Annotated in this window: 48 protein-coding genes and 2 pseudogenes; 37 read left to right on the top strand and 13 right to left on the bottom strand. The window is 69.0% G+C overall.

Features of this window, described 5'->3' with window-relative positions:
• A partial coding sequence (locus N0A24_08345) for an ABC transporter substrate-binding protein (protein MCS7173382.1) occupies positions 1-564 on the bottom strand: 564 nt, incomplete at its 3' end.
• A gap of 127 nt (positions 565-691) precedes the next feature.
• Between N0A24_08345 and argC the strand changes: the two genes are divergently transcribed.
• The 16 genes from argC (at position 692) to N0A24_08265 (ending at position 21528) form a co-directional block, all read left to right on the top strand.
• On the top strand, positions 692-1723 hold the full coding sequence (gene argC, locus N0A24_08340) for an N-acetyl-gamma-glutamyl-phosphate reductase (GenBank protein MCS7173381.1): 1032 nt from the start codon (positions 692-694) through the stop codon (positions 1721-1723).
• A 5-nt stretch (positions 1724-1728) separates the two neighbouring features.
• The gene (gene argJ, locus N0A24_08335; protein ID MCS7173380.1) at positions 1729-2937 is read left to right on the top strand and encodes a bifunctional glutamate N-acetyltransferase/amino-acid acetyltransferase ArgJ; all 1209 of its coding nucleotides are present in this window, start codon (positions 1729-1731) and stop codon (positions 2935-2937) included.
• 10 nt (positions 2938-2947) lie between these two features.
• A complete protein-coding gene (gene argB / locus N0A24_08330; GenBank protein ID MCS7173379.1) occupies positions 2948-3823 on the top strand; it encodes an acetylglutamate kinase in 876 nt (291 codons plus the stop codon).
• Complete coding sequence (locus N0A24_08325; GenBank protein MCS7173378.1) at positions 3824-5023, top strand: acetylornithine transaminase; 1200 nt, start codon at positions 3824-3826, stop codon at positions 5021-5023.
• Between the two features lie 4 nt (positions 5024-5027).
• Positions 5028-6272 carry an argininosuccinate synthase gene (locus N0A24_08320; protein ID MCS7173377.1) on the top strand — a complete coding sequence of 415 codons (1245 nt, stop codon included), beginning with the start codon at positions 5028-5030 and terminating at the stop codon, positions 6270-6272.
• 20 nt (positions 6273-6292) lie between these two features.
• Positions 6293-7741 (top strand): argininosuccinate lyase, encoded by a 1449-nt coding sequence (gene argH, locus N0A24_08315; GenBank protein MCS7173376.1) that lies wholly within the window; start codon positions 6293-6295, stop codon positions 7739-7741.
• Positions 7738-8208 (top strand): arginine repressor, encoded by a 471-nt coding sequence (argR, locus tag N0A24_08310; GenBank protein ID MCS7173375.1) that lies wholly within the window; start codon positions 7738-7740, stop codon positions 8206-8208. Before argH ends, argR begins: the two co-directional genes overlap by 4 nt.
• Before the next feature lie 36 nt (positions 8209-8244).
• Positions 8245-10344, top strand: coding sequence for an HDIG domain-containing protein (locus N0A24_08305; protein MCS7173374.1), 2100 nt, complete (start codon positions 8245-8247; stop codon positions 10342-10344).
• Positions 10283-10759, top strand: coding sequence for an rRNA maturation RNase YbeY (gene ybeY, locus N0A24_08300; GenBank protein ID MCS7173373.1), 477 nt, complete (start codon positions 10283-10285; stop codon positions 10757-10759). The genes N0A24_08305 and ybeY overlap by 62 nt, the downstream gene beginning before the upstream one ends.
• Positions 10740-11270 carry a diacylglycerol kinase gene (locus N0A24_08295; GenBank protein MCS7173372.1) on the top strand — a complete coding sequence of 177 codons (531 nt, stop codon included), beginning with the start codon at positions 10740-10742 and terminating at the stop codon, positions 11268-11270. Before ybeY ends, N0A24_08295 begins: the two co-directional genes overlap by 20 nt.
• Position 11271: 1 nt before the next feature.
• Positions 11272-12525, top strand: a complete 1254-nt coding sequence (locus N0A24_08290; GenBank protein ID MCS7173371.1) for a hemolysin family protein — start codon at positions 11272-11274, stop codon at positions 12523-12525.
• A 10-nt stretch (positions 12526-12535) separates the two neighbouring features.
• Complete coding sequence (locus tag N0A24_08285) at positions 12536-12937, top strand: cytidine deaminase (protein ID MCS7173370.1); 402 nt, start codon at positions 12536-12538, stop codon at positions 12935-12937.
• A complete protein-coding gene (era, locus tag N0A24_08280) occupies positions 12934-13824 on the top strand; it encodes a GTPase Era (GenBank protein ID MCS7173369.1) in 891 nt (296 codons plus the stop codon). Before N0A24_08285 ends, era begins: the two co-directional genes overlap by 4 nt.
• A gap of 109 nt (positions 13825-13933) precedes the next feature.
• Complete coding sequence (gene uvrB, locus N0A24_08275; GenBank protein MCS7173368.1) at positions 13934-16045, top strand: excinuclease ABC subunit UvrB; 2112 nt, start codon at positions 13934-13936, stop codon at positions 16043-16045.
• 42 nt (positions 16046-16087) lie between these two features.
• Positions 16088-18997, top strand: coding sequence for an excinuclease ABC subunit UvrA (gene uvrA / locus N0A24_08270; GenBank protein MCS7173367.1), 2910 nt, complete (start codon positions 16088-16090; stop codon positions 18995-18997).
• 23 nt (positions 18998-19020) lie between these two features.
• On the top strand, positions 19021-21528 hold the full coding sequence (locus tag N0A24_08265; protein ID MCS7173366.1) for an AAA family ATPase: 2508 nt from the start codon (positions 19021-19023) through the stop codon (positions 21526-21528).
• Here the strand turns inward: N0A24_08265 and N0A24_08260 are convergent.
• Positions 21494-22666, bottom strand: a complete 1173-nt coding sequence (locus tag N0A24_08260; GenBank protein MCS7173365.1) for an aminotransferase class I/II-fold pyridoxal phosphate-dependent enzyme — start codon at positions 22664-22666, stop codon at positions 21494-21496. The two genes, N0A24_08265 and N0A24_08260, sit on opposite strands and share 35 nt — an antisense overlap.
• A gap of 76 nt (positions 22667-22742) precedes the next feature.
• Between N0A24_08260 and N0A24_08255 the strand changes: the two genes are divergently transcribed.
• From N0A24_08255 to N0A24_08230, 6 genes and pseudogenes are all read left to right on the top strand, one after another.
• On the top strand, positions 22743-23093 hold the full coding sequence (locus tag N0A24_08255) for a cation-transporting P-type ATPase (protein ID MCS7173364.1): 351 nt from the start codon (positions 22743-22745) through the stop codon (positions 23091-23093).
• A 3-nt stretch (positions 23094-23096) separates the two neighbouring features.
• Positions 23097-23801, top strand: a pseudogene (locus tag N0A24_08250) (HAD-IC family P-type ATPase).
• Positions 23787-24188, top strand: coding sequence for a hypothetical protein (locus N0A24_08245; protein ID MCS7173363.1), 402 nt, complete (start codon positions 23787-23789; stop codon positions 24186-24188). The pseudogene N0A24_08250 and the gene N0A24_08245 overlap by 15 nt, the downstream one beginning before the upstream one ends.
• 96 nt (positions 24189-24284) lie before the next feature.
• Entirely contained in the window at positions 24285-24620 is a 336-nt protein-coding gene (locus N0A24_08240) for an HAD family hydrolase (GenBank protein ID MCS7173362.1), read from the top strand.
• A pseudogene (locus N0A24_08235) lies at positions 24608-24712 on the top strand (HAD hydrolase family protein). Before N0A24_08240 ends, N0A24_08235 begins: the two are co-directional and overlap by 13 nt.
• Positions 24713-24791: 79 nt before the next feature.
• Positions 24792-25223 carry a cation-translocating P-type ATPase C-terminal domain-containing protein gene (locus tag N0A24_08230; GenBank protein MCS7173361.1) on the top strand — a complete coding sequence of 144 codons (432 nt, stop codon included), beginning with the start codon at positions 24792-24794 and terminating at the stop codon, positions 25221-25223.
• On the opposite strand, the gene N0A24_08225 is transcribed toward N0A24_08230, so the two are convergent.
• The 4 genes from N0A24_08225 to N0A24_08210 are packed head-to-tail and all read right to left on the bottom strand — an operon-like array spanning position 25210 to position 29265.
• Positions 25210-26592 (bottom strand): hypothetical protein, encoded by a 1383-nt coding sequence (locus tag N0A24_08225; protein MCS7173360.1) that lies wholly within the window; start codon positions 26590-26592, stop codon positions 25210-25212. The genes N0A24_08230 and N0A24_08225 overlap by 14 nt on opposite strands.
• Positions 26589-27203 carry an ABC transporter ATP-binding protein gene (locus N0A24_08220; GenBank protein MCS7173359.1) on the bottom strand — a complete coding sequence of 205 codons (615 nt, stop codon included), beginning with the start codon at positions 27201-27203 and terminating at the stop codon, positions 26589-26591. Before N0A24_08220 ends, N0A24_08225 begins: the two co-directional genes overlap by 4 nt.
• 47 nt (positions 27204-27250) lie before the next feature.
• Positions 27251-28420 carry an ABC transporter permease gene (locus N0A24_08215; protein MCS7173358.1) on the bottom strand — a complete coding sequence of 390 codons (1170 nt, stop codon included), beginning with the start codon at positions 28418-28420 and terminating at the stop codon, positions 27251-27253.
• On the bottom strand, positions 28420-29265 hold the full coding sequence (locus tag N0A24_08210) for an ABC transporter permease (GenBank protein ID MCS7173357.1): 846 nt from the start codon (positions 29263-29265) through the stop codon (positions 28420-28422). The genes N0A24_08215 and N0A24_08210 overlap by 1 nt, the downstream gene beginning before the upstream one ends.
• A 27-nt stretch (positions 29266-29292) precedes the next feature.
• Between N0A24_08210 and N0A24_08205 the strand changes: the two genes are divergently transcribed.
• Together N0A24_08205 and uvrC are read left to right on the top strand one after the other, a co-directional pair.
• Complete coding sequence (locus tag N0A24_08205; GenBank protein ID MCS7173356.1) at positions 29293-33531, top strand: DEAD/DEAH box helicase; 4239 nt, start codon at positions 29293-29295, stop codon at positions 33529-33531.
• 21 nt (positions 33532-33552) lie between these two features.
• Positions 33553-35436 carry an excinuclease ABC subunit UvrC gene (uvrC, locus tag N0A24_08200; protein MCS7173355.1) on the top strand — a complete coding sequence of 628 codons (1884 nt, stop codon included), beginning with the start codon at positions 33553-33555 and terminating at the stop codon, positions 35434-35436.
• Here uvrC and N0A24_08195 read toward each other — a convergent pair.
• From N0A24_08195 to N0A24_08165, 7 genes are read right to left on the bottom strand one after another with little or no spacing between them, the layout of a single operon-like run.
• Entirely contained in the window at positions 35412-36539 is a 1128-nt protein-coding gene (locus N0A24_08195) for a 5-(carboxyamino)imidazole ribonucleotide synthase (GenBank protein MCS7173354.1), read from the bottom strand. The two genes, uvrC and N0A24_08195, sit on opposite strands and share 25 nt — an antisense overlap.
• The gene (gene purE, locus N0A24_08190) at positions 36536-37051 is read right to left on the bottom strand and encodes a 5-(carboxyamino)imidazole ribonucleotide mutase (protein ID MCS7173353.1); all 516 of its coding nucleotides are present in this window, start codon (positions 37049-37051) and stop codon (positions 36536-36538) included. The genes N0A24_08195 and purE overlap by 4 nt, the downstream gene beginning before the upstream one ends.
• The gene (locus N0A24_08185; GenBank protein ID MCS7173352.1) at positions 37048-37362 is read right to left on the bottom strand and encodes a peroxiredoxin family protein; all 315 of its coding nucleotides are present in this window, start codon (positions 37360-37362) and stop codon (positions 37048-37050) included. The genes purE and N0A24_08185 overlap by 4 nt, the downstream gene beginning before the upstream one ends.
• A gap of 18 nt (positions 37363-37380) precedes the next feature.
• Positions 37381-37509 carry a hypothetical protein gene (locus N0A24_08180; GenBank protein MCS7173351.1) on the bottom strand — a complete coding sequence of 43 codons (129 nt, stop codon included), beginning with the start codon at positions 37507-37509 and terminating at the stop codon, positions 37381-37383.
• 13 nt (positions 37510-37522) lie between these two features.
• Entirely contained in the window at positions 37523-38776 is a 1254-nt protein-coding gene (locus N0A24_08175; GenBank protein ID MCS7173350.1) for a glutamate-5-semialdehyde dehydrogenase, read from the bottom strand.
• Complete coding sequence (gene proB, locus N0A24_08170; GenBank protein MCS7173349.1) at positions 38773-39936, bottom strand: glutamate 5-kinase; 1164 nt, start codon at positions 39934-39936, stop codon at positions 38773-38775. Before proB ends, N0A24_08175 begins: the two co-directional genes overlap by 4 nt.
• 8 nt (positions 39937-39944) lie before the next feature.
• Positions 39945-41150 (bottom strand): multidrug effflux MFS transporter, encoded by a 1206-nt coding sequence (locus N0A24_08165; GenBank protein ID MCS7173348.1) that lies wholly within the window; start codon positions 41148-41150, stop codon positions 39945-39947.
• A gap of 170 nt (positions 41151-41320) precedes the next feature.
• Between N0A24_08165 and N0A24_08160 the strand changes: the two genes are divergently transcribed.
• The 13 genes from N0A24_08160 (at position 41321) to N0A24_08100 (ending at position 56536) form a co-directional block, all read left to right on the top strand.
• On the top strand, positions 41321-42496 hold the full coding sequence (locus tag N0A24_08160) for an ABC transporter substrate-binding protein (protein ID MCS7173347.1): 1176 nt from the start codon (positions 41321-41323) through the stop codon (positions 42494-42496).
• Positions 42497-42499: 3 nt separating this feature from the next.
• On the top strand, positions 42500-43432 hold the full coding sequence (locus N0A24_08155; GenBank protein MCS7173346.1) for a branched-chain amino acid ABC transporter permease: 933 nt from the start codon (positions 42500-42502) through the stop codon (positions 43430-43432).
• A gap of 1 nt (position 43433) precedes the next feature.
• The gene (locus N0A24_08150; GenBank protein MCS7173345.1) at positions 43434-44414 is read left to right on the top strand and encodes a branched-chain amino acid ABC transporter permease; all 981 of its coding nucleotides are present in this window, start codon (positions 43434-43436) and stop codon (positions 44412-44414) included.
• Entirely contained in the window at positions 44411-45913 is a 1503-nt protein-coding gene (locus N0A24_08145; protein ID MCS7173344.1) for an ATP-binding cassette domain-containing protein, read from the top strand. The genes N0A24_08150 and N0A24_08145 overlap by 4 nt, the downstream gene beginning before the upstream one ends.
• A 46-nt stretch (positions 45914-45959) precedes the next feature.
• Positions 45960-46736 (top strand): SDR family oxidoreductase, encoded by a 777-nt coding sequence (locus tag N0A24_08140; GenBank protein ID MCS7173343.1) that lies wholly within the window; start codon positions 45960-45962, stop codon positions 46734-46736.
• An 11-nt stretch (positions 46737-46747) separates the two neighbouring features.
• On the top strand, positions 46748-48304 hold the full coding sequence (locus tag N0A24_08135) for a benzoate-CoA ligase family protein (protein ID MCS7173342.1): 1557 nt from the start codon (positions 46748-46750) through the stop codon (positions 48302-48304).
• Positions 48304-49155, top strand: a complete 852-nt coding sequence (locus N0A24_08130; protein ID MCS7173341.1) for an LLM class flavin-dependent oxidoreductase — start codon at positions 48304-48306, stop codon at positions 49153-49155. Before N0A24_08135 ends, N0A24_08130 begins: the two co-directional genes overlap by 1 nt.
• Positions 49143-51290 carry an FAD-dependent monooxygenase gene (locus N0A24_08125; protein MCS7173340.1) on the top strand — a complete coding sequence of 716 codons (2148 nt, stop codon included), beginning with the start codon at positions 49143-49145 and terminating at the stop codon, positions 51288-51290. The genes N0A24_08130 and N0A24_08125 overlap by 13 nt, the downstream gene beginning before the upstream one ends.
• Positions 51291-51399: 109 nt before the next feature.
• Positions 51400-52026 (top strand): Crp/Fnr family transcriptional regulator, encoded by a 627-nt coding sequence (locus tag N0A24_08120; GenBank protein ID MCS7173339.1) that lies wholly within the window; start codon positions 51400-51402, stop codon positions 52024-52026.
• 173 nt (positions 52027-52199) lie between these two features.
• Positions 52200-53681 carry a carotenoid oxygenase family protein gene (locus N0A24_08115; protein ID MCS7173338.1) on the top strand — a complete coding sequence of 494 codons (1482 nt, stop codon included), beginning with the start codon at positions 52200-52202 and terminating at the stop codon, positions 53679-53681.
• Between the two features lie 44 nt (positions 53682-53725).
• The gene (locus N0A24_08110; protein ID MCS7173337.1) at positions 53726-54766 is read left to right on the top strand and encodes an ABC transporter substrate-binding protein; all 1041 of its coding nucleotides are present in this window, start codon (positions 53726-53728) and stop codon (positions 54764-54766) included.
• Positions 54767-54804: 38 nt separating this feature from the next.
• The gene (locus N0A24_08105; protein MCS7173336.1) at positions 54805-55470 is read left to right on the top strand and encodes a nuclear transport factor 2 family protein; all 666 of its coding nucleotides are present in this window, start codon (positions 54805-54807) and stop codon (positions 55468-55470) included.
• Between the two features lie 40 nt (positions 55471-55510).
• Positions 55511-56536: a substrate-binding domain-containing protein gene (locus N0A24_08100; protein MCS7173335.1), complete on the top strand. Its 1026-nt coding sequence runs from the start codon at positions 55511-55513 to the stop codon at positions 56534-56536.
• Positions 56537-56546: the final 10 nt, after the last annotated feature.

Genomic DNA, 56546 nt, shown 5'->3' with positions numbered 1-56546 from the left:
GGTTCCGGAGGGTTCCCACTGGGCCCGTTCCTCTCCCAGCCGGCGGATGTGGGTGGGGGAGGCGATGAGGGAGGCGGAGCCTGCGAGGGAGAGGTAGATGCCGTTGTTCCACTGGGAGAAGTTGACCCGGACCGTATGTCGGTTGAGGACGTCCACGGACTGGATGGTGGGGGGGAGGCGACGGGCTTTGAGGTTTTCCTCGAGGCTGAACTTTACGGCGTCGGCGTCGAGTTCGGAGCCGTCGTGGAAGCGCACGCCTTGGCGGAGCCGCAGCACGAGTCCCTTGCGGTCCGGGGTGACCTCCCAGTGGGTAGCGAGTTTGGGGCTGATGCGGCCGCGGGCGTCCACCCAGAGGAGGGTTTCGTAGACGGGGACCGCGGGGATGATGCCGAAGACGGGCATTTTCCAGGGGACGCCGAAGGGGCCTCCGGGGGCCTCATCTGCCACCCGGAGGATTCCGCCCCGGCGGGGCTGCTCTGCCGGCGCACCGAATCCCCCGGCAACCGATCCCAGGGCCACGGCCACCGCGGCCAACACCGCCAGCACGCCCTTTTGTCTCCGCATGGTTCCCCCCTTACCGAACGATTGCGCCCACACTCACCATTCTATAGATGGAACCCGGAGAGCACGTCAACCGTCCCGCCCCCTGGGTCGGATTGCAACATCATGCAATTTCCTGTATGGTTATGCCATGATCCGGGCGAGCGTGGTGGGCGCGAGCGGGTATACGGGGGGGGAGCTGGTGCGGTGGCTGGTGCGCCACCCCCGGGTGGAGCTGATGCATCTCGCCGCGGGACAGCACCAGGGCAAGTCCCTCCCGGAGGTCTTCCCCCATCTGGAAGGGCTCGTGCGTAGGCCCCTGGGGGAACCGAACTGGCGGAAGCTGGGGCAGGAGAGCGATGTGGTATTCCTGGCGCTTCCCCACGGACTCGCCCTGGAGGCCGCTCCTGAGATCCTGGCCGCGGGCGCCCGAGTGGTGGATCTGGGGCCGGACTTCCGCTTGCGGGATCCCGCTCAGTACGCCCGGTGGTACGGGCGGGAGCACACGGCTGTGCACCTGTTGAAGGAGGCGGTCTACGGGCTTCCGGAGCTCCACCGTAGCCGCATCCGGGAGGCAAACCTCGTGGCGGTTCCGGGCTGTTACCCCACGGCTGCGCTGCTCGGTCTGCTGCCCCTCCTGCGGGCAGGATACGGGAGCGGACCCGTGGTGGTGGACGCGAAGTCCGGGGTATCTGGGGCTGGCCGGAGCGTGTCCCTGGGCACCCACTTCAGCGAGATCAACGAGAACGTACGGCCCTACAACGCGGCCCACCACCGCCATATCCCCGAGATGGAACAGACCCTGGCGGAGGCAGGATGTCCCGCTGCCGTGTGCTTCGTCCCACACCTGGTTCCCATGACCCGAGGGATCCTCGCTACCTGCTACGTACGGCTCGGCCGTCCCCTGGCAGGCCAGGCTGCCCTGGACCTGTACCGGGAGGCGTACGCGGGAGAGCCCTTCATGCGGGTGCTCACGGGGGACCTCCCGCAGACGAAGGCCACGTATGGCTCCAACTTCTGCGATCTGACGGTTCGGGTGGATACGGAGCGGGAGGTGGCCATTGCCATCGCGGCCCTGGACAACCTGGGGAAGGGGGCTGCGGGGCAGGCCATCCAGTGCATGAACCTCATGTTCGGGCTTCCGGAGACGGAAGGGCTCCTCACCCCTCCCCTCTACCCCTAGGTGCCATGGAGCTCTCGGAGCACGTGGTCCGCATTCCAGGAGACGTCACGAGCCCGCAGGGCTTCCTGGCGGCGGGAGTACATTGCGGGATCAAGCCCCAGCGGCTGGACCTGGCCCTCCTCTACTCGGAAGTCCCTGCCTCCGCGGCGGGGCTCTTCACCGCCAACCGAGTGAAGGCGGCACCCGTGCGGTACTGCCAGGAGGCCCTGTCCGGGGGAGTCGCGCAGGCCATCGTGGCCAACAGCGGCAACGCCAACGCCTGCACGGGGCCGCGGGGGCTTCGGGACGCCTACGAGATGGCGGAACTCGCCGCACGGGAGCTCGGGATCCCGCGTTCCCGCGTGCTGGTGTGCAGCACGGGGGTGATCGGCGTTCCCCTCCCCATGGAGGCCATCCGTCGGGGGATCCCGCAGGCGGTACGAGCCCTGGAACGTCGGGGCGAGGCCGCGGCGGAGGCCATCCTCACCACGGATGCCTTCCCCAAACGGGCCGCGGCGCAGGTGCGCTTGCCGGAGGGCGTGGTGACGGTGGGCGGGATGGCGAAGGGTGCCGGGATGATCCATCCCCAGCTCGCCACTACCCTGGGCTTTCTCACCACGGATGCCCGCATCTCCCCCGGACGGCTCCGGGAGGCGCTCCGAATTGCCGCGGATGCTTCCTTCAACCGCATCACCGTGGACGGAGACACCAGCACCAACGACAGCCTCATCGTTCTGGCGAACGGCCGAGCAGGGATCTCCGCGGAAGAGGGGGAGGCCTACCGACGGTTCTGCGCGGCCCTCACCGCGGTGGCGGAGGACTTGGCGAAGATGGTGGTGCGGGATGGGGAGGGTGCCACGCGGCTCGTGCGGGTGGAGGTCACAGGCGCCCTGGACGAGGCAGAGGCCCGGAAGGCTGCCTATACCGTGGCCACCTCGCTCCTGGTGAAGACCATGCTGCACGGCGGGGAGCCAAACTGGGGCAGAATCCTCGCGGCGGTGGGAAGAGCCGGGGTGGCTCTGGAGGAGTCCAGGACACGCATCTGGTTCGGGCCGGTCCTGGTGGTCCAAGGCGGCGTGGGGATTCCCGAGGCCCTTCCCGATGGCGCGCAGGCCCTGCGGGCCCCGGAGGTGACCCTGCGGGTGGACCTGGGGGTGGGGAGCGGGCGGTGGTGGGTGTGGACGTGCGACCTCAGCGAGGAATACGTGTGCCTGAACGGCGCCTACATCACGTAGGAGGAAGGCGGTGAACGTCCTGCCGCTAGAGAGCCCGGGCATCGGTACCTCCCTGGCCCACGCCCTGCGCTACGTGGCGGCGTGGAAGGACCGCACGGTGGTCGTGAAGTTCGGAGGGAGCGTCCTGGACGCTCAGGAGCTGGGCACCCTCCCGGAGGATCTCGTGCTCCTGCAGCGGGCAGGGGTGCGGCCCGTGCTGGTGCACGGCGGTGGCCCGGAGATCACCCGCACCCTGGAGCGTCTGGGTAAGACCACGCGGTTCATCAACGGTCTGCGGGTCACGGACGCGGAGACCATAGAAGTGGTGGAGATGGTGCTCGCGGGTCGTGTGAACAAGCACCTGGTGACCCTCATCCACCGGGCGGGCGGCCGGGCCGTGGGACTTTCGGGAAAGGACGCACGGCTTTTGCAGGTCCGCAAGCACGGTGGAGAGGTGGATCTGGGGTACGTGGGTGAGGTGGAGCGGGTAGATCCGGAGATCGTACAGGTTCTGCTGGACGCGGGATTTCTCCCCGTCATCGCCTCTCTGGGATTTGGCCCGGACGGCCAGAGCTACAACCTCAACGCGGATACCGCGGCCGCGGCCCTGGCGGTGGGCCTGCGGGCCCAGAAGCTCATCCTCCTCACGGACGTGCCGGGGGTGTACCGGGAAGCGGATGGCCGTCGGGAGCTCCTGAGCGAGCTCAGCCCGGAGGAGGCGAGGCAGCTCATCGCCTCCGGTGTGATCTCCAGGGGAATGATCCCCAAAGTGGAGGCCTGCCTGCAGGCTCTTGCGGGCGGCGTGCGGAGTGCCCACATCATCGGCACAGATCTACCTCACGGCCTGCTGATTGAACTCTTCACGGAGACCGGAGTCGGCACCATGATCCGCCCTGCGGAGGGCTAGATGGACCTGGAAACGGTGCTGGAGTGGTCGGACCGGTACCTCTTCCGCACGTACCGGCGGTCGCCCGTGGCCTTCGTACGCGGGGAGGGCGTGCGGCTGTGGGATCTCGGGGGTCGGGAGTACCTGGACTTCGTGGCGGGGATTGCCGCCACCAGCCTCGGGCATGCGCACCCGGATCTGGTGCGGGCCCTGTGTGACCAAGTTTCCCGCTACCTGCACGTCTCGAACCTCTACCACATCCCCGAGCAGGCCCGGGCCGCCAAGCGGCTGGCGGAGCTGAGTGGGCTCCCTCGGGTCTTCTTCTGCAACAGCGGGGCGGAGGCCGTGGAGGCCGCCATCAAACTGGCCCGGCGGTGGGGCCGGGGGGTGCGGGGTCCGGACGCCTACGAGATCGTGACCATGGAGGGCAGCTTCCACGGCCGCACCCTGGGGGCTTTGGCGGCCACGGGAAACCCCCGGTACTGGCAGGGCTTTGAGCCTCTCCCCCCGGGATTCCGGTTCGTGCCCTACGACAGCCTCGGGGCCGTGGCGGACGCCATCACGGATCGCACCTGTGCGGTGCTGGTGGAGCCCGTGCAGGGAGAGGGCGGCGTGGTGGTCCCTTCTCCGGGGTACCTGCGGGACCTGGAGGCCCTCTGCCGGGAGAAGGGGGTGCTGCTGGTGCTGGACGAGGTGCAGACGGGGATCGGCCGCACGGGTGCGCTCTTTGCCTTCCAGCGGGAGGGGGTTCAGCCGGACGTGGTGACCTTGGGCAAGGGACTCGGGGGCGGGGTTCCCGTGGGCGCGGTGCTGGCCCGGGAGGAGGTGGCCCAGCACCTGGGCCCGGGGGATCACGGGAGCACCTTCGGCGGCAACCCCCTGGCCTGTGCCGCGGTCCATGTGGTGCTAGAGGTGGTGGAGCGGGACGGACTTGTGGAGAACGCCCGGCGGGCGGGAGATCGGCTCCTGCGGGGACTCCGGGGGCTGGCGGAGCGGAACGCCCTCATCGAGTCCGTACGGGGGGTGGGGCTCCTGGTGGCCGCCGACCTGCGGGTGGAGGCGGCCTCCGTGGTGGAGGCGGCGCTCGGGGAGGGCTTGCTCGTGAACGCGGTGCGGCCCACCACCCTGCGACTCTGTCCACCCCTCGTGGTCTCCGAGGCGGAGGTGGACGAGGCGGTGGTGCGGCTGGGGCGGGCGATGGAGAAGATCTCCGCGAGGTGAGCGGGTGGAGAGGGTTCGGAAGGTGGCGCTGGCGTACTCCGGAGGACTTGATACCTCCGTGGCCATTCCCTGGCTGCGGGAGCGGTACGGGTGTGAGGTCGTCGCGGTGGTAGCGGACGTGGGACAGCTCGACGACTTCGATGTCCTCCGCCGGAAGGCGTTGCAGAGCGGCGCCGCCAGTTGCCACGTGGTGGATGTGCAGGAGGAGTTCGTCCGGGACTACTGCTTCCGGGCCCTGCGGGCGGGCGCGGTGTACGAGGGACGGTACCTGCTGGGCACTGCCCTGGCCCGCCCCCTCATCGCGAAGGTGCAGGTGGCGGTGGCCCGGGCCACGGGATGCGACGCCCTCGCCCACGGCTGTACGGGCAAGGGCAACGACCAGGTGCGGTTCGAGTTGAGCTACCGGGCTCTGGCACCGGACCTCCGGGTCATCGCACCGTGGCGGGAGTGGGAGCTGCGGAGCCGGGAGGACGAGCTCCGCTACGCGGAGGAGCACGGGATCCCCGTCCCCGTGACCGCGGAGAAGCCCTACAGCATCGACCAGAACCTCTGGCACACCTCGTACGAAGGGGGAATCCTGGAGGATCCCGCCGTCCCGCCTCCCGAGGACATGTTCCAGCTCACCGTGGATCCCCGGAGGGCCCCGGACAACCCGCGGCGCCTGGAGATCGCCTTTGAGCGCGGGATCCCCGTGGCTGTGGATGGAGTTCGCATGAGCCCTGCCCAGCTCGTGCGCCGCCTGAACCAGGTGGCAGGCGCGCACGGGGTGGGGCGGGTGGACATGGTGGAGAACCGGCTGGTGGGCATGAAGAGCCGGGGGGTCTACGAGGCGCCTGCAGGGACCGTGCTCACCGCGGCCCTGCGGGACCTGGAGGCCATCACCCTGGATCGGGACACGGTCCGGTTCAAGGAACTGGTGGCGGCCCGCTATGCGGATCTGGTGTACACCGGGCTGTGGTATTCGCCGCTGCGGGAAGCCCTGGACGCCTTCCTAGAAAGCACACACCGGTATGTGACGGGGACCGTGACCGTGGAGCTGTACAAGGGTCATTGCTGGGCCGTCTCCCGATCCTCCCCGTACTCCCTATACCGCCAGGACCTCGCCACCTTCGGGGAGGGGGCTGCCTACGACCACCGGGACGCCACGGGGTTCATCCGGCTCTGGGGGCTTCCGACTCAGGTGTACGCAGCGGTGCATCCGGAGGCCCAGGGGGCCGCGGAGGAGGTCCCCCACGGGCCGAAACCCTGAACGGAGCGGGGAGAGCAGGGATGTGGGGTGGACGGTTCGGGGCTCCTTCGGATCCCCGCATCCGTGTCTTTACCCGATCCTTTCCCTTTGACCGGCGGCTGGTGCGTTGGGACCTCGTGGGAAGTCTTGCACACGCCCGCATGCTGCTGGAGGTAGGCGTTCTCGATCGGGAAAGCGGGGAAGTGATCCTTCAGGGATTGGCGGGGATGCTGCGGGACGTGGAGGCCGGCGCCCTCCGGGTAGAGGGGGAGGACGAGGATGTGCACACGTGGATCGAGCGGGTGCTCACGGAGCGGATCGGGGAGCCCGCCCGCCGGCTCCACACGGCCCGCAGCCGTAACGACCAGGTGGCCACCGCCCTCCGCCTGTACGTACGGGAGGCCGCGGAGCAGGTGGTGGAGGCCCTGCTGGAGCTGGTAGCGGTCTGGCTGGAGCAGGCCCGGGAGCATCGGGAGACGGTTCTGCCCGGCTACACGCACCTGCAGCGGGCCCAGCCCACCTCCCTCGCCCATCACCTCCTGGCCCACGTGTGGCCGCTGCTCCAGGATGCGGACCGGTTCCGTCGGGTGCACCGGGTGAGCGGGATCTGTCCCCTCGGGGCCGGGGCCCTCGCCACGTCTCCCTATCCGATTCGCCCGGAGCGCACCGCGGAGCTGTTGGGGTTCGAGGAGATCTACCTCAACAGCATGCATGCGGTGGGGGATCGGGACTACGTGCTGGAGACCCTGTTCGCGTGCGCGGTGCTGCAGAGTCACCTCTCCCGGTGGGCGGAGGAGGTGGTGCTGTGGACCACTCAGGAGTTCGGGTTTGCTTCCCTGGACGATTCCGTAGCGGGGGGCAGCAGTCTCATGCCCCAGAAGAAGAACCCGGAGGCCGCGGAGCTCATCCGGGGTAAGGCCGGGCGGACCATCGGGGCTCTCACCACGGTGCTGGCCGCCCTCAAGGGGCTTCCCCTCACCTACAACAGCGACCTCCAGGAGGACAAGGAGCCCCTCTTCGACGCCCTGGATACCGTCCGTGGTTCCCTGCAGGCCGCCACGGCCCTCGCCCGTGGGCTGCGCTACCGCCCGGACCGTATGCGAAGCGCCCTCCGGAGGGGATTCCTGACCGCCACGGACCTGGCGGATTACCTGGTCCGCCGAGGTGTCCCCTTCCGGACGGCCCACGAGCAGGCGGGCCGCGCGGTGCGGGAAGCGGAGGCGAGAGGATGTGAGCTCTGGGAGCTGCCCCTGGAGGTGCTGCAGGCGTGCTGCCCGGAGGTGGAGGAGGACGTGTACGGGATCCTCTCTCCGGAAGGATCGGTGCACGCCCGGGCGGTGGCCGGTGGCCCTGCGCCCCCGCGGGTGGCGGAGCAGCTGGAGCGGGCTCAGGAGGCGGTGGAAGAAGTGCGACGGTGGCGGCGGGCGTGCAAGCCTCCGCCCATCTACACGGCATACCGGGAAGGGAGGTTGCTCGGGGAGCGGCTTTGACCCGGCATCAGCGGGAACAGGCCATTCTGGAGATCGTGCGGTCGCGCCCTGTGACGACCCAGAGGGAGCTGGTGCGGGCGCTGCGTCAGCGGGGTCTCCGGGTCACGCAGGCCACGGTGTCCCGGGACATCAAACGGCTGGGTCTGGTGAAGGTGGCGGGTCCGGGTGGGACGTATCACTACGCGCCTCCGGACGTCCTGCACGCTCTCCCGCCTCCCGCGGCCCAGGAGAACCTGCGCAGCGCCTTCCGGGCCTTCGTCACGGAGGTAGACCAGGGGGATGCCATCGTGCTCGTGAAGACCCTGAGCGGCCGGGCGAATGCGGTGGCCATCGCCCTGGACGAGGCCCGCATCCCGGAGATCTCGGGAACCGTGGCTGGGGACGACACCATCCTGGTGGTGGTGCGGCGGGCCTCGGATCGACCCAGGGTCATCCAGATGCTGCGGGACCTGCTCGGCCGGACGTGATCCGCAGGGGAGCCGGTCTGGTACAATCCACAGGGCATGGAGCGGATTCGGACGAACCTCCCCCGCCCCGTGCGGGTCTCCTGGCGGCGGGTCCTGCTTTTCGGAGGATTCCTGCTGGTCCTCTGCGCGGTGGGGTCCGTTCCGTACTTGCCCCCGCGCGTCACCCTCCGGGAGGGCATGGTGAGCCCCTACGAGGTGGCGGCTCCCCGCAGCGTGGAGTACGTGGATTGGGAGCGGACGGAGCGGCTGCGGGAGGAGGCCGCGGGGGCCGTGCGCCCCGTCTACCGCCTGGATCCCACGCTCAGCCGGGAAGCGGAGCGGTCCGTCCATACGGCCTTTGAGGCCATCTGGGGCATCCGGTCCCGCCGGCCGCGAACGGACCTGGAGCACCGGGAACAGCTGGTACGCCTGGGGCTCCGGGATCAGGCGCTGCTGGCCGCGGAGACCCTCCGCCGCGGGGACCTGGAACGGGTGCGTGACAGTACCCTCGTGCTCCTGAGACGTCTCATGCGGGAAGGAGTACGGCCGGAGGACCTCCCCACCGTCCGGACCCGCGGGCGGGCCCTGGTGGAGGCCCTGCCCTTTTCCGCGCCGTCCAGGGCCCTGGTGGCTTGGGCCCTGGAGCGGGCGCTGCGTCCCAACCTCCTCGTGGATCACCTCCAGACCCGCCGGCAGCAGGAGGCGGCCCGGGCCAGCGTGGATCCCGTGCGGGAGCGGATCCTCCGGGGCGAGGTGATCGTGCGGCGGGGAGACGTGGTGACCGCGGAGCAGATGCGGAAGCTGGCGGCGCTGGGACTGGTTCCCCCACCCATCCGGTGGGAAGGGGTCGTGGGAACCTTGCTCGTTCTGATCCTGCTCTCTGTACTCGGGGCCGCCTACCTCCGGCGCTTCCAGCCGGAGATCTGGGCCGACGAGGGACGACTCCTGCTGCTCTGCCTGCTGGGCCTAGTGGCCGCGGTGGGCAGCCGGGTCATCGCCACCCGCCTGAGCAGCTTCCTCGTCCCCGTGGCCTCCGTGACCATGCTGCTCGCCATCCTCCTGAACCCCCGGGTGGCTTCCTTCGCGGGAGGGGCCCTCGCGCTCCTGGTGGGGGTGATGAGCGGGAACGACCTCCGCACGAGCGTGGTGGCCTATGTGGGCGGTCTCACGGGCGTGTACGTGATCCGGAGGGTCCAGCGGCGGGCGGACCTGGCATACGCGGGGCTCGCGGTGGCGGGTGCCAATGTGCTCGCGGTGATCGCGGTGGACCTGCTGGCGGCCACGCCTCCCGTGGAGCTCTTGGGCGATGTCGGCTGGGGGGCCCTCAACGGGCTGCTTTCCGGCATCCTCGCGGTAGGTGCCCTGCCGTACCTGGAGGAGCTGTTCGGGCTTGTGACCCCCATCAAGCTCCTGGAGCTCAGCGATCCCAGCCACCCTCTGCTGCGCCGCCTGCAGCTAGAAGCGCCCGGCACTTATCATCACACGGTGCTGGTGGCCAACCTGGCGGAGGCGGCGGCGGAGGCGGTGGGCGCGGATGCCCTGCTGGTACGGGTGGGCACCTATTACCATGACATCGGAAAGCTGCGCCGGCCGGCCTTCTTCGCGGAGAACCAGCTGGGTCGCACCAATCCACACGACCGCCTCTCCCCGAGTCTCAGCGCCCTCGCCGTCGCAGCCCACGTGCGGGACGGGTTGGAGCTGGCCCGGCAGTACCGACTTCCCAAGCCCGTGGTAGCCTTCATCCCGGAGCACCACGGCACCAGCCTCATCCGCTACTTCTACCACCGGGCGGTGGAGCGCGGGGAAAGTTCCGTGGACGAGCAGACCTATCGCTACGATGGGCCCAAACCCCAGTCCCGGGAGACCGCCATCGTCATGCTGGCGGATGCGGTGGAAGCCGCGGTCCGCACCCTCCCGAATCCCACCCCGGAGCGGATCGGAAGCCTCGTGCACCAGCTGATCCGGGAGCGACTGGAAGATGGTCAGCTGGACGAGTGCGACCTCACCCTCCGTGACCTGGAACGGATCGCGCAGACCTTCACGCGCCTGCTGGTGGGTATGTTTCACCCCCGCATAGAGTACCCGGAGGTGAGCCTTGAGGCGCGCCGGGCGCAACGTCGTAGCGGTGCGCAACGCGCAGAGCACGCATCCCGTTGATGTGCGTTCGCTCCGCGAGGCCGTACGGGCCACCCTGCGCAAGGAAGGGGTGAAGGAGCCCGTGGAGGTGAGCGTCCTCCTGGTGGACGACCCGGCCATCCGTGCCCTGAACCGTACCTATCTCAGCCGGGACGAACCCACGGACGTGTTGGCCTTCCCGCAGCCTGGGCCACACGGGAGCCGCAGGGTGCTGGGAGACGTGGTGATCTCCGTGGACCGGGCGGCCGCGCAGGCCCGGGAAGCGGGCTGGTCCCTCGAGGAGGAGCTCGTGTTGCTCACCGTGCATGGAACCCTGCACCTCCTGGGCTACGAGGACCAGACCCCATCGGCCCGTGCCCGGATGTGGGAACGGCAGGAGGCCATCCTCCGGGCGCTACGGGTCCGGGAGCAGCCCCGTGCCTCGCCCCTTCCGTGAAGCGGTGGCCGCGGCGCTTTGCGGCGTCCGATACGCTGTTCGGACCCAGCGCAACCTCCGCATCCAGCTGGCCGTAGCCGTGGGGGTGTGCTTGGTGAGCCTGTGGCTGGGCGTCCGTCCCCTGGAGGCGGCCCTGCTGGTGGTGCTCATGGGGCTGGTGGTAACCGCGGAGCTCTTCAACACCAGCCTCGAGGCCTTGGTGGACGCCCTGATCCCGGAGCGGAGGGCAGCGGCACGGGTGGTGAAGGACGTGGCGGCGGCTGCCGTCCTGGTGACCGCCCTCACCGCGGTGGCCGCCGGCGGCTTGGTCCTGGGACCCGTGCTGCTCGCTCGGGTGAAGCTGAGCAGCGGGTGGGTGGCTCCCGCGGTGCTCGGGGCTCTAGCCCTCGGTGCGGGGTGGGCTCTCCTCCGGTTGAGCCGGACCGGTTCCCCATGGTATGATGCGGACGGCTCGCTCCCACGGGGTAGAAAACGGGAGCGGGTGGGTTTAAGGAGGGAGGAACGGTTCTGAATTGGACGACTCAGGCAGTTGGGTTCTGTACGTCCTGCTGGGCGTCCTGATCCTCCTTTCCGCTTTCTTCTCCCTCGCTGAGGTCGCCCTTCTGAGTGTCAGCTCCAGGCGGCTGCGGGAGCTGGCGGAGGGAAAGGGCTCTCTACGTGCCTCCATCGCCCTCCGCCTGCTGGAGCATCCCCCCCGGCTGGCGGGCTCCCTGGTGGTGGGGGGCACCATGGCGAGGTTGGCCGCCGCGGTGGTGACTGCCCGCATGGCCATCGAGGGGCTCGGTTTCGGACGAGGGGAAGTGGTGGCTTTCCTGGCCATCACCGCAGGGGTCCTGCTCGCGGGGGAGGTCCTCCCAAAGGTCATCGGTGCGCGGCACCGGGAAGCCTGCGCCCTCTGGTGCGCGGTCCCGGCCTACCTGTGGACGGTGCTCTTGACGCCGATGGGCTCACTCCTCGCCCGGCTTCCCCTGGATCGTACGGGGATCACCCAGGAGGAGCTGCGCATGTTGGTGGAGGCGGGAGAGGCGAACGGGGCCCTGGAGGCGGGGGAGCGGGAGATGATCTCCTCCATCTTCGAGTTCCGGGAGACCATCGTGCGGGAGATCATGGTGCCCCGGGTGGACATCCGGGCGGTTCCCGCGCGCGCCAAGCTGATGGAAATCGTAGACCTGCTCCTCCGGGAGGGGCATTCCCGCTACCCGGTGTACCGGGAGACCATCGATCAGGTGGTGGGCGTGGTGTACGTGAAGGACCTCTTCCGGTACATCCGGGAGGGGAGGACGGAGATTACCGCGGAGGAGATCATGCGCCCCGCGTACTTCGTGCCGGAGACCAAGAAGGTGGATGCGCTCTTCCGGGAGATGCGGCAGAACCACATCCACCTGGCCATCGTGGTGGACGAGTACGGGGGTACGGCGGGTTTGGTCACCATCGAGGACGTCCTGGAGGAGATCGTGGGCGAGATCCGGGACGAGTACGACGTGGAGGAACTCCCGCCCCTGGTGCAGGTGGATGAATCCACTGTGCTGGTGGACGCCCGCATGCTCCTGGAGGATGTGAACGAAGCCCTGGGGCTGACGCTCCCTACGGACGAGGTGGACACGGTGGGCGGACTGGTCTACAGCCGACTGGGCCACGTGCCCGCCCAGGGCGAGGAGATCACGGTGAATGGGGTCGTGATCCGGGTGGAGGAGCTGGCGGGGCACCGCATCGCCCGGGTCCGGATTCAGAAGATCACGCCCCAGGCGGCGCCAAGCCGCACCTGAGAGCCCCTTCATGCGCAGGCAGCTTCAGGAGCACACCGCCCGGCAGCTCCTCCACGCGGCCCAGACGGCCCGGCGGCGGGCGTATGCACCCTACTCCCGCTTCCGGGTGGGGGCCGCGGTTCTTGCGGTGGACGGCTCCGTGTACACGGGGTGCAACGTGGAGAACGGATCCTACGGACTCTCGGTGTGCGCGGAGCGCGTGGCGGTGCAGAAGGCGGTGAGCGAAGGGCGACGGCGCGTGCTGGCGGTAGCGGTGGCAGGACCGGGAGCGATGGAGCTCCTGCCGTGCGGTGCGTGTCGCCAGGTACTTCTGGAGTTCCGCACGCGGTTCGTGGTGACCGTGGGGCGGGGACGTCTCCGCATCTACCGCCTGGAGGAGCTCCTGCCACAGGCCTTCCTGCGGCCCAGATGAACCCCTTCCGGAGCGGGTTCGTGGCCCTCCTCGGCCCGCCCAATGCGGGGAAGTCCACCCTCACCAACGCCCTGGTGGGTGCCAAGGTGGCCATCGTCACCCCGGTTCCCCAGACCACCCGGATCGCCATCCGGGGGGTGGTTAACCGTCCGGACGCCCAGGTGGTGCTGGTGGACACCCCGGGCGTGCACACCCCTCGGCACCGCCTGGGCGAGCACATGATGCGCACCGCCCGTGCTGCCCTGCAGGAGGCGGACGCGGTCCTCCTCGTCCTGGATGCGGCCCGGCCGGTGGGGCCGGAGGCGGAGCTGGCACTGGCCTTGGCCCTGCAGAGCCAGCGGCCGGTGGTGGTGGCGCTCAACAAGTGCGACCTGGCCTCCCCTAGACAGATCGCGGCCCGGGAGGCCTGGGTACGGGCGGAGCTCCCCGGAGCGAAGGTGGTGCGCACCAGTGCCCTCCTAGGCCAGGGTCTAGAGGAGCTGGTGGAGACCCTCGTCGCCCTTCTCCCTCCCGGTCCCCGGTACTTTGAGGAGGACGATCTCACGGATCAGCCCCTCCAGAGGCTGGTGGCGGAGCTGATCCGGGAGAAGGCCATGGAGCGGGTGCGGGAGGAGGTACCGCACGCCATCGGGGTAGAGATCGAGGAATTCCGGGAAAAGCCCACAGAGCACCTCACATACATCCGGGCCACCCTGCATGTGGAGAAGCCCTCGCACAAGCCCATCCTGATCGGGAAGGGCGGCCGCACCATCCGGGAGATCGGGACCGCGGCCCGAAAGGAGATCGAGGCCCTCCTGGGCACCCGGGTGTACCTGGACCTGTGGGTGAAGGTGAGCGAGGATTGGCGGGACAATGAACGCATGATCCGGACCCTCTACCCCTCCTGACCTCCCGGCTGCCGGAGGCATCGCGGAGGCGGATGGCATCCGGCCTCCCCATGGAGCAGGCAGAGGGGCCGGCCGTATAATAATGAAGTGCTGCGTGAGGAGCGAACCCATGCCCGAGTTCCGCATGGTCACGGACCTGCCGCCAAGAGGGGACCAGCCCAAGGCCATCGAGGAGCTGGTCCGGAGCCTCCAGGAGGGGCACAAATACACCACCTTGCTCGGCGTGACGGGTAGCGGAAAGACGTACACCATGGCCCGGGTCATCGAGCGGATGCAGCGACCCACCCTGGTGATCGCCCACAACAAGACCCTGGCCGCACAGCTCTACAGCGAGTTCCGGGAGTTCTTCCCGCACAACGCGGTGCGCTACTTCGTGAGCTACTACGACTACTACCAGCCTGAGGCATATGTACCGCAGCTGGACCTGTACATCGCGAAGGACGCCAGCATCAACGAGGAGATCGACCGCCTGCGGCACGCTACCACCAAGGCCCTCATGGAGCGTGGGGATGTCATCGTGGTGGCCTCTGTCTCGTGCATCTATGGTCTGGGCCGGCCCGAGGACTACCGGGAAGTGGTGCTAGTGGTGCGCCGCGGGGAGCGCCGCGCCCGAGAGGAGATCCTCCGGCGGCTGGTGGACATCCAGTACGAGCGCAACGACGTGGACTTTTCCCGGGGGCGGTTCCGGGTGCGGGGGGACGTGGTCGAGGTGTTCCCCAGTTATGAGGATCGCGCGGTGCGCATCGAGCTCTTCGGAGATGAGGTGGACCGCCTCCTGGAGGTGGATCCCCTCACGGGAGAGGTGCTGGAGGAAAAGGAGACGGTGGCCATCTGGCCCGCCAAGCACTGGGTCACCACGGAGGATCGCCTCGCCCAGGCCCTGCGCAGCATCGAGGAGGAATTGGGAGAGCGCGTGGCCTGGTTCCGTTCGCAGGGTAGGCTCTTGGAGGCCCAGCGCCTGGAGTTCCGCACCCGGTACGATATGGAACTGCTGCGGGAGACGGGGTACTGTCCCGGGATCGAGAACTACTCCCGTCACCTGGACGGCCGGGCTCCGGGCGAGCGACCCGGGTGTCTATTGGACTACTTCCCCCGCGACTACCTGATGTTCATCGACGAATCCCACGTGACCGTTCCTCAGATCAAGGGGATGCACGAGGGCGATCGGGCCCGCAAGAAGAACCTGGTGGACTTTGGGTGGCGGCTTCCCTCCGCCTACGACAACCGACCTCTCCGATGGGAGGAGTTCGAGCAGCTGATCCACCAGTGCGTGTTCGTCTCCGCCACGCCGGGCCCGTTCGAGCTGGAGGTGAGCGGCCGCGTGGTGGAGCAAATCGTGCGGCCCACCGGACTCGTGGATCCCTACGTGGAGGTGCGACCCGCCCGGGGGCAGGTGGATGATCTCCTTGCGGAGATCCGGACCCAGGTGGCGCGGGGCGAGCGCACCCTGGTGACCACCCTGACCAAGCGCATGGCGGAGGACCTCACCGGCTACCTCCAGGAGATGGGGGTCAAGGTGCACTACCTGCACGCGGAGATCGACACCCTGGAGCGGGCCCGCATCCTGAAGGACCTGCGCCTGGGCACCTACGACGTGCTGGTGGGCATTAACCTCCTGCGGGAGGGCTTAGATCTGCCGGAGGTGTCGCTCGTGGCCATTCTGGATGCGGACCGGGAGGGGTACCTGCGCAGCGAGACCGCCCTCATCCAGACCATGGGACGGGCGGCCCGGCACGTCTCGGGCCGGGTGATCCTCTACGCGGACGAGGTCACGGAGGCCATGCGTCGGGCCATCGAGGAGACCAACCGTCGCCGCCAGATCCAGCTCCGGTACAACGAGGAGCACGGGATCACCCCGCAGTCGGTGCACAAGCCCATCCGGGACCTCATCGACCTGCCCGAGGTCGCCGAGGCGCCGGAGACGTACGCGCCGTCGGGGGGAGGGCCTGCCACCGCGGAGGAGCTGGTGGCGTTGGTCCGGGAGCAGGGTCGGGTGCTGCCGTGGGAGGTGGCTCGAATGCTGCTGTTGGGCCCGGAGGAGGTGGAAGCGACCCTCCGGCGGCTGGAGGCGGAGATGCGGCGGGCCGCGGCGAACCTGGAGTTCGAGCGGGCCGCCAGGCTCCGGGACCAGATCCGGGAGCTGCAGCGGGGGCTGGGAGAACCTGCCGCCCCAGGCCCGCGGAAGGGCAACCGACGCGGGCGGAGCTCCAGGCGGCGGTGATCGTGTGCATCGAACGGAAGCACGGAATCCGCAGGGGTCGTCATGCCGCTGGACCGGATCATCGTACGGGGCGCGCGGGAGCACAATCTGAAGAACCTCACCGTGGAGATCCCCCGGGAGAGGCTGGTGGTGTTCACGGGGATCTCGGGCTCCGGGAAGTCCACCCTGGCCTTCGACACCATCTATGCGGAGGGGCAGCGTCGGTACGTGGAGTCCCTATCCGCCTATGCCCGGCAGTTCCTGGGCCTCATGGAGAAGCCAGATGTGGATGCCATCGAGGGATTGTCCCCCGCGGTCTCCATCGATCAGAAGGGTGCCCCCCGCAATCCTCGGTCCACCATGGGGACGGTCACGGAGATCTACGATTACCTGCGGTTGCTGTTCGCCCGCATCGGGCAGCCCCACTGTCCGGCGTGCGACCGTCCCATCGCCCGCCAGACCCCGGAGCAGATCGCGGACCGCATCCTCGCCCTCCCGGAGGGCACCCGGATCTACGTGATGGGCCCCGTCGTGCGGGGCCGCAAGGGTGAGTACCGGCAGCTGTTTGAGGACCTGCGGCGGCAGGGATTCGTGCGGGTGCGGGTGGACGGGGTGCTGTACGAACTGGGGGAGGAGATCTCCCTGGACCGGAACCGCAAGCACGACATCGAGGTGGTGGTGGACCGACTGGTGGTCCGTCCAGACATCCGCTCCCGCCTGCACGACTCCCTGGAGACGGCGCTCAAACTCGGCCAGGGGCTCGTGCACGTGTGGCGGGAGCACCCGGACGGATCCGAGGAAGTCCAGGTGTTCTCCACCGCGTTTGCCTGCCCGGAGCACGGCACCACCCTCCCGGAGGTTGAACCCCGGATCTTCTCCTTCAACAGCCCCTATGGAGCCTGTCCCGCCTGCTCGGGGCTCGGGTTCCGGCAGGAGATCGACCCGGACCTCGTGCTGGACCCAGACAAACCCCTGCTGGAGGGTGCGGTGGTGCCCTGGGCAGACTCCGCGACCGAGTACTACACGGAGCTGCTGCGGGCCCTGGCCCAGGCCCACGGGGTGGACCCGAAAACCCCCCTCCGCAAGCTCCCCAAACCCTTCCTGCGGGCCCTGCTCTATGGGTGGGACGAGCCCCTCCGCGTACGCTACCGCAACCGATACGGCATCCTGCGGGTGTATGAGACCACCTTCGAGGGCGTGGTGCACCACCTGGAGCGTCGTTACCGGGAGACGGACTCCGAGTACGTGAAGGAGGAGATCGAACGGTACATGAGCACCACGCCCTGCCCGGAGTGCAAGGGCACCCGCCTGCGGCGGGAGAGCCTTGCGGTGCGGGTGGGCGGTAAGAACATCGCGGAAGTCACCGCCATGACCGTACGGCAGTGCCTGGAGTTCTTCGACCACCTTGCTCTGACCGATCGGGAGGCCCTCATCGCGGCCCAGGTCCTCAAGGAGGTGCGGGCCCGGTTGGGGTTCCTGGTGAACGTAGGGCTGGACTACCTTACCCTGGATCGACCCGCCAACACCCTCTCGGGTGGGGAGGCCCAGCGGATCCGGCTCGCCACCCAGATCGGCTCGGGGCTGATGGGGGTTCTGTATGTGCTGGACGAGCCCAGCGTGGGGCTGCACCAGCGGGACAACCACCGACTCATCGAGACCCTCAAGCGGCTGCGAGATCTGGGCAATACCGTGATCGTGGTGGAGCACGACGAGGACACCATCCGGGCCGCAGACTGGATCGTGGATATCGGCCCTGGCGCGGGGGCCCAGGGCGGGAAGATCGTGGTGAGTGGAACCCTGGAGGACGTGATCCGGGAACCCCGTTCCCTCACGGGACAATACCTCTCCGGAAGGCGCCGCATCCCCGTGCCGGAGCGCCGCCGCACGCCTAAAGGAGGGCGCATCGTGGTGCGGGGAGCCCGGGAGCACAACCTGAAGAACATCGACGTGGCGTTCCCCCTGGGGGTGTTCCTCTGCGTCACCGGGGTCTCCGGGAGCGGGAAATCCACCCTGGTGGATGAGATCCTGTACCGGGCCCTGGCCCAGCGGGTCATGGGGGCCCGGGTTCGGCCGGGCGACCACGATGCCATCGAGGGAGCGCACCTCGTGGACAAAGTGATCAACATCGACCAGTCGCCCATCGGCCGGACCCCCCGCAGCAACCCCGCCACCTACACCAAGACCTTCGACCTCATCCGGGAGCTTTTTGCGCAGCTGCCGGAGGCCCGGATGCGGGGCTATAAGCCAGGCCGATTCTCCTTCAACGTACGGGGTGGTCGGTGCGAGGCCTGTGAGGGGGATGGGATCGTGCGCATCGAGATGCACTTCCTCCCGGACGTGTACGTGCCGTGCGAGGTGTGCAAGGGCAAGCGATACAATCGGGAGACCCTGCAGGTCCTGTACAAGGGGAAGTCCATCGCGGACGTGCTGGAGATGACCGTGGACGAGGCCCTGGAGTTCTTTGGCTCCATTCCCCGACTCCGGCACAAGCTGCAGACCCTGCATGACGTGGGACTGGGATACATCAAACTCGGACAGCCTGCCACCACCCTCTCGGGCGGGGAGGCCCAGCGGGTGAAGCTGGCGGCGGAGCTGTCGCGCCGGGACACGGGCCGTACCCTGTACGTCCTGGACGAACCCACGGTGGGGTTGCACTTCGCGGACGTAGAGCGGCTGCTGCAGGTGCTGCACCGGCTGGTGGACGCGGGCAACACCGTGATCGTCATCGAGCACAACCTGGACGTGATCAAGACCGCGGACTGGATCATCGATCTGGGGCCGGAGGGGGGGGACCAGGGGGGATGGGTGATCGCGGAGGGGACACCGGAGGAGGTGGCGGCCCAGGACCACTCCTACACGGGTCAGTTCCTCCGGAAGGTGCTGGACCCGGAGAAGGTTGAAGCAGCCCGGCGGAGCCTCCAGGCCCGGGGGGCGATGCCGGAGGCGATGGCGGGGGCCCGCTGGAGACCGTAACATCGTAACAACGGGAGGGGACTATGCAGCGGCTGGAGCCCGCGCACCTACGTCGCACCATCGATCCCACCACCCTGGGAATCACGGGCACGGACCAGGTCCCGCCCCTGGAGGGCATCGTGGGGCAGCCCCGGGCCGTGGAGTCCCTGCGGTTCGGCCTCCAGATCCGAGACCGGGGATTCAACATCTACGTGGCGGGGCTGCCGGGACTGGGGAAGATGACCGCGGTCCGGGCCTTTCTGGAGGAGACGGCCCGGCAGCAGCCCACTCCGCCGGACTGGTGCTACGTGAACAACTTCGCGGACCCCTACCAGCCCAAGGTGGTCCAGCTGCCCCCGGGCCGGGGGCGGGAGTTCCAGCAGGACATGCGGGCCTTCATCGCCCGGGTGCGCCGGGAGATCCCCAAGGCCTTCGAGAGCGAGGAGTATGGCGCCCGCCGGGACGAAATCCTGAAGGGGCTGGAGCGGCAGCGCTCCGAGATCTTCGAACAGCTCCAGCAGCGGGCCGCCCAGGTGGGATTCGCCCTCCAGCCCACGCCCATCGGCATCATGGTGATCCCCGTGCTGGGGGGACGGCCCATCTCGGATGCGGAGCTGCAGGCCCTGCCCGCCCCCGCGCGGGAGGAGTTGCAGCGGCGCCGGGAGGCCCTGCAGGAGGAGCTGAAGACGGCCCTCAAGCAGGTGCGGGCCCTTGAGCGGGCGACGGAGGAGCGGCTGCGGGCCCTGGACCGGCAGATAGCCCTCCACGTGGTGGGGGGGCTCATCGAGGACCTCATGGAGAAGTACGCCAGCTGTCCTGAGATCACGGTCCACCTGCAGGCGGTACAGCAGGATATCGTGGAGAACCTGGAATTCTTCAAGGGGGCGCCGGAGACCCCTACTCCTACGGCTGGGGGCATGCTCCCTCCCATTCCGCTTCCCGTGCCCTGGAGCCGGGAGCTGTTCCTGCGACGGTACGAGGTGAACCTCCTGGTGGACAACGGCCATCAACAGGGCGCTCCCGTGGTGGTGGAGCTCAACCCCAGCTACACCAACCTCTTCGGGAAGGTGGAGAAGGAAACCCAGTTCGGAGCCCTCTACACGGACTTCACCATGATCAAGCCGGGTGCCCTCCATCGGGCCAACGGAGGGTATCTCGTGATCCCTGTGGAGGATCTCCTCCGGAACGCGGCCAGCTGGGATGGCCTCAAACGGGCGTTGCGCAGCGAGCAGGTGGAGATCGAGGATCTGGTGGAGCGGCTGGGGCTGGTGACCACCAAGACCCTGCGGCCTCAGCCCGTGCCCCTCCGGGTGAAGGTGGTCCTGGTAGGCCATCCCCTCTGGTACTACCTCCTGTACGCCCTGGACGAGGAGTTCTCGGAGCTCTTCAAGATCCGAGCGGACTTCGACACCCAGATGCCCTACGATGAGGAGCACGTCCGCAGCGTGCTCTCTTTCATCTGCAAGCTGTGCCAGGAGGAGAAGCTGCGTCCCCTGGACGCAGAAGCCGCGGCGAAGCTGTTGGAGTACAGTCTCCGGCTTGCGGACGATCAGGAGAAGCTGTCGGCCCGGTTCGGCGCCCTCAGCGACGTCATCTGGGAGGCGAACTTCTGGGCGGAGCGGGACGGTACGGAGCACGTTACCGCGGAGCATATCCGTAGGGCCCTCGATAGCCGGGTCTACCGATCCAACCTCATCGAGGAGCGGATCCGGGAGCTCATCGTCCGGGGCATCCTCCTTGTGGATACGGACGGAGAGGCCGTGGGCCAGGTGAACGGGCTATCGGTGATCCAGCTGGGGGACTACGCCTTCGGGCGACCTAGCCGGATCACTGCCAGCGTGGCGCCGGGTCGGGAGGGCATCATCGACATCGAGCGGCAGGTGCGGTTGGGCGGGCCCATCCACAGCAAGGGGGTCCTCATCCTCAGCGGGTACGTCTCCCAGCGATACGCGCAGGACACCCCCCTCACCCTGAGCGCGCGCCTGGTCTTCGAGCAGAGCTACGAGATGGTGGAGGGCGACAGCGCCTCCGCCGCGGAGCTGTTCGCGCTCCTGTCCGCGCTCAGCGGAATCCCCATCCGTCAGGGGATCGCGGTAACGGGGTCCGTGAACCAGCATGGCCAGATCCAGGCGGTAGGTGGGGTAAACCAGAAGATCGAGGGGTTCTTCGACGTCTGCAGGGTGAAGGGGCTCACGGGGCAGCAGGGAGTCATCATCCCCGCGAGCAACGTGAAGAACCTCATGCTGCGGGAGGACGTGGTGGAGGCGGTGCGGGAGGGGAAGTTCCACATCTGGGCCATTGAGACCGTGGACGAAGGGATCGAGATCCTCACGGGTGTCCCCGCGGGCGAGCGGGGTCCGGATGGCCGGTTCCCTGAGGGAACGGTGAACGCGCGGGTGTACGGGCGACTGCGGGAGTTCGCGGAGCGGGTGCGGGAGGCGCCCTCTCCACCTCCGTCCAGGGCGGAGGAGCGGGCTCCTGCCGAGCCCCCGCGGAACGAGGAAGGGGAGGGATCCTCTACACCGCGGCGCGGGCGAAGGCGAAGGCGCTGAGCTGACGGGCAGCCTCTGCCAGCACCTCCGGCGGCTGCACCAGGGCTACCCGGACGTAGCCCCTTCCGCCCGGCCCGAAGCCCTGACCGGGGGAGACCGCGATCCCGGTCTCCCGCAGCAGCTCCACGGAGAAGGCCACGTCATCGATCCCCTCCGGGAGGCGGAGCCACAGGTAGAGGGTAGCCTTCGGAGGGGAGATGGACCATCCCGCATCCCGGAGGGCGGCTACGAGGGCGTCCCTGCGGACCCGGAAGATCTCCACGTCCCGGCGCACCCGCTTCTCCGAGAGGGAGAGGGCCGCGATCCCCATGCGCAGGATTCCGAGGTACTGGTTGAAGTCCACGGGGGCTTTGGCGGCCTCCAGGGCCGCGATGGCCTCCGCGTTGCCCAGGGCGAACCCCAGCCGGAATCCGCCCATGTGGTAGGACTTCGATAGGCTAAAGAGCTCCACCACCCGCTCCCGGGCCCCAGGAAGCGCGAGCGGGGACGGTGCTCGACCTTCGAACACGATGTCCACGTACGGGTTGTCGTGCACCAGCAGCAGATCCCACCGCCGCGCGAAGCGTAGAGCTTCCTCGAAGAAGGCTTCCGGCGCCATCGCGGCCGTGGGATTGTTGGGATAGTTGAGGATCATCAGGCGTGCCCGCCGGGCCACCTCCTCCGGCACCGACGCGAGATCCGGTAGGAAGTCGGGTCGGAGCGGGATGGGCCAGGCCTCAAGCCCCGCGATGGCCACGGCCCCCCAGTACGAGGGGTATCCCACCGCGGGCAGCAGCACCAGGTCTCCGGGGTCCGCCACCGCCCAGAGGAGATGCGCCAACCCCTCCTGAGACCCTACCAGGGCCAGGGCCTCCCGGGTCGGATCCAGCTCCACTCCCCACCGCCCCGCGTACCACCGGGTGGCGGCTTCCAGAAACGGCCGGGTGTCAGAGCGAAGGCAGTACCGGTGGGTGGTGCGGTCTTTGACCGCCTCCTGGAGGACCTGGAGTACCTCCTCGGGGGGGGAGAGGTCACTGCTGCCGAGCGAGAGATCTACCACCTTCCGCCCCTCCTCCCGGACCCGGTGCTTCTCCCGGTCCATAGAGAGGAAGACGCTCTCGGGCATGCTCCGTACCCGTGCGGAAGTCCAGCTTCCCATCGTACCCTGCCCCGTGGGGTTTTTTACCAGTCTAGGGATTTCCGTACCGGCCTGCCTAGGGGCTGCGCGTTGTACCATGGGGCTGGGAATAGCTACAGACGCTTTGGAACCCCACTGGCACAGCCTCCCTCCGGAGGAAGTGATCCACCGGCTCGGGACGGATCTGCGTACAGGCCTCCTGGAGCAGGATGCACAGGGGCGCCTGCGGGCGTGGGGTCCCAACGTCCTACCGGAACCCACGACGCGTAGCCCTCTCCGGATCTTCCTGGAGCAGTTCCGAAGCGCCCTCGTGCTCGTGCTGGCCGTGGCCGTGGTTCTCTCCACGCTGCTGGGAGAGCTCCTGGAGGCCGCGGCGGTGGCCACGATCCTGGTGCTGAACGCCCTGCTGGGAGCGAGCCAGGAGATCCGTGCGGAGCAGGCCATGTAGGCCTTGCGTCGGCTTCTGGTCCCTCACGCCCGGGTCCGTCGGGAGGGCCAGGTCCGAGAGGTCCCCAGCACCCAGCTGGTTCCCGGGGACGTGGTGATCCTGGAAGCAGGGGACCGGGTCCCCGCGGACGTCCGGCTGGTGGAGACCGCAGGCCTGCGCACGGACGAATCCCCCCTCACGGGGGAGTCCCTGCCCGTGGATAAGGATGCCTCGGCCCACGTGGATCCCCGGGCGCCGCTCGCGGAGCGGCGCACCATGGTCTATGCGGGGACCACGGTGACCGCGGGCCGTGGCGTGGGGGTTGTGGTGGCCACAGGGCTGCGGACGGAGTTGGGCCGGGTGGCATCCCTGGTGGCCGCGGTGCGGTCCGAGCCCACGCCCCTGTAACACCGGCTGGAGCGGCTCGCCCGGCAGCTGGGATGGGCTGCCCTGGGCATCGTGGTGGTGGTCACGGCCCTGGGCCTCCTCCGAGGCGAGAGGTGGGATCGGGTGCTCCTCGTAGGGGTGAGCCTGGCGGTGGCCGCGGTTCCGGAGGGGCTGCCCGCGGTGCTCACCATCGCCCTGAGCCTGGGAGCCCAGCGGATGCTGCGCCGCCGCGCCCTCATCCGGAAGCTCGCCGCGGTGGAGACCCTCGGGAGCGTCACCGTGGTGTGCACGGACAAGACCGGAACCCTTACCCGAAACCGGCTTTCCGTGGCCCGGTGGTGGACCCCGGGGGACGCCGCCGGCATCCCTCCCGCCTTTCTCGTAGCGGCGCTGTGCAACGACGCGCAGCAGGACGCGGACCACCGAACGGTAGGAGACCCGGTAGACGTGGCCCTTCTGGAGGCCGTCCAGGCAGGGGGCGGGGATGCCTCGGGCTGGCGAAAGGGGCTTCCTCGGGTGGGGGAGTGGCCTTTTGGCGCCCGTCGGAAGCGCTATGGTCACCATGCATGGGTGGGGGATCCGCCGTTGGTTCCGGAGCTGGGGAACGCGCCGTACGTGGTGTTCGTGAAGGGAGCACCCGAGGCGGTGGTTCCCACGTATACCCGATGGTGGACGCCCGGTGGTCCGGAGGGACTGGGGGAAGGGGAGCGGGCGGCGGTGAACGCCTAGCTGGAGGCCATGGCCCGGGAAGGGATGCGGGTGCTGGCCCTGGCCTTCCGCCCCACAATCGCTTGCCCGGACGGCGAGGGGGCGGCCGTGGAAGAAATGATCCTCACGGGGCTGGTGGGGCTTCTGGATCCCCTCCGTCCCGAAGTCCCGCAGGCCGTCGCCACCTGTCGCCGGGCTGGGATCCGGGTGGTCATGGTGACCGGCGACCATCCCACCACTGCCCGGGCCATCGCCCGTGCCGCGGGCATCGTACAAGACCCCCACGCTCCCGTGGTCACCGGGCCCGAGCTGGAGGGGGCGCCGCGGGAGGCCCTCATGCGGCGGGTCAAGGAGGTCTCCGTGTACGCCCGGGTGGTGCCGGAACAGAAGCTGTGCCTGGTGGAGGCCCTGCAGGCGCAGGGGGAGGTGGTAGCGGTCACGGGGATGGAGTGAACGATGGACCCGCCCTGCGCCGCGCGGACGTGGGCGTAGCCATGGGGAGCGGAACGGAGGTGGCGAAGGAGGCTTCAGAAGTGGTGCTGCTCGATGACCACTTCGCTACCTTCGTGGCCGCGGTGGAGGAGGGCAGGGTGGTCTTCGACAACGTCGCGGAAGGCGGGTGTGATGGATCGTCCACCGCGCCGTCGGGATGAACCGATCCTCGATCGGGCTTCGGGGTGGGCCGTGGTCTGGGGAGGGATCCTCATGGGGGTAGTGACCCTGGGGATCGGTGCGGGGTACCTCACGGCCGGGGATCCTCGATGGCAGACGATGGTGTTCACCGGGCTCGCCTTTGCCCAGTTCGGGAGCGTCTACGCCCTGCGTACCCAGGGGCCCGCGTGGCGCACCGCCCTGCGGAACCGGTCCCTCGCGGGTGCGGTGGCCCTGGGGATTGTGCTGCAACTGGGGGTGGTGTACCTGCCGCCCCTCCAGGGGATCTTCCGGACTCTTCCGCTGGACCCCTACGCCCTCGCCCTTACGCTTCTGCCCGGAATCCTGGTGTTTACCGCCTCAGAGGTGGAGAAGGCGGTGCGGCGGGGCATCATCGCTCCGTGAAGGTCTCCGCAAACCCCAGGGTGTCCAGGCCCACCCATCGGCCCGCCACCATCCCCCGAACCCGGTACCGGACACGGAGCTGCCAGAAGGTGGTGCGGCCCGCGCGGCTGGGGAGGGCGTCCAGCACCACGAGGTCTGCCGCAAGCGTGTCCCCGGCGTCGTTGACGGCCCGGAGGCGTAACCGCGTGGGGGCCGATTGCCCTCCCTCCCGGGCCGGAAGGGTTCCCCGCAGGACGCTCAACAGACCTGGACGCGGCTTGGTGGCGTACAGGGCCACGAAGGTCTCCCCGTATTGCAGGGAGGGATGCCGCACGAGCCCGTACAGCAGCGCGTAGTCCGGGGTGCTCGCACTCCCCCACTCCCACGTCACGCCCGCCCAGTTTCCCCAGTTGTGGTCGTGGTAGGCGGTCCCCCGCAGGGGGAGGACCTGAGAGCCCAGGCGCATCCGCCCCCGGAGTTCCGCCCGCAGGGCTGGAACCACATATCCGGACCGGAACTTCCCGGACCGCCACTCCACGGGCGGGAAGTACAAGCCCGGCTGTGGCGTGATCTCCAATTCCGCGGTGAACCCGGGACGGCGCAGCCGGATGCGGTACCTGCCGTCACGCAGCTCCGCGCGGTGTGGCCCGGCCTCAAACCGCAGGGTGGGCGTGTTGCCGCCGAAGGGGAGCACTGTCGCCCGGTGCCGCTCCGTCCATCGCACGAACGCCCCATCCGCCCGCCGCACCGTGGCGCCCACCATGGCCCTGCCCTCCGCGTCCGCGATGAAGGAGAGGTACCCGTAGGTGCCGTCCTGCGTTGCGAAGTTGAAGTACCACCACTCCGCCCACGCGGGGCCGCTGGGAGCGTGGAACCGATCCAGCGTGTGCAGCAGACGGGCGGGATCCGGGTTCAGCCACGCCCGATCTGCCGGTGCATCCTCCCACCCGGGAGGCCGGAGGGCACTGCGGGCTCGGTGCGCCGCGGAGGGAAGGATCCCGCTCGCCCGTACCGCGTGTACCCCTCCCCGAACCCGCACATACACCACCCGGTCCGTGATCTCCGGGGAGACGGCGGCGATGGCGGAGGCGTAGCGGGGACCCAGCAGGATCTGCCGCACCAGATGCCGGGCGTTGGGGATCTCCAGGTACATCCCTGTGACCCCGCCCATCTTCAGGACCTCGGGATCCACGCCCTCCGGAAGCAAGACCAAATCCCCACCCGCCACCACCTCCTCGTCCCGAGCCTGCAGCAGGAGGGCATCTCCCACCGCGAGGAGGGCCACCATGACGCCTACGCCGAGCCCGTAGCCCAACAGCAGCGCCGTGGTGCGCCGGGGCCGCGCCATCAAGGCCCGGGAGGCGATGAGGAAGGCGGTGGCGGGGTTCACGCGAGCCTCCCGTCCCGGAGGGTGAGCACCCGGTCCGCGAGGGAAGCGAGCTCGGGGTTGTGGGTGACCACCACCACCGCCACCCCGTCGCGGTGGATGCGCCGGAAGAGTTCCCCGATCTCCCGCCCCGTCCGCTGGTCCAGCTCTCCGGTGGGCTCGTCTGCGAGCAGCAGGGCGGGACGGTTGGCCAGAGCTCGGGCGATGGCTCCCCGCTGCATCTCTCCGCCCGAGAGCTGGCCTGGCCGGTGGTGCCGTCGGTGCAAAAGCCCCACGTATCCCAGAAGCTCCTCCACCCGCCGGCGTCGCTCCCGTACAGGGAGGCGGGCCTCCAGCATGGGCAGCAGGACGTTTTCCTCCAGGGTGAGATGCGGGAGCAGGAAGAACCGCTGGAAGACAAACCCGATGCGGTGCAGCCGCAGCCGAGCCAGTTCCGCCTCCGTCATCCGGTGGGTGGGCCGCCCGAAGAGCCTGACCTCCCCCGCGGTGGGGAGGTCTACCCCGCCCATGAGGTGCAGGAGCGTGGACTTCCCGCTGCCCGAAGGCCCCACGATGGCCAGGAACTCCCCCGGATGCACCTCCAGGGAGACCCCGCGCAGGGCCGGAACCTCCACCCCGTCCAGCCGGTACACCCGCCAGGCCTCCCGGACCTCCACCGCGCTCACCCCTGCACCTCCCGGTGGAGGGTGGTGGCGAGCTGTAGGCTTCCCGCCACCCAGGCGGGATAGGCGGCACCGAGGGTCCCCGCGGCCAGCAGAAGCGCCGCGGTGCGCAGGGCCGCGGCGCTCGAGGGTACGAAGAACCGCAGATCCTGCGGCACCCCTGGCATGGCCCGCAGGATGGCATCGAGGGGCTCGCTCAGCCCGAGCCCGATGCCCAATGCCAGGGGACAGCTCGCCGCGGCCAGCACGAACCCTTCCAGCAGCACCAGCAGCACGAGCCGCACCCTCCGCACTCCCAGGGTTCGCAGCACCGCCAGTTCCCCCAGGCGTTCCCCTATCTGGAGGGTGAGCACGGTGCCTACGAGCAGCGTGGCCACCACCAGGCTCACCCCGCTCAGGATGACGGAGAAGTGATCGAAGTACCGCAGTTGCCCCCGCACCGCCCGCAGCAGGGCCGGGATGGAAAGGGCCTCCAGCTCCGGAAAGCTCCGGTTCACCCATGCCCGCACCATCTCGGGATCCGCTCCCTCCCGCACCTTCACCGCCAGGAAGGAGGCGCTGTCCCGGGTCTCCAGCAGCTCCTCCAGAGTCCGGAGGGAGATGGCGAGGGTACGCTGCCCCCGCAGGTCGAACGGGAATTCCCCGAGCCCAGCCACGCGGACCATCGCCGAGGCCTGCGGCAGGAGGGTTTGCGGGCTCAGGCGGGTGCTGAGCCGCACGCGGCTCCCCGGCCGGATCCGCAGCTCCCGGGCGAGGGCGGCGTTGACCACGATGCCCTCCTGGACATCCGCCTCCGTGCGCACAAGGCCTGGAAGGCGGCCTGGGATGCCGTAGGCCACCGCGCTGAGGCGCTTCCCCCCGGCTTCCACGTACAGCTGGGTGGCGATCATGGGGACTACCCACGCCACGTCGCGATGGGCCTCGAGGGCCGCGGCGATCCGGGAGGCATGGGGGACGAGGAGGGTGGAGGAGAGGGGGAGGGTGCCCCGGGGGACAACCCGGATCTCGTAACCGAGGCGTCCCAGGACCCCGCTGAAGCTTTCCACCAGCCCGGAGCCCAGCATGGTCATGTCGAACAGGAGGCTTCCGGAGAGGGTGATGCCCGCCAGCAAAAGCAGGGTGCGGGCGGGGGAGCGACGCAACGAACGGAAGGCCAGAAACGCTACCACTAGCGCCCCACCTGTTGAAGCGGCGGCTCCCGCAGCAGCCGCACGGCCACCGCGATGCCCGAGAGGATCCCCAACAGCACCGAGAACACCGCCGCCCCCAGCATCGTCCGATGCTCCAGCACCGCGAACTGGAGGGAGGTCTCGAAGAGGGGTTGGTAGTACGCGTTGATGGCGGCCACGAGGACCGCCCCGATACCCAGTCCCAGCAGGGTGCCGAGAAGCGCCACACCGGTGGCGATGCCCACCACCGCGAGGGCGATGGTCCCCCGGCCGATCCCCACAAGGCGCAGGGCTCCGATCTCCCGCCGCATCTCGCTGGTACGCAGGCCCGTGACCGCCACGAGGAAGATACCGCCTGCCAGCAACGTCACCAGCGCAATGGCCTTGTGGAACCGGGAGACCACCACGAAGGCTCGGGAGGTGTGGCCCGCGAGTTCCTCCGCGGTGTACGCGTCGAAGCCCACGCCCCAAGCCTCCAGGTCGTCCCGGATCCGCGGGGCCTCCACATTCGGCCGCAGCCGCACCACCACCCGGTCCACGGCGTCCGTCCGACCCGTGAGGGTCTCCAGGAACGGCAGCCGGAACACCATCCGCAGCTCCTCTCGGGCCACCTCCGCGGGGTGCTCCTTGGAGCTCCACACCACCGCCACCCGCACCTGGCGGGGATTCCGCATCCCAGGGTCCGCGGCCACCTCCACCGTGTCCCCCTCCCGGATCCCCAGGCGCTTGGCCGTCCGCTCCGGGACCGCAACCTCCTCGCGCTCGTCCGCGATCCCGGGAAGGGCCAGGAGGAGCAGGAGCGCCACCAGCAGGCTAGAGCGTGCCACGTCCCTATGATGCCGCATCCGGCCGGCTCCGTCTAAAATGGTCCCATGGACCTGTCCTTCCACCCCCTCGTGACGCGCTGGTTCCGGGAACGGTTCCCCGAGCCCACCCCGGCCCAACGGCTGGGCTGGCCTGCCATCGCCGCAGGCGAGGACACCCTCATCGCGGCACCCACGGGCTCGGGCAAGACCCTCGCGGCCTTTCTGTGGTCCCTGAGCGGGCTCCTCTCCTCGCGGTTGCTTCCGGATCAGATCCAGGTGGTGTACGTCTCGCCCCTGCGGGCCCTGAGCAACGACGTCCACCGCAACCTGCACGAACCCCTTCAGCAGATCCGGGAGCTGGCGGGACGTCTAGGGGTGTGGGTGCCGGAGGTCCGGGTGGCGGTGCGCACGGGGGATACGCTTCCCCGCGAGCGGGACCGGATGATCCGCCGTCCTCCACACATCCTCGTGACGACCCCCGAATCCCTCTACCTCCTGCTCACCGCGCCCCGCAGCCGGGAGGTCCTGCGCGGTACGCGCACGGTGATCGTGGATGAGCTCCACGCCATAGCCCAGGACAAGCGGGGGGCACACCTCGCCCTCAGCCTGGAGCGGCTGGATGCCCTCACGGGACGACCCTGTCAGCGCATCGGGCTCAGCGCCACTGCCCATCCCTTGGAGACGCTGGCCCGGCTGCTGGTCGGCGGGGCCCGGTGCGGGCCGGACGGCTCCCCACGTTGCGCCATCGTGGACGCGGGATGGCAGCGGAGCTGGGACCTTTCCATCTGGCTCCCCGGGCAGGTCCTGGGACCTGTCGCCACCCATGAACTCTGGACGGAGGTGTACGACCGGATCGCGGAGCTCGCAGGGCAGCACCGCACCACCCTGGTGTTCGTGAGCACGCGCCGGCTCGCAGAGCGGGTGGCCCATCGGCTCACGGAGCGGCTGGGCGAGGGCCGGGTGGCCTCCCACCACGGGAGCCTCGCCCGCACCCTGCGGCTGGAGACGGAGCGCCGGCTCAAGCAGGGGGAGCTGTCGGTGGTGGTGGCCACCGCCTCCCTGGAGCTCGGCATCGACGTTGGCTCCGTGGACCTCGTCTGCCACGTGGGCGCTCCCCGGGCCATCTCCACCCTTCTCCAGCGGGTGGGCCGGAGTGGGCACGGCGTGAACCGGGTGCCGAAGGGCGTGCTCTTCCCTCTCACCCGCGACGAGCTGGTGCAATGTGCGGCCGCGGTGTGGGCTGTGCGTCGGGGGGTGTTAGACCAAGTGATCCTCCCGGAAAAACCCCTCGATGTGCTGGCCCAACAGATGGTGGCCATCGCGGCTTCAGAACCCATCTCTGAGCAGGATCTGTTCGCGCTGGTGCGGCGGGCCTATCCGTACCGAGATCTCAGCTGGCGGGAGTTCCAGCAGGTGCTGGAGATGCTCTCCGAGGGGATCGCCGCGCGCCGGGGGAGGGCCGGGGCGCTGCTGCACCGGGACCGGGTGAACGGTGTGGTGCGGGCCCGTCGGGGTGCCCGGATGGTCGCCCTCACCTGCGGGGGAACGATCCCGGAGACCTTCGATTTCGATGTGATCGCGGAGCCCGACGAGGCCTTCATCGGCCGGGTAAACGAGGATTTCGCCATCGAAAGCCAAGCAGGGGACGTGTTCCTGCTGGGCAACACCTCCTGGCGGGTGCGCCGCGTGGAGAGCAGCGGCCGGGTACGGGTGGAGAACGCCCACGGAGCCCCGCCCACCATCCCCTTCTGGCTAGGCGAAGCGCCGGCCCGCACTTGGGAGCTCTCCCAAGCGGTCTCGGATCTACGGGCGGAGGTGGCTGCCCGGATCCAGGACCGGGCACGCGCGGTGGCGTGGCTCGCGCAGGAGACCGGCCTGGATGCCGCGGGTGCCGAGCAGCTGGTGGACTATGTGCGGGAGACCGTGGCGGTGCTGGGATGTGTACCGACCCAGACGTGCGTGGTGGCGGAGCGGTTCTTCGACGAGGCGGGCGGGATGCAGATCGTGCTCCATGCGCCCTTCGGCGCTCGGGTGAACCGGGCGTGGGGATTGGCCCTCCGCAAGCGCTTCTGCCTGACCTTCGATTTCGAGCTGCAGGCCGCGGCCACGGACGACGGCATCGTGCTCTCCCTGGGCGCGCAGCACAGCTTCCCTCTCGAGCTCATCTTCTCCTTCGTCCGATCTCAGACCGTGGGGAAGGATCTCCTCCAGGCCACCTTGCAGTCCCCACTCTTCGGCACGCGGTGGCGGCAGAACGCCCAACGGGCCCTGGCCCTCCTCCGTCAGCGGGGCGGCCGGAAGGTGCCACCCCAGATCCAGCGCATGCAGGCGGAAGACCTCCTGGCCGCGGTGTTTCCGGACCAGGTGGGTTGCCAGGACAACCGCATGGGCCCCATCACCCCGCCGGACCACCCGCTGGTGAACGAGACCCTTCGCAGTTGCCTTCAGGAGACGATGGATCTCGCTCGCCTGGTGGAGATCGTGGAGCGCATGGAGCGGGGCGAGATCCGCACCGTGGCCGTGGAGACCCCGCAGCCGTCCGCGATGTCCCACGAGATCCTCAACGCGAATCCCTACGCGTTCCTCGACGATGCCCCTCTCGAGGAACGGCGGGCGCGGGCCGTGCAGCTGCGGCGGGTGGATCCCGACCTCGCCCGGGGCCCAGGGGCCCTGGATCCCGAGGCCGTGGCGGAGGTGCGGGCCCAGGTTGCGCCAGACGTGCGGGACCCTGACGAGCTGCATGACCTCCTTCATACCCTGGTACTCCTCCCCCTGGAGGAGGCGGACTCGTGGAGGGGGGTTGCGGAAGCACTCCTCTGCCAGGGGCGGGCCACGGTGGCTGCAATGGACAGGCTCCGGGCATACGTGGCCGTCGAGCGGGTGCCGTTCGTGAGGGCCATCTGGCCGCAGGCCCACTTCCTCCCGGAGCCCCAGATCCCTCCGGACCTGCCGCAGCCGACCCGGGAGGAGGCGGTGCTGGCCGTGGTGCGGGGCTGGATGCCCTGCCTGGGCCCCACCACGGTCCCGGCCCTCGCGGTGCGGCTCGGCCTCCCGGAAGGGGAGGTATCGGCTGCCCTTGCAGCCCTGGAAGGGGTGGGGATCGTGTTGCGAGGGCACTACAGCCCGGGGGTTGAGGAGGAGGAGTGGTGCGAGCGCACCCTCTTAGCCCGAATCCACCGGCTCACCGTGGATCGGCTACGACGGGAGATCGAACCGGTAACCCCCGCAGACTTTATACGGTTTCTGTTCCGGTGGCAGCACGTGCATCCTGGCACCCAGCTCCATGGCCGCGGAGGTCTCCTCGAGGTGATCGGCCAGCTCCAGGGCCTGGAACTCCCGGCGGAAGCGTGGGAGACCAGCGTCCTGCCCGCGCGGGTCTCCGCCTACAATCCCGCAGACCTGGAGGCCCTCTGCTTGGGCGGGGTCATCGCCTGGGGCCGCATCGTGCCCAACGGCGGTCCGGAATCGGACAGGGTCCGGCGGCGCCGGGGCGTGGTGCGCACGACTCCGATCGCCTTCCTGCTCCGGGAGGACCTGGCGGTGTACGTCCGTCCGGCCGAGCCCTGCCTGATCGGACTAGGGGGGACGGCCCGGGACGCCCTGGCGTACCTAGAAGCCCACGGGGCTTCCTTTCTCTCGGACATCGCCCGGGCCATTGGCCGGCTTCCCTCAGAGGTGGAGGCGGCTCTGTGGGAACTCGTGGCCGCGGGACTCGTGAGCGGGGATGGCGTGGGGGGGTTACGGCAGCTCCTGCGCCGGGGCCGCAGGCGGCGGGGGCTGCGGGCACTCCCTGGTGGACTCTACGGTCGGTCCCTGCCCGTGGGCCGTTGGGCCCTGTGGCGCCCGACCGAGGAGGTTCCGGAGCCGGAGCGCACGGAGCGGATCGCGCAGCACCTGCTGCGGCGCTACGGGGTGGTGTTCCGGGAGGTGCTGGCGAGGGAGCGGGCGGCCCCGCCGTGGCGGGATCTGGTACGGGTGTACCGGCGCTGGGAACTGCAGGGGAGGATCCGGGGCGGCCGATTCGTCAGCGGGTTTGCGGGCGAGCAGTACGCACTCCCCGAGGCCGTGGAGGCGCTGCGGGCGGTGCGGCGCACACCGGGTCACCCGGAGACGGTGGTGGTCTCGGCCGCAGACCCTCTGAACCTGGTGGGGATTCTGGTTCCCGGAGAGCGCATCTCCCCCTTTTCGGATCTGTGGATCGCCTTCCGGAACGGCGTGCCCGTGAAGAGCGCTCCCCTTGGGGCGCTGCTGCGGCTCGTGCAGCCTCCTACAGCGCCCACGGTGGGCGGGACCACCGCGATGTAGCCCATGTATGATGGAAGGGCGATGGACCATGCGCCGAACCTGGAGGAAAAGCTGCGGGCGCTGCCGGCCCAGCCCGGGGTGTACCTCCTCCGAGATCGGGCGGGGCGGGTGATCTACGTGGGGAAGGCCGCGTCCCTGCGGAACCGGGTGCGCACCTACTTCCAGGATCTCCGCACCGCTCCCTCCCCCCGCATCCGACACCTCATGACCAAGGTCTTCGACTTCGACGTGGTGGTGTGCGCCAACGAGGTGGAGGCCTTGGTCCTGGAGACGAACCTCATCAAGCAGCACCGGCCCCGGTACAACGTGCGGATGGCGGACGACAAGGCCTATCCCTACATCAAGATCACCAACGAGCCCTATCCGAAGATCATGATGACCAGGAGGATCGTGCAGGACGGCGCCCGCTACTTCGGCCCCTATCCCTACCACGAGCCGAAGTTGGTGCGCCGCACCATCCGCACCATCCGGAAGCTATTCCGGCTGCGCAGCTGTCGGATCGAGATCGATCGATCCTTGCCCCGGCCCTGCCTGGATCATGCCATGGGGCTGTGCACCGCACCCTGCGTAGCCTGGGGCGCCACCCAGGAGCAGTATGGGGAGCAGGTTCGGAAAGCGGTGCTGTTCCTGGAAGGAAAGCAGGAAGCGGTGCTGGAAGCCCTGCGGCGCGAGATGCAGGAGGCCGCCGACCGCCTCGAGTTCGAGCGGGCCGCGGCTCTGCGGGACCAGATCCGGGCCATGGAGGCCATCGGGCAGCGCCAGCGCACCTCCGGCCCGGGTCTACTGGATCGGGACGTGGTGGCGGTGCACACGGACGGGGACGACGCCTGCGCCCAGGTCTTCTTCGTGCGCGGGGGGCGGCTGGTGGGTCAAGAGCACTTTTCCCTTACGGGCGCCCTCAACCACACCGCCGCGGAGGTCCTGCGCACCTTCCTCGAGCAGTTCTACGCCCACGCCACCACGATTCCTCCAGAGGTGCTTATCCCGGAGCCCGTGGAGGACCAGGAGCTTATCGCCCAATGGCTCCAGGCACGGCGGGGGGAGCCGGTTCGGGTGGCGGTGCCGGAGCGGGGGGCGGATCGGGAGTTGGTGGAGATGGCTCGAGAGAACGCCCGGGTGCATCTGGAGCAGGAGCGGGTGCGGCTGATGGGCCGGGAGGGGTCTGCGGTGCGGGCGCTGCAGCAGGTTCTGGGCCTTGTGGATCCGCCCTTCCGCATCGAGGGGTATGACGTCTCCAACTTTCAGTCCGGGGAGGCGGTGGCCTGTCTGGTGACCTTCGAGGGAGGGCGGCCCCGCAAGGAGGCCTACCGCCGGTTCCGGATCCGATCCATGCCCGGGCCCAACGACGTGGCCATGCTTCGGGAGGCCCTGCACCGCCGGCTCGAAAACGCCCGGGAGGAAGCGGAGGCCTTACAGAAGGGCGCAACCCTCAAGCCCAGGTGGTCCGTGCTCCCGGACCTCATCCTGGTGGACGGCGGCCGGCCGCAGCTCCAGGCTGCCCTGGAAGTCCTCTCCGCATTCGGGATGCGGATCCCCGTGGTAGCCCTCGCCAAGCGGGAGGAGCTCGTGTACCGGCCGGATACTCCCGACCCCCTCCGACTCCCGCCCGACTCCGTGGCCCTCCAGCTCCTGCAGCGGGTGCGGGATGAAGCCCACCGGTTCGCCAACGCCTACCACCGGAAGCTCCGGGATCGGCGCATCGTGTACTCGGTGCTGGACGAGATCCCGGGAGTGGGCGAGAAGCGGAAGCGGGAGCTCATCCGGCACTTCGGCTCCGTACGCCGCCTGCGGGAGGCCAGTGAGGAGGAGGTGGCAGCGGTGGTGGGGCCGAAGGTGGCCCGTAAGGTTTTGGCGTTCCTGCAGACCCGCAAACTCCCCACCTACCGGGAGGAGGCCATCCGGTAGGGAGCTGGAAGGGGCTCTCCCAGGAGCTCCGCCAGCTGCGGGAGCAGCTGGCGGAGCGCTTGCTCCGAATCCGCCCGCAGGGTAACATGGCCTACCTTCCGGCCCGGCCGCACCGATTTCCCATACCAGTGGAGGTGGGCTCCGGGCAGGGCGAGGAGTTTCCGGAAGTCTGGCTTCTGGCCGATGAGGTTCACCATGGCGCTCGCGCCCAGCGGCGCGGTGGAGCCGAGCGGTAGTCCCGCGATGGCCCGCAGGTGGTTCTGAAACTGGCTCGTCTCGGCCCCTTCCAGGGTCCAGTGCCCGCTGTTGTGCACCCGGGGCGCCATCTCGTTGGCGAGGAGTTCCTCCCCTACCTGGAAGAACTCGATGGCTACTACCCCCACGTACCCCAGGGCCTCCAGGACCCTCCGGGCGTACGCCTCAGCCTTCGCTTGGAGCCCGGGGGTGAGCCCCGGGGCGGGAGCCAGGGAAAGCCGCAGGATTCCCTCCCGGTGGTGGTTCTCTACGAGTGGATAGCAGGCCACCTCCCCGCTTGCAGCCCGCACCGCCAGGAGAGAGACCTCCCGGTCGAAGGGCACGAGTCGCTCCAGGATAAGATCCCGGCCGCCCAGGGCCGCCCATGCGGGATCCAGGTCCTCTCGACCCCGGAGGAGGATCTGGCCCTTGCCGTCGTATCCGCCGCGCCGGGTCTTCAGGAGGGCCGGAAGCCCCAGTTGCGCCGCCCCCGCCTCCAGGTTCTCCGGGCTTTCCACCGTGCAGAAGGGGGGTGTTGGGATCCCGAGCGAGGAGAAAAATCGTTTTTCCGTGAGCCGGTCCTGGGCCACTTCCAGGGCTTTGGGGGTTGGATGGACGGGAAGCCACCGCGCCAAAGATCGGGCTGCCTCCGCAGGCACGTTCTCGAACTCGTAGGTGACTACCTCGAGGCCCTCCCCAAACCGGCGCAGGAGGGCTTCGTCCCGGTAGTCTCCGACCAGAAGCTCCCCCACCTGTCCCGCGCAGGCTTCGGGAGAAGGGTCCAGGAACCGGAAGGAGAAGCCGAGCGGATACCCTGAGAGGGCCAGCATCCGGCCGAGCTGACCGCCTCCGAGAACCCCGATCCTCATCTCTCCGTGCGGGGATCCGGGTGGGCCAGCACCTCCTGCTTTTGGGCCTCCCGGTACCGCCGCAACCGATCCAGGACCTCTGGATGCTTGAGCCCCACGATGCTGGCAGCAAGAAGGGCGGCGTTGATGGCTCCGGCCCGCCCGATGGCCAGGGTTCCCACGGGTACGCCCGCGGGCATCTGCACGATGCTGAGCAGGGAATCCAGGCCCCGCAGGGCCTGGGACTCCACGGGCACGCCCAGCACGGGGAGCACCGTGTGGGCCGCGGTCATGCCCGGCAGGTGGGCAGCCCCGCCTGCACCTGCGATGATCACCAGGAGCCCCCGCTCTTCCGCGCTCCGCGCGTACTCCGCCATAAGCTCCGGGGTGCGGTGGGCGCTCACGACTCGCACCTCATGGGGGACTCCCAGCGCCTCGAGGGTAGCTACCGCGTGCCGCATGGTCTCCCAGTCGGAGGAGGATCCCATGATGACCCCTACGAGCGGACGGGTTTGGGCAGGAGGATTCCTCATGGGAGGTCTTCCAGCACGGCGAGGATGCGCTGAGGGTCCGGGAGATCCCGCATGGATCGACCGTACCACGCGGCCCGCACGGTACCCCCTGCGTCCACCACAAGGAGGGCGGGGAGCCGGCCGAACCGGCTCCGACGGACCTCCTGGCCGAAGCGTTCCGCAATCCGGTGCTCGGGATCCGGGATCCCCGGGAAGGGGATTCCCTGCGCGGCCCAGTATTCTGCCATGGCAGGGCGTGTTTCCGGACCGATAGCCACCACCTCCGCTCCCCGGCTCCGAAACGCTTGGTAGTGCTGGCGCAACTGCGCCAGGTGCTTCCGGCAGAAGGGTCAGCGAAGGCCTCGCAGGAAAACCAGGACGACTGGCCTTCCCCTCAGGGTGGCACTCCCCACCCTCCCGCCGTCCAGGGCTTCGGCCGTCCACTCCGGAGCAGGGCTTCCCACCTCTAACCGTGCCACGGTGATCCCTCTTCTAGGTGCGCACCTGTCCCTGGCCCAGGGCCACGAACTTGGTGGTGGTGAGTTCCCGAACGCCCATGGGCCCGTAGGCATGCAGCTTCGTGGTGCTGATTCCGATCTCCGCGCCCAGGCCCAGCTGGAACCCGTCGTTGAACCGGGTGCTGGCGTTCACCAACACCAGGGAGGCGTCCACCTCCCGCAGAAAGCGCAGGGCCCGGTCGTGATTCCGGGTCACGATGGCCTCCGTATGCCGGGAGCCGTACCGGGCGATATGCGCGAGGGCTTCCTCGAAGGAGTCCACCACCCGCACGGCGAGCACCAGATCCAGGTACTCTGTGCTCCAGTCCTCCTCCCGGGCGGGGATTGCGTGCGGCAGGATCCGCTGGGTGCGGGGACAGCCCCGCAGCTCTACCCCCGCCTCCCGCATGGCGACCGCCAGCCGAGGCAGGAACGCAGCCGCCACCGTCTGGTGCACCAGCACCTTCTCCAGGGCGTTGCAGGTTGCGGGACGCTGGGCCTTGGCGTTCACCGCGATGCGCACCGCCATCTCGAGATCCGCCTCCTCGTCCACGTAGAGGTGGTTTACCCCCTTGGCGTGGGCCAGCACCGGGACCCGGGCGTGCTCCTGTACGAACCGGATGAGCTCCTCCCCGCCCCTGGGGATGAGGAGGTCGAGCACGCCCTCCATCCGGCACATCTCCAGCACCGATTGCCGATCTCCCGCGGGCAGGAGCTGCACCGCGTCCGGGGGGAGGCCGGATTCCTCCAGGGCCTGGCGGATCAGACGCACCAAGGCCTCGTTGCTGTATCGGGCCTCTTTTCCGCCCCGCAGGAGGATGGCGTTCCCCGCCTTGAGGGCCACCGCGCTGGCCTCTACCGTGGCATCCGGCCGGGCTTCATAGATCAGCCCGATCACGCCCAGCGGCACCCGCATGCGGCCCACGAGGAGACCGTTGGGCCGCACGGTGATCTGCTCGATCTCCCCGACGGGATCGGGAAGGGAAGCGATCTGCCGCAGGCCTTCTGCGAGGTCGTCCCGGCGGCGATCCCCCAACCGCAGCCGCTCCAGCTTGGGCTTCGGGAGCCCCCGGGCGGCCTCCAGGTCCTTGCGGTTGGCCTCCAGGACTTCCGGCCACCGAGCCTCCAGCAGCTCCGCGGTCCGCATCAAGGCCCGCTGCTTGGCCCCGGGTGAAGCCCGCAGGAGTTGCTGTGCGGCTGCACGGGCCCGCTCTCCCATCTGCCGCAGCTCGCTCGCCAGTTCGATCATCGCACCCCTCCCGTGTAGGATGCCTCTGCCTCCAGATCCCCCGCCAGCACGAAGTGATCCCGGTGGATCACCTCATCGGAGTGCTTGTAGCCCAGCCGGGTCTCGATCTCCCGGGTGTGGGCTCCTTTGATGCGCTCGATCTCGCTGGCGCTGTAGTTCACCAGCCCCACCCCCACGAGCCGCCCCTGGGGATCCAGGCAGCGTACGGGGTCTCCCACGCCGAACTCCCCCCGCACGCCCAGGATCCCCGCGGGCAGAAGCGAGGCGCCCTCCTCTCGGAGGGCCCGGGCCGCCCCCGCGTCCAGGAGAAGTTCTCCCGCAGGCCGCGGCAGCTGGTACAGCCACCGTTTCCGTCCCGAGTACCGCCTCTGGGCGCTCCAGAAGAGGGTTCCCACGGGGGCTCCCGAGAGGGCCTCCCGGATCACGTGCGGGCGTTGGCCAGGCAGCAACCACATGGGAATCCCCGCGGCGAGGGCCTTCTCCGCGGCCAGCAGCTTCGAGCGCATTCCGCCCGTGCCCACCTCCCCGGGCTCGGCCCCGGCCCGGGCCAGGAGCTCCCGGTCCACCCGATCAACCCTCCGGATGGGGCGGGCGTCCGGGTGTATGCGGGGATCCCGATCGTACAGGGCTTCCACATCGGAGAGCACCAGGAGAAGGTCTGCACCCACCAGGGTGGCGAGGAGGACAGAGAGGTGGTCGTTATCACCGAACTTCAGCTCCTCCACCGCCACGGTATCGTTCTCGTTTACCACGGGGATGACTCCCCACCGCAGTAGGGTCTCCACCGTGTGCCGGGCGTTGAGGAACCGGGCCCGGTCCGCGAGGTCGAAGGCGGTGAGGAGCACCTGGGCCGTTGCCAGGCCGTGGCGCCCGAAGGCTTCCGCCCACGCCTGCATGAGGAGCGGCTGGCCCACCGCGGCCGCCGCCTGCTTGGCGGGGATGGAGAGGGGCCGGGTGGGGAGCTTCAGCCGCGCGGTGCCCAAGGCCACCGCACCGGAGGAGACCACCACCACCTCTCGTCCCCCGCGCCGCAGCTCCGCGAGTTCGCCCGCAAGGCGCGGAATCGCCCGGGAGGCCGGATCCGCGATGAGGGCGCTTCCGACCTTCACCACCACCCGGCGGCACGTGGAGGGATCGAAGGGAGCGTGGTGAACTCCCATGCTCCCCTTCAAGATACCACCTCGTCCGCGGGGGAGGCCTGTCGGGGGACGGAGGACGGGACCCGGAGTGGTCCCCACAGGCCGCAGAGGAAGGCCGCTAGGCCCAGGAGGAACCACCCCACCCCCAGCCGGAAGGGCTCTCCCCCTGCCCACTGGCCCAGGGCGGTGCCCAGGAAGCTCGCCAGCAGCCCGCTGCCGAACCCCACCGCGCTGCTGGCAAAACCCGCGATGCTCCCCATGGGCTCCATGGCCAGGCTCATGGCGTTGGGGAACACGAGCCCGATGCCGAAGAACACGAGGCTCGTGTGCAGCCAGATGAGAACCGGGTTCCGCAGAAGGAGTGCGTGAAGAGGGAAGAGGGCGGCGGAGACGAAGAGGCAGAGCAGCGACCACCGCAGGAAAGCCCGGAGCCCGACCCGGTGGACCAGAAGACCCGTGCAGAGCATGGCCAGGCTCTGGAACGCCGCGGTTCCCCCGAAGGCCAGGGCGAACTGCGGGTTCGTCAGCCCAAGGTGGGTCTTGTAGAGCTGCGGGGCGTTCAGGAGGTAGGCGTGCAGCATGGCATAGCTGAAGGTGAGGAGGAGGGCGGCCACCCGGCTCTCGGGCGCCCGGAGGAGAAGACGGAGGGCTTCCCGCAGGGAGGCGTAGCTCAGGGGACGGCGGTGCGGACCAGGTAGGGTCTCCGGGAGCCGGAGCCCGGCCCATCCGAGGAGGAGTGCAGCTAGGCCTCCGAGGAAGAGGAAGACCGCCCGCCATCCTAGGCCCAAGAGCAGCGTCCCCACGGAGGGTGCCAGGATGGGGACCACGAGGAAGACCATCTGGATGAAGGAGAGGACGCGGGCCATGGCTTCCCCCTGATAGCGGTCCCGCACCAAGGCAGTTCCCACGCTCCGCATGCTGGAGCCGAAGAAGGCCTGGAAGAACCGCAGGGCCACGAGGAGGGGAAAGGATCGCACCAGGGGCATGAGGAAGCTCAGGGCCGTGAACACCCCCAGAGCGGAGAGCAGTACCCCCCGCCGGCCGTAGCGGTCGCTGAGGGGCCCGAAGAGGAGCTGCCCGGGGGCGAACCCCATGAGGTAGACGCCCACCACCAGCTGTGCCTGCGTTTCCGTCACCCCGTACTCCCGGGCCATGGCGCTGAGGGCCGGCAGCATGGCGTCCACGCCGAAGGCCACCAGAGCCATCAGGAGCCCGAGCAGGACCGTGAGTTCCACCAGGGACACAACCTGAAGTGTACGACGCCTCCGGGGGGCCGCCGCAACCTCCCGGGTCAGGGGAAGTCAGGGGGTTGACGGAGGAAGGAGACCGGTGATGTACAAAAGTAAGCAAAGGCGGGCGGCGTGGAGGTGCAAGACCGTCTGCACACAGGGATTCGGAGGGGGCCATGCGGAGTCGGGCGTTTGTCCATCTCGTGGTGGCCGTGGCGGTGCTGGTGGTCCTTCCCGCCGGGGCCCAGCCCCGCACCGTCCGGATCGGGTTCGTGAGCACCCTCTCGGGCGGTGGGGCAGCCCTGGGGCAGGATGTCCTCGATGGCTTCAACCTGGCCCTGCGGCATCTGGGGAACCGCCTGGGAGGTCTCCCGGTGGAGGTGCTCGTGGCGGACGACCAGCAGAACCCGGACGTGGCCCGCACCGCGGTGGAGCGCATGCTGCGCCGGGACCGGGTGGACTTCATGACGGGCATCATCTTCTCCAACGTCCTGCTGGCGGTGGGGGATCTGGTGTTCGGCAGCCAGACCTTCTACATCAGCCCCAACGCGGGCCCTTCCGAGTACGCGGGGGAACAGTGCAACTTCTATTTCCTCAATGTGGCCTGGCAGAACGACAACATGCACGAGGCCATGGGACACTATGCCCAGCTGAAGCGCTACGAGACCGCCTTCATCCTCGCTCCCAACTACCCCGCGGGCCGGGACGCTCTCACGGGGTTCAAGCGGTATTACCGAGGGCGCGTGATCGGGGAGCTGTACACCCGACTGGGACAGCTGGACTACTCCGCGGAGATCGCACAGATCCGGGCCGCGGCCCCCACGGCCGTGTACGCCTTCTACCCAGGGGCCATGGGCGTGAACTTCATCAAGCAGTATGCGGAGGCGGGGTTGCTGCAGCAGATTCCGCTTCTGCTTCCCGGGTTCTCCGCGGATGCGGACGTGATCCGGGCGGTGGGCCGGCCCATGGTGGGGGTGTTCAACAGCTCCCACTGGGCCCTGGAGCTCTTCAACCCCATCAACCGCCGGTTCGTAGAGGACTTCCGCCGCACCTACGGCCGCATCCCCACCCTGTACGCCTCCCAGGGGTACGACGCGGCCCTGGCCCTGGACCACGGGCTTCGGGCGGTCGGTGGGGACCTCTCCCGCAAGGCGGAGTTCCGGCGGGCGATTCTCTCCGGGTTCGACACCACCCGGGGCCGGGTCCGGTTCAACCGGAACGGGTATCCCATCCAGAACTACTACCTCCGGCAGGTGGTGGAATTGCCCAACGGTGAGATCGTGAATCGGTTGCGGGGCACCATCTTCCGCAATCACGGGGACGCCTACGTCTCCCGGTGCAGGCTTCCATAGGGGATGCCCTCCGGTTTTCCCACCGCCCTCGTTCTGGAGCAGCTGCTGAACGGGCTCCAGCTGGGGCTCATGCTCTTCCTGCTCGCTTCCGGCCTCACCCTGGTCCTGGGCATTATGGATGTGGTGAACCTCGCGCACGGCTCCCTGTACATGCTGGGAGCCTACTTCGCCGCCACCCTGGCACGTGCCACGGGGTCCTTCTGGGCCGGTGTGGCCCTGGCGGTGCCGGCCACCGCGGTGGTGGGCGTCCTGCTGGAGATCTCCGTCCTCCGACAGGTCTACACCCGGGATCACCTCACGCAGGTTCTGGCCACCTTTGCCCTCATCCTGATGTTCAACGAGGGAGTCCGGATGATCTGGGGACCACAGGCCCTGTTGCTCACCGTGCCCCAGGAGCTGGCTAGACCGGTTCTCCTTCTCCCGGGCCTGGGCTACTCCGCATACCGTCTGTTCCTCATCGGAGTGGGTGCTGGCCTCGCGGCCCTGCTCTTCCTCCTGATCCACCGGACCCGGTTGGGGATGTGGGTGCGGGCCGGCGCTTCCAACCGGGCCATGGTCCAGGCCATGGGGGTTCCCATCCAGCGGGTCTTCACCGTGGTGTTCGGGATGAGTGCGGGGCTGTGCGCGGTGGCGGGGGGTCTACTGGGCCCCATCCTGGCGGTGCAGGTGGGGATGGGGGAGGAAATCCTCATCCTTGCCTTCGTGGTGATCGTGATCGGGGGCATCGGCTCGGTGAAGGGGGCGCTGGTGGGCGCGCTCCTGGTGGGGATCGTGGACACCGCGGGCCGGGCCCTTCTCCCGCCGCTCTTCATGCGCCTCCTGCCTCCAGAGGTGGCCTCGAATCTGGGTCCCGCCTTGGCCTCTATCCTCATCTATCTGCTCATGGCCGCGGTCCTCTTCCTGCGACCGCAGGGGCTGTTCCCCGTCCGGACGTAGGATGCGGACCCGTCCGATCCTGGTCTCCCAAGCCCGCCGCACTGCCATGGCAGCTCCACAGGGCGTGGCGGGCCGGAGGGGGCTTGTCGCGGCAGGGATCCTGCTGGTGGGATTTCCCGTCCTCGCGGAGGCTTTCGGGTGGCAGTTCTACCTGAACCTGATCACCCGGGCCATGATTCTGGGGCTTGCCTGCAGCGGCCTCAACCTCGTGCTGGGTTACGGGGGACTCGTGAGTTTCGGGCATGCCACCTACTACGGGCTTGGAGCCTACACCGTGGCCGTGCTGGCGCGGGAGGGCATCCGCGCCGCCTGGGTGGTCTGGCCCGCGGGGGTTCTCATGGCCGCGTTCGCGGCGCTCCTCATCGGCGCCGTGTGCCTGCGCACCCGGGGCCTTTCCTTCATCATGATCACCCTGGCGTTCGCCCAGATGGTGTACTATGGGGTGGTTTCTCTCAAGCAGTACGGTGGCCAGGACGGGCTCCGGGCGCCCCGCACGGACCTTGGATTTCCCTTGGGGGATGTAGGGCTCTACTACCTCACCCTCCTCCTCCTGGCAGCGTGTCTGGGAGTCCTGTGGCGGGTGGTGCACGCTCGGTTCGGCCAGGCCCTGCAGGCCATCCGGGACAACGAGGCCCGGGCCGTGGCCATCGGCTTCCCCGCGTATCCGTTTCAGCTGGTGGCCTTCGTGCTCTCCGGAGCCATTACGGGCCTGGCGGGGGTCCTTATGGCCCACCATACCCAGTACGTCTCCCCCGCCATGCTCGCTTGGCCGCAATCCGGCGCCTTCCTCCTCATGGTCATCCTGGGCGGGGTGGGGAGGTTCTGGGGCGGAGTGGTGGGAGCCGCAGCCATGGTGGCCCTGGAGGAGACGTTCCACGCGGCCACCATCCACTGGCAGCTGCCCGTGGGAGGGGTGCTGCTTCTGGTGGTCCTGTTGGCGCCCCGAGGTCTTGCGGGCCTCCTGGAGGGAAGACCCCGATGAGGGTCCTGGAGCTGCGGGGCCTCACGAAGCGGTTCGGGGGTGTGCTTGCCCTGTGGCGGTGTGATCTTGCGGTTGAGCGAGGAGAGGTGCATGCCCTCATCGGGCCGAATGGCGCGGGGAAGACCACCCTCATCAACCTGGTGGCGGGTGTCCTGTCGCCCACGGAGGGCCGGATCTTCTTCGAAGGGCACGATATCACGCATCTGCCTGCACACGCCCGGGCCCTGCGGGGGATCGCCCGCACCTTCCAGGCGACGAACCTCTTCTCCCGGCAGACCGTGCTCGAGAACCTCCGCCTCGCGGTACAGGCGCGTACCGGGAGCTCCTTCCGGTTCTGGCACCCGGTGCGCCGGGAGGTGGAGCTCGAGCGGGAGGCGCGCGGGTACGTGGCGCGGGTGGGACTTGGGGAGCGCACGGATGTCCCCGTGCTCGCCCTCTCCCACGGGGAGCGACGGCAGCTGGAAGTGGGCATGGCGCTCGCGTGCCGTCCGAAGCTGGTGCTCCTGGACGAACCCACTTCCGGCATGAGCCGGGAGGAATCCCTGCGGATGGTGGCGCTGATCCGGAGCCTGCGGGGTCAGGCGACGGTGCTGCTGGTGGAGCACGATATGGACGTGGTGTTCTCCGTGGCGGATCGGATCACGGTGCTGGTGGACGGGCGGGTGCTGGCGAGCGGCTCCCCGGAGGAGGTACGAGCAAACCCGGAGGTGCATCGGGCGTACCTCGGAGAGACGCGCACTCCAGGGACCGCTCCCTCCGCCCCTTCCGGGCCGCGGGGAATACCGAGGGGGGAGCCCCTGCTGCGGGTGGAGGGGCTAGAGGCCTCCTACGGCCCGAGTCCGGTGCTGTGGGGGGTGGATCTGGAGGTTCCCGCGGGCCAGGTGGTGACCCTCCTGGGCCGGAACGGTATGGGCAAGACCACCACCGTCCGCGCCATCCTAGGCCTTCTTCCACCCCGGGCCGGACGGGTGGTCTTCTGCGGGGAGGAGATCCAGGGGAGATCCCCCGACCGCATCGCCTCCGCGGGCATCGCCCTCGTTCCGGAAGGCCGCCAGGTCTTCCCGAACCTCACGGTGCGGGAGAACCTCCTGGCGTTTGCCGCCAACCGAAGCGGATCCCCCCGCCCGTGGACGCTCGACCGGGTGCTGGAACTGTTTCCTCGGCTGCGGGTCCGGCTGAACCACCTGGGCTCCCACCTCTCCGGGGGTGAGCAGCAGATGCTGGCCATCGGGCGGGCCCTGATGACCAACCCACGCCTGCTGATCCTGGACGAGGCCACGGAGGGGCTTTCGCCCGTGCTACGGGAGGAGATCTGGCGGTGCCTGGAGCGACTCAACCGGGAGGGAATTGCCATCCTCCTCATCGACAAGTACGTGGATCGCCTGCTGGATCTCGCCCACCATCACTTCATCCTGGAACGGGGACAGGTGGTGTGGTCGGGACCGTCGGAGGCCCTGCGGGCGGATCCAGGCCTGTGGCAGCGCTACCTGAGCGTATGAGCTTCCGCAAGGGAGATTGCCCTGCTCCGTCGAAACACGGATGGGGATGGATCTGCAGGATCGGGTGGCCTTTGTCACGGGTGGCGGACGCGGAGTGGGGCGCGCCTGTGCCCTAGAGCTGGCCCGTCGGGGCGCCCGGGTGGCCGTGGCCGCCCGCACGGCCCCGCAGGTGGAGGCCGTGGCGAGGGAGATCCGGGAGATGGGAGGGCGGGCCCTCGGGCTCCCGTGCGACGTGGCGATACGGGAGGCCGTGGAGTCCGCGGTGGCCCAGGCCCGGGAGGTTCTGGGACCCGTGACCGTCCTGGTGTATGCGGCGGGGATCGCGGAGAGCCACCCCTTCGGGGAGATCACGGATGCGGTGTGGGAGCGCCACCTGCGCACCAACGTCACCGGTGCCCTCTACGCCATGCAGGCAGTCCTTCCCGATATGCTCGCGGTCGGATGGGGGCGGATCGTGGCCGTGGCCTCCGTCTTGGCGAAGGTGGCCTCCCGCTACACGGCCGCGTACGCCACCTCCAAGCACGCCCTGCTGGGGCTTGTGCGCTCCGTGGCTCTGGAGTACGCGGATCGAGGGATTACCGTGAACGCCATCTGCCCCGGCTACCTCCAGACGGACATGACCCTGGAGAACATCCGCCGGATCAGCGCCCGCACGGGTCGATCCCCGGAGGAGGTCCGCCGGGCCCTGGAGAACAGCAGCCCCCAGAAGCGTCTGTTCACCGTGGAGGAGGTCGCCTCCCTGGTGGCCTACCTCTGCACGGACGCGGCCGGAGGGATCAACGGACAGGGCATCGTCCTAGACGGGGGTGGTGTGCTGTCCTAGGGGGAAGGGAGATGGTGACGTACGAGGACGTGCCCCAGCATTTCAACGTGACCCGCTACTTCCTGGATCGCCACCTCGAAGAAGGCCGGCAGGACCGCGTCGCCTTGTACTGCGGGGATCGGGCCGTGACCTACGGGGAGCTGGCGCACCTCACCAACCGCGTGGGAAACGTGCTCCGGGAACTCGGGGTCGAGCCGGAAGATCGCGTTCTGCTGGCCCTCTCGGACGGAGTGGAGTTCGTGGCCACCTGGTACGCGGTGCTGAAGCTGGGGGCCGTGAGCGCGGAGGTGTACACCTTCCTGCATCCCCACGACTACGCCTACTACCTGGACTATGCTCGGCCGCGGGTGGTGGTGACGGACGCGGTAACCCACCGGAAGATCCGGGAAGCAGCCCGGCAGGTGGGCTTTCGGGGCTGGATCCTGGCGGTGGGTGTGGAGGATCTGGAGAAGGGAGAGGCCCGCTTTGAGCGGCTGGTGGCGGAAGCCCCCGCGGAGATGGTGGGGGAGGACACCACCAAGGATGACTTCGCCCTGTGGAAGTTCACCACGGGCACCACCGGCCGGCCCAAGGCGGTGGTGCACTGCCACTACGCCCCGTACTTGAGCTTCTGGAACTACGCGCAGGAGGTGATCCGCTACACTCCGGAGGACGTGGTGCTCCCCGTCCCCAAGCTCTTCTTCGGATACGCCAGGGACTGTGCAGCCCTCTTCCCATTCGGCGTGGGAGCCGCAGGTGTCGTGTTCCCGGAGCGCAGCACTCCAGAGCGCATCTTCGAGCTCATCGCCCGCTACCGCCCTACCATCCTCGTACAGGTTCCCACCATGATCAATGCCATGGTGAACCACCCGGACGCGGACCGCTACGACCTGTCGTGCGTGCGCCTGGCCACCTCCGCCGGGGAAGCCCTGCCCGCAGAGCTGTATCACCGCTGGAAGCAGAAGTTCGGGGTGGAGGTGGTGGATGGGATCGGGTCCTCGGAGCTGTACCATATCTACATCTCCAACCGCCCGGGCGAGGTCCGGCCGGGGAGCGTGGGCCGCCCCTGTCCAGGTTACCGGGCGGAGGTGCGGGATCCGGAGGGCAACCGCCTCCCCCGGGGGGAGGTGGGGGAGCTGTGGGTGTGGGGGGAGACCGCGGCGCTTCTGTACTGGAGGGACCGCGGCAAGTCCACGCGCACCTTCCACGGCAACTGGGTCCGTACGGGAGACCTCTTCCGGGAGGACGAGGACGGGTACTTCTGGTACCAGGGACGGGTGGACGACCTGCTCAAGGTGGGCGGAATCTGGGTGGCGCCGCAGGAGATCGAGGAGTGCCTGCTGTGCCACCCCCTGGTGGTGGAGTGCGCGGTGGTGCCGTACACAGAGGAGGGCCTCACGCTGCCCCGGGCCTACGTGGTGCTGCGGGATCCGGCTCAGGCGAATCCCCAGACGGCCCGGGCGCTCCAGGAACACGTGCGCACCCACCTGAGCCCCCACAAGGCCCCCCGGGACGTGCGGTTTGTGGAGGCCCTCCCCCGCACGCCCAGCGGGAAGGTCGATCGCAGGCAGCTCCGGGAGAGCGGGTAGTGCGCATCGGCATCGGCCTTCCCAGCGGCGTTCCGGGCGTGCGGGGAGGGGCGGTGGTGCGGTGGGCACAGCGGGCCGAAGCCGCCCCCTTCAGTAGCCTCGCGGTCATCGACCGGGTGGCCTACGACAGCTACGACCCCTTGCTGGCCCTCACCGCGGCCGCCGCGGTCACCCAGCGGGTGAAGCTCGTCACCGCTGTTTTGGTCTCCCCCCTGCGCAACACTGTGCTGCTCGCCAAAGAGCTGGCAAGCCTCGATCAACTTTCAGGCGGCCGGCTGGTGGTAGGCTTCGCGGTAGGGGCCCGGGAGGAGGATTACCTGGTGGCCGGGATCGACCACCGGGGAAGGGGGAGCCGGCTCACGGAGCAGCTGCGGGCCCTGCGACGCATCTGGGAGGAGGGAACGGTGGGTCCGCCGCCGGCCCAACCGGGAGGCCCGCCCTTCCTCGTGGGGGGGTTCGCGGACGAGGCCTTTGCCCGGGCCGCCCGGTATGCCCAGGGCTACTTCCACGGCGGAGGCCCGCCCCGGGCCTTCGCCCGGGCCGCGGAGGTTGCCCGCATGGCGTGGGTTGAAGCTGGCCGGCCGGGCCGGCCGGAGCTCTGGGGCCAGGGATATTTCGTCCTGGGCGAGGAAGCCCGGGAGCGCGGAATCCGGTACATGCGGGACTACTATGCCTTTACGGGTCCTATGGTGGAACGCATCGTCGGGCAGCTCCTGACGACCCCGCAGGCCGTGGTGCAGTTCGTGGAAGGATATGCGGCCGCCGGTTGCGACGAACTTGTGCTCATGCCCGCGGTGGCCGATCTGGACCAGGTGGATCGCCTGGCGGAGGCCCTGGCGTGCGTGTGGTGATCGTGGGCGGTGGGCCGGCCGGGTTATATCTGGCCCTGCTGCTGAAGAAAGCAACCCCCCACCACGAGATCACCGTGCTGGAGCGCAACCCCCCAGACGCCACCTACGGGTGGGGCGTGGTGTTCAGCGACCGCACCCTGGCGGAGTTCCGGGAGGCGGACGAGCCCACGTACCGGGAGATCACGGAGCGGTTCGTCCTCTGGGACGCCATCGACGTCTACGTGCACGGGGAGCGGGTGCGCTGCGGGGGACATGTGTTTGCAGGCATCGCCCGCACCGCGTTGCTCCAGATCCTCCAGCGGCGATGCGCGGAGCTGGGGGTGGTGCTGCGGTTCCGTACGGAGGTCCGGCAACCCGAGGATCTGCCGCCGTACGACCTCCTGGTAGGTGCGGATGGGGTCGGCAGCGTGGTCCGGTCCTGGTACGCGGAGGTCTTCCGACCCCGGATCACCTCGGGCCGCACACGGTACATCTGGCTGGGCACGCCCCGTCCCTTTGGGGCTTTCACCTTCGTCTTCCAGCAGACCGAATGGGGGCTCTTTCAGGCGCACGCGTACCCCTATGAGGGCTGCATGAGCACCTTCATCGTGGAGTGCGGGGAGGACACCTGGAAGCGGGCGGGGCTGGAGGGGGCGAACGAGGTGCAAACCCTGCGGCGGTGTGCGGAGGTCTTCGAGGAGGTACTGCGGGGAGCTCCCCTCCTCTCCAACAACTCCCGCTGGATCCGGTTCCCGACCCTGCGCACCGCTACCTGGCATCATGGCCGGGTAGTGCTCCTGGGAGACGCGGCCCACACCGCCCATTTCTCCATCGGCTCCGGCACGAAGCTGGCCATGGAGGACGCCATCGCCCTCGCCCGGGCCCTCCTAGACCATGAGGATGTGGAGATGGCCCTGGCTGCGTACGAGCTGGAACGCAGACCCGTGGTGGAGGCCTTCCAGCGGGCCGCGGCCCAGAGCCAGCGAACCTTTGAGACCACCCCGCGCGCCCTGCGGCTGGATCCCTACCGCCTGACCCTCTACCTCCTCACCCGCAGCGGCCGCGTCTCCTACGACGACCTGAGGGTGCGGGATGCGCGCTTTGTGCAACGGGTGGAAGCCCGTCTGGCCTCGGAGTGGGACGACGTACGGCTGGCCCGGCCCCCCATCCACCTGCCGTTCGTCCTGCGGGGGTTGCGACTGGAGAACCGGATCGTCCTGCGGCCCGCGGGCGCCTGCGGGGCCCTGGAGGGCCTTCCGGACGAAGCGCAGCACCGGATCCTAGGCGGATTCGCGGCTAGGGGCGCGGGGCTCGTGCTCACGGAGATCCTCGCGGTCTCCCCGGAGGGTCGCATCACCCCGGAGGACGCGGGCCTGTACCGGGGAGAGCACGCGGAGGCGTGGCGGCGAGTCGTGGCGACCGTGCACGCGGAGGGCTCCCGGATCGGCGCGGTTTTGGGACACGCGGGACGCCGGGGAGCCACCCGGCCCCGCCGGTTCGGTCTGGACCTTCCCCTGGCGGAGCCCTGGGAGCTCCTGGCTCCCAGTGCCATCCCCTACCATCCCGATGGCCCCGTCCCCCGAGCCATGGATCCATCGGACATGGAGCGGGTGCGGGATGCCTTCGTGCGGGCCGCACGGCTCGCAGCCCAGGCGGGGTTCGATCTCCTGCACCTCCACTTTGCAAGCGGCTATCTCCTGGCCAGCTTCCTCTCGCCCCTCACCAACCGTCGGGAGGACGCATACGGCGGGAGCTTCGAAAACCGGCTGCGGTTTCCTCTCGAGGTCTTCCGGGCCGTACGGGAAGCCTGGGCAGGGCCCCTCGGGGTGGCACTCCCGATCACGGACCGGGCCCGGGGCGGGATCACGGAGGAGGAAGGCCTCGCCATCGCCCGGGCCTTCCGGGAAGCGGGCTGCGACCTCGTGGAGGTCACCGCAGGCCAGACCGTCCCCGCGGACAACCCCGTCTACGGCCGGGGGTATCTGGTGCCGTATGCGGAGGTCGTGCGCCTGGAGGTGGAAGTCCCCGTGCTGGCAGGCGGGGGAATTGCCCTGAGCGAGGCCAACGCCCTGGTGGGAAGCGGCCGGGTGGATCTCTGCGTGCTGGACCTGGATGAGGGCTTGGTTGACAAAAGTCCACAACCTTTCGTTTCCTGAGAGGGGAGGGACGGTGGTGCTTGTTCCCGGAGGGCCCGGAGGAGGGTGGGGATCGCCCGCGGTGGGGGCCCGGGGTTCTGCCCCTTCGGGTCGCCTCCGGAGATGGGAAGTGTCCTTTCCATTTGAGGATTTTCGCCTCGTGGCCTACCCCCCGCGGAGTGTCGTCTTCACCCAGGGGGATCCCGCAGACCGGCTCTACCTCATCGTGGATGGATCCGTACGGCTCTGCTACCTGGACGAACTGGGGGAGGAGCACCTGGTGGGGGTACTGGGAGCTGGCCACTTCGTGGGAGATGCGGGCGCCATCCGGGGGACCGCGTATGGAGTCTCCGCGGTGACCCAGGAGGCGAGCCGGCTCTACGTGATCCCCGCCGCGGAACTCCCCCGGGTACTCCGCCATCCGCAGGCATGCTGGCTTTTGTTGGAGAGCCTGGCCCAGAAGGTATGTGCCCTGACCCACCGGTTGTACGCGTTGACCTTCCACGCGGCCCAGGTGGCGGTGGCGCAGCTGCTTCTGGACCTGATGGCATACCAGGACATACCCCTGACGGAGGGAGTGCCCGCTCTGCGCCTGTCGCACCGGGAGATCGCCTGCGCCACGGGCCTCTCCCGCCCCACGGTAGCCAAGGCCCTCCGGGCCCTGTGCGCCCGGGACCTCATCGCCCTGTCCCGGTCCCGGATCCTCGTCAAGGACCTGGAGGGACTGCGGCAGATGGTGGAAACCTCCGCGGTGTGAAGGGGCGCTCGGTCAAAATTTGACTCCCGGATCGACAAATCCTGGCTTGAGGGGGTCCTCCCGGGCCCTTACCCTGCACCCGGAAGGGCAGGATTACGTGCTTCCGGCGCGGTGGGGCGAAGGCTCCGGAGCCCCGCGGCCGGGAAAGTTGCGCGGAGGGAGGTGGGCGATCCATGCGACGGTTCCCGGAACTCCCCATCTACACCGGCTTCAACACCCCGGACCGCATCGAGGCAGATATCTACGACCTGGAGGTCTTGGAAGGCACGGTCCCCCGGGAGCTGCGGGGGATCTACTACCATGTGCGACCCGACCCCCAGTACCCGCCTCTTCTGGGGGAGGACATCTACTTCAACGGGGACGGGATCGTGAGCATGTTCCGGTTCAAGGATGGCCACGTGGACTTCCGGTGCCGGTACGTACGGACGGAGAAGTTCGTGGCAGAGCGGCAGGCCCGGCGGGCCCTGTTCGGGCTGTACCGGAATCCCTACTTCGACGATGAGTCCGTACGGGGCCTGCGGCGTGGGACGGCCAACACCCATGTGGTGTACCACGCGGGACGTCTGTACGCCCTCAAGGAGGACAGCCCTCCCGTCCTGCTGGATCCCCTCACCCTGAAGACCTACGGCTATTACGATTTCGAGGGGCAGCTGACCAGCAAGACCTTCACGGCCCATCCCAAGATCGACCCCCAGACGGGAGAGATGATCGCTTTTGCCTACTCCGCCACGGGCTACGGGACTCCGGACATCGCCTACTACGTCATCAGCCCGGAGGGGCACATCGTACACGAGGCTTGGTTGCGGGCTCCCTACGCCTCCATGGTCCACGACTTCGCGGTGACCCGGGACTACGTGATCTTCCCCATCGTCCCCATCATGTACGACATGGAACGGGCCAAGCGGGGGCTATCGACCTTCGCCTGGGACAGCACCCGGGAGGTCTACCTGGGCGTTCTCCCGCGGTACGGGAACGGTAAGGACGTCCGGTGGTTCAAGGGGCCCAACCAGTTCGCCTCCCACATCATGAACGCCTTCAACGAGGGCAGCCGCATCTACATCGACACGCCCGTGGCCCCCGGGAACCTCTTCCCCTTCTTCCCTGACATCCACGGAGGGGGATTCGATCGGTCGAAGGCCACCCCACGACTTACGCGGTGGGTGGTGGACGCGGAGAGCTCCCGGGACGGGTTCGAGAGCATCGAGATGTCCAAGTTCGTCGGGGAGTTCCCGCGGGTGGACGAGCGGTACCTCATGGAGCCCTACCGGCACGGGTACCTCTTGGTGCAGGATACCGACCTCCCCGCGCATCCCGCGCTCCGGTCCGCCAGCGGCTTCCAGTTCAACTGCCTGGGGCATGTGGACCTGCAGACAGGGCGCCATGAGCGGTGGTTCGTGGGTCCCACCTCGTCCCTCCAGGAACCCACCTTTGTCCCGCGACCGGGCAGCACGGTGGAGGGGGATGGGTACCTTCTTGCCATCGCGAACCGCTACGACGAGCGACGGTCGGACCTGCTCATCTTCGACGCCCTGGCGGTGGCAGAAGGCCCCGTGGCGGTGGTCCGGCTGCCCATCAAGCTCCGTCCCGGCCTGCACGGCAGTTGGGTTCCCGCGGAGCGAATTCCGGGCTTCGAGGAGGACCGCAGCTGGGACTGAGAACCCAGCGGAACCACGGGTGATGGAATTCGGAGGAGGTGGACATGTTGAGACGATGGGGAATTCTCGCCCTCGCGGCGCTCCTCGGGGTGGGAGCCCTAGGAGGAGGGAGTGGGACTTCGGCAGCAACCCTCTCCTCGCCCTGCCAGGGGGTGGAACGGGGTGGACGGGTGCGCCTGCTGACCCTGGTCCCCCTGGTGGCGGATCCTGTGGTCCGGGTCCTGGAGAACAGGTTGCGGAGCCTGCGGGTGGAGGGGGTGGCGGATCTCGCGGGACCCACCCGGGTGATCACGGAGGCAGAGGCGGGGCGGTGGAGCTTTGACCTCATGCTCTGGAGCCTGCCGGGATTGCTCGTGCTGGCGGAGCGAGGACTGCTGGCGGATCTTCCCCCCGCGGAGTTGGATGCGCTCCGGGTGCCGGCTGGGAGTCGGATGCTGCAGAACCGGATCCTCCGCGTCTACACCACGGTCTACGGTCTCGGGTACAACCGCCAGCGGATCCGGCCGGAGGAGGTGCCAAGGACCTGGGATGAGATCGTCCAACCGCGTTGGTCGGGACGGGTCGTGGGCAACGCGGGCCTGGTGGAGAACAGTATCGCCGGGCTTGGGCTCCTGCTCGGGGAGGCCTGGATGGAGCGGTTCGCGCGGCGGCTACGGGACGAGGTGCGCATCACCGTGGTTCCGAACCCCGCCACCGCCATCCAGATGATCCTGCGGGGAGAGCGGGACCTCTGGTGGTCCGGGATCGGGGAGATTTTAGAGCGGCGGGAGGTGTACGGAGAACCGATAGACTGGGCGCCCGTGCGGCCCACGTACGGGTCCGTCATCGCGGTCTCCGTGTTGCGGGGGCGGGCGGAGAACGCGGCGGCCCGGTGTGCGGCCATGTGGATGGCGGGAGAAGAGGGAAAGCGGCTTCTGGAGCGGGAGACGGTGTTCATGTCGGACGCCGCGGATCCCCAGGGGATCCTGGGACGCGCGCTGGCGCAGGTCCGCCTGAAACCGTTCGTGGAGAACGTGGAGGCGGCCCGGAAACGGGTGGCCCTCGCGGAGCGCGTGCGGGCCATCCTCCAGGGGCGGGTGCCCTAGCACGGGCTTCGAGATTCCGTTGAGGAGGGGAAACGGGCATGGAGGACCTGGAGAAGCGCATTCGGCGGCTGGAGGACATCGAGGCGGTGCGCCGCCTCCAGAATGTGTACGGGTACTACCTGGACAAGTGCCTCTATGAGGAGGTAGTGGACCTCTTCGCGGATGACTGCGAGGTGCGGTTTCTGGGCGGTCGGTTTCTGGGCAAGGAGGGTGCCCGCCGTCTGTACGTGGGGCGGTTCCGGGAGCGGTTCGGGGGTGGGAAGAACGGACCGCAGTACGGGGTGCTCCTGGACCACATCATCGTGCAGGACGTGATCGACGTGGATGTGGACGCGGGCCGGGCCTGGGGACGGTTCCGGTGTTTCCTACAGGGCGGTCGGCACGAGAGCACTCCCCCCGGCAGGGCGGAGCAGGTGCGGCGGCAGTGGTGGGAGGGGGGAGTGTATGAGAACGAGTACGTGAAGGAGAACGGGATCTGGAAGATCCGGGTGCTCGATTACCGGCCGTACTGGATTGCAAACTACGAGCGGGGATGGGCGCAGTGGCCGGATCCGCCCGTGTTCGTGTTCACCAAGACCTACCCGGAGGATCCCCACGGTCCCGATGAGCTCCTGGCGGATCCGCCCCGGATGTGGCCGGAGCCCTACGTGGTTCCCTTCCACTACCCGCACCCGGTGACGGGGCAGAAGGTCCCCGTGCCGTAAGGCGTAAGAGCAGCCGGATCCCACGACGGAGGAGATGGGTATGCGGAAGTGGCTGGGCGTGTTGATCGTCTGCCTCGTGGGGTGGGGGGTGGCCGTGGGAGGGCCAGATCCGCTCCAGGAGCTCCGGGAGCGGGCCCGGAGGGAAGGGAGTGTGGTGCTGCTCACCAGCGTCCCACAGCTGGGAGAGCCGCTGAAGGTGCGATTCGAGGAAGGCAATCCCGGGGTCGGCGTACGGCTGGTGTTGGACCCGAATGCGCCAAGCCGGGTGGTGGCGGAAGCCCTCGTGGGAAGGCGCAACTACGATGTGCTTCTCTGGAGCCTGCCAGGACTGAGCTTGGTGCGCGGGCGGGGGCTGCTCCGTCCCTACGTGGCCCGGGAGGATCTGGCACCGTACGGGGTGCCCGTGGGCGTGCTCACCCTGGACGGGTACGGCCTGCGATTCATCAGCGGGGTGTATGCGGTGGCGTACCGCCCGGGGCGGATCCGAACGGAGGAACTCCCGCGCACGTGGGAGGACCTTCTGCAGGAGCGGTGGCGCAACCGCCTGGTGGGAGACGCCATCGCGGTGGGGAACTGGATCGCGGCCCTGGGGGTGCTCCGAGGGGAGGAGTGGGCCCTGCAGTATGCCCGCCGCCTGCGGGAGATGGGGCTCGCGGTGGTGCCGCAGCCCGCCACCGTGGAGCAGCTCGTCCTGCGGGGGGATCGGGACCTGTGGGTGGGAGCCTTCGCCCACCAGGTGGAGCAGCGCAGGATGGCGGGGGTGAGCCTGGAGTGGGCCCCGGTGGGTCCCGTGACGTATGCCTCCCAGTTCGCGCTGGCCATCCTCCAGGGCTCGCCGCATCCGGAGGCCGCGCGGCTGTTCGCCATCTGGTACATGACCCGGGAAGGCCGGGCAGCCCTGGAGCGGGAGGGGTTCTGGGACGTGGCTCCGGGGAGCGGCTCTTCCATTCGCAAGCTCTACGACCGACGGGGCATCCGCATCGTCCTGGAGGATGAGCGGCGCGCCCTGCGGCGGGTGGAGCTCTTCGAGCGAATCCGCCGGATCGTCCTCGGGGAGGAACGGTAAGTTCGGAACA

The sequence above is a fragment of the Armatimonadota bacterium genome, assembly GCA_025059775.1.
Classification (GTDB): Bacteria; Sysuimicrobiota; Sysuimicrobiia; order Sysuimicrobiales; family Sysuimicrobiaceae; genus Sysuimicrobium.
The sequence above is the reverse complement of the archived record's forward strand: the minus strand, read 5'-3'. Positions and strand labels throughout refer to the sequence as shown.

Bases quoted from the DNA above. Each gene is read 5' to 3' on its own strand.
- argC (MCS7173381.1), top strand. From the start codon at position 692: ATGATCCGGGCGAGCGTGGTGGGCGCGAGCGGGTATACGGGGGGGGAG.
- argJ (MCS7173380.1), top strand. From the start codon at position 1,729: ATGGAGCTCTCGGAGCACGTGGTCCGCATTCCAGGAGACGTCACGAGC.
- N0A24_08325 (MCS7173378.1), top strand. From the start codon at position 3,824: ATGGACCTGGAAACGGTGCTGGAGTGGTCGGACCGGTACCTCTTCCGC.
- argH (MCS7173376.1), top strand. From the start codon at position 6,293: ATGTGGGGTGGACGGTTCGGGGCTCCTTCGGATCCCCGCATCCGTGTC.
- N0A24_08305 (MCS7173374.1), top strand. From the start codon at position 8,245: ATGGAGCGGATTCGGACGAACCTCCCCCGCCCCGTGCGGGTCTCCTGG.
- N0A24_08285 (MCS7173370.1), top strand. From the start codon at position 12,536: ATGCGCAGGCAGCTTCAGGAGCACACCGCCCGGCAGCTCCTCCACGCG.
- era (MCS7173369.1), top strand. From the start codon at position 12,934: ATGAACCCCTTCCGGAGCGGGTTCGTGGCCCTCCTCGGCCCGCCCAAT.
- uvrB (MCS7173368.1), top strand. From the start codon at position 13,934: ATGCCCGAGTTCCGCATGGTCACGGACCTGCCGCCAAGAGGGGACCAG.
- uvrA (MCS7173367.1), top strand. From the start codon at position 16,088: ATGCCGCTGGACCGGATCATCGTACGGGGCGCGCGGGAGCACAATCTG.
- N0A24_08265 (MCS7173366.1), top strand. From the start codon at position 19,021: ATGCAGCGGCTGGAGCCCGCGCACCTACGTCGCACCATCGATCCCACC.
- N0A24_08260 (MCS7173365.1), bottom strand. From the start codon at position 22,666: ATGGGAAGCTGGACTTCCGCACGGGTACGGAGCATGCCCGAGAGCGTC.
- N0A24_08255 (MCS7173364.1), top strand. From the start codon at position 22,743: ATGGGGCTGGGAATAGCTACAGACGCTTTGGAACCCCACTGGCACAGC.
- N0A24_08240 (MCS7173362.1), top strand. From the start codon at position 24,285: ATGATCCTCACGGGGCTGGTGGGGCTTCTGGATCCCCTCCGTCCCGAA.
- N0A24_08230 (MCS7173361.1), top strand. From the start codon at position 24,792: ATGGATCGTCCACCGCGCCGTCGGGATGAACCGATCCTCGATCGGGCT.
- N0A24_08210 (MCS7173357.1), bottom strand. From the start codon at position 29,265: ATGCGGCATCATAGGGACGTGGCACGCTCTAGCCTGCTGGTGGCGCTC.
- N0A24_08205 (MCS7173356.1), top strand. From the start codon at position 29,293: ATGGACCTGTCCTTCCACCCCCTCGTGACGCGCTGGTTCCGGGAACGG.
- uvrC (MCS7173355.1), top strand. From the start codon at position 33,553: ATGGACCATGCGCCGAACCTGGAGGAAAAGCTGCGGGCGCTGCCGGCC.
- N0A24_08195 (MCS7173354.1), bottom strand. From the start codon at position 36,539: ATGAGGATCGGGGTTCTCGGAGGCGGTCAGCTCGGCCGGATGCTGGCC.
- purE (MCS7173353.1), bottom strand. From the start codon at position 37,051: ATGAGGAATCCTCCTGCCCAAACCCGTCCGCTCGTAGGGGTCATCATG.
- N0A24_08175 (MCS7173350.1), bottom strand. From the start codon at position 38,776: ATGATCGAACTGGCGAGCGAGCTGCGGCAGATGGGAGAGCGGGCCCGT.
- proB (MCS7173349.1), bottom strand. From the start codon at position 39,936: ATGGGAGTTCACCACGCTCCCTTCGATCCCTCCACGTGCCGCCGGGTG.
- N0A24_08160 (MCS7173347.1), top strand. From the start codon at position 41,321: ATGCGGAGTCGGGCGTTTGTCCATCTCGTGGTGGCCGTGGCGGTGCTG.
- N0A24_08155 (MCS7173346.1), top strand. From the start codon at position 42,500: ATGCCCTCCGGTTTTCCCACCGCCCTCGTTCTGGAGCAGCTGCTGAAC.
- N0A24_08150 (MCS7173345.1), top strand. From the start codon at position 43,434: ATGCGGACCCGTCCGATCCTGGTCTCCCAAGCCCGCCGCACTGCCATG.
- N0A24_08145 (MCS7173344.1), top strand. From the start codon at position 44,411: ATGAGGGTCCTGGAGCTGCGGGGCCTCACGAAGCGGTTCGGGGGTGTG.
- N0A24_08140 (MCS7173343.1), top strand. From the start codon at position 45,960: ATGGATCTGCAGGATCGGGTGGCCTTTGTCACGGGTGGCGGACGCGGA.
- N0A24_08135 (MCS7173342.1), top strand. From the start codon at position 46,748: ATGGTGACGTACGAGGACGTGCCCCAGCATTTCAACGTGACCCGCTAC.
- N0A24_08115 (MCS7173338.1), top strand. From the start codon at position 52,200: ATGCGACGGTTCCCGGAACTCCCCATCTACACCGGCTTCAACACCCCG.
- N0A24_08110 (MCS7173337.1), top strand. From the start codon at position 53,726: ATGTTGAGACGATGGGGAATTCTCGCCCTCGCGGCGCTCCTCGGGGTG.
- N0A24_08105 (MCS7173336.1), top strand. From the start codon at position 54,805: ATGGAGGACCTGGAGAAGCGCATTCGGCGGCTGGAGGACATCGAGGCG.
- N0A24_08100 (MCS7173335.1), top strand. From the start codon at position 55,511: ATGCGGAAGTGGCTGGGCGTGTTGATCGTCTGCCTCGTGGGGTGGGGG.